Below are 57,671 nucleotides of genomic sequence, written 5' to 3'. Positions count from 1 at the left end.
ATGAACATAATCTTCGGGAACTTGAGGCAAGTCAAAATTGACCACACAAGGCAATTTTTCAATATCAATACCCCTGGCAGCAATATCAGTAGCGACAAGAATATGAACTTTTCCCATCTTGAAATCTGCTAGTGCTTTCGTTCTCTGGGATTGAGTTTTGTTGCCGTGGATAGCAACGGAATGAATCTGGTTTTCGGCCAATTGTTTTACCAACTTGTTGGCGCCATGTTTTGTTCGCGAAAATACCAGGGTCTGCCCCCATTTATTCTTGTGAATTAAATGACTAAGAAGAGCATGTTTACGTTTTTTATCCACAGGATGAATGTATTGCTTGACAGAGACAGCCGACGTATTTCTTGGAGCAACATCAATTTCCATAGGCTGATGCAATATACTTTTTGCCAAGGTACGGATTTCTTTGGTAAATGTGGCAGAAAACATAAGTGTTTGTCGATTTTCAGGCAATAATTTGATGATTCTTCTAATGTCATGGATAAAACCCATATCCAACATGCGATCTGCTTCATCCAGCACCAGAGTATCTACGTCATCTAATCTGAGTGCACCTTGCTGTTGCAAATCCAGAAGACGTCCGGGGGTTGCTACTAAAAGCTCCACTCCAACACTTAATTTATTTATCTGAGGATTAATTTTAACTCCTCCAAATACTACCGCTGTCCGGAGCGGTAAGTAACGCCCAAGCCGAACGAGATTTTCAAAAACCTGGGCTGCTAATTCACGGGTAGGAGTCAAGATTAACACCCTTGTATTGCGAGGTTTACTAAGAGTTTTTTGGTTCGTTAGTTGCAAAATTGGCAAAACGAAGCTTGCTGTTTTCCCTGTACCCGTTTGTGCGGAAGCTAGCAAATCGTTACTGCGTAAAATCACTGGAATTGTTTGTGCCTGAATGGGAGTCGGCTCTTCATATCCCATTTCGTGAACTGCGTTAATTAAAGGTTCAATAAGACCCAATGCTTTGAAATTCATGAATTTTCCTTATAGATCCATCCCTATTAGCATTTGGCATTGGGATAAATTTGTTGTTGAAATTACTTGAGAAATTGTTTTATCAGAAAAACAAGATGATTAAGTATTAAACAATTATACCACGAATAACCAAAGCATGTTATCGGTTTGATACATCAAATGTACATTGAACGCTTTTTTATGGTTTTATGGACAGTAGGGCACGACTTCTCCATTACCGTTTATAATAATCTCAACACATTCATGACGGTTTCCTTGTCTAATCTTTTTTCGCGAAACTTGATAAATTTAGGCGATATTCAGATCTTCAAGATAAAGAACCAGATAAATTTGTTAATAAGTTTCTAAAAAGCTTTTTTAGTCCTAAAATCAATCTTCACGAAACGATGGATACGATCACTATATTGGCTCAGGCGGCCTAAGTTTTAGTCTACGCTACACTTACTAGTGTAGCGTTCTCCTTCCCATTAGTATGTTAAACCTCTATCTACCACGCCAACCGCCGGCACGCCAACTATTACCCCCTCGCCATGCACCGCCGCCCCAGCCGCCGTTATAGTAGCCTCCGTCATAAATAGATAGTCCATAGTCGACATTATTATAGCCATAATAATAAGGGGATCCCGGGTAGACATAAGCTGTGTTGTAGCCAGAGGTATAGTAAGTGGTTTCTGTGGCACAACCCGTTAGGAGGGTTGCCGGTACAAATACCAATGCAGCTAACATTATCCTTTTCATGAAATAATCCTTTGGAAAAAACCTAGTTTAATTATAGCTTCGTGTTCAAAATTTGCACAACAAGATTTGTATTGGGAATGATCAAAGATATTTTGCTTTCCTGTAGCCCATCGTGGATGGCGAAGATGAAATGCGAGGGATAACACAAACTAATGTATTTTTTGCAAAAAAACATAGCAAATCAATTGGGTCTGATCCCATTAATCCAGTAAACTCTCATTACAGTTTACAAAATAATTTAATATTACCATAAGAATAAAAGTGAAAAATCATTAACCACATTCCTTGCTTAAGTGCACTTTCAACAAGACTGCTATACTAAAAATCAGGTGGCATGATCTAAGTAAGAAATGATTTTTTCAAATGAGGTTAAGACACGATTAATTGTTGTTTTTTTTATAGTACTGGTACTAACTGGCACTTTACTTTTTCTTTATTCGATATACATGCATAGACGCTTGGTTGATTCTTATCAATTTTTTTTTCAGCAGTGGAAGTCACAAAAAATTGATAATTATGTATTAGAATACAACAATAATGGCTGTGTATATACGATAAAGGTGAATAAAGGGATACCCAAAGTGATTAGGAAGAATATAGTCGTTCCTACAATCAATAACCCTTATTGTGAATTTAAACCCTTATGGTTAAGTGAAAAGCAAGCAATGAATGTTTTGTTCAGTGACTTGATGAAATTCAAACCACATTGTGGACCAAACGGTTGTATTTGCGACAATATTAATTACCTAAAAATAAAATTCGATAAGAAATTAGGGTATATTAAGTCGTGGAAAGTAATTAATTCGGGTAATTTTACACCATATACTACTGCAAACTTCTCATTAGCAAAGGCTTGCACTTTAATGTATACGGAACCCCTTAACTTTATTGTAAATATAAGGCCAGTACAGTGAGCATTGATATAATCCTATCAGTTCTTTTCTGCAAAAAAAGCATAAGCACCATAAAGAATAATGGCTTGATATTACTGCTACAGTCCATATTGTTTCTAGAATTATGTCTTACTCTAATATATTACCAACCGCAATTACTTGATAAAGAGCTATTTTTTATAGTTTTGCTCATTATATTCAATTTAATTCTGATTTTCTTCTCCAAAACCCGTGATTTTGTTGCATACAACAATGCCTTTTTTATTAGTCTTTGGTTATTTACGGCAACAATTGCTATTGAACAACTTTTATTAATGCTAATTTCTCCATATTTGATATCAGAGAAGATTATTTATATGTGGGCACTGTATTTTTTATTTTATTCACTGTTTACCTATATATGGGGAATTATGATGTTCATCAACATATTAGAAGTTTTTATTTCAAAGCCTTTAAAATAAATTGTGTATTTTTAGTATTATTTGGATCCACTGATCTTTTATAGTATAAACAACATATTTAAATGAGAGTGCTATGGTAGACATCATTAATCTTAATAAAAAAAGAAAGGCTAAAAATCGTTTGGAAAAAGAAAAAACGGCTTCTGAAAATCGCATTAAATTCGGGAGGACAAAAAAGGAAAAACGGACAGAGAAACAAGATAATGAACGTAATGAACGACATCTTGATGGTCATAAGCTGGAAAAAAAAGAGGAAAAATAAAAGCAGTAGTCTTTTGATAATATGAATTAGTTTCTTTAAAACCTAATTTGAAAATTAATCAGCCTTAAAAAAATGTAAAAGATCGCAAATTTATTTCTGTCTCATCTTTACTGAATTGTGCATGTCACATTTCAAGCCCCATCAGAACAAACTGACAGAGCTTTTTAAAAGTGATTAACTATCTTACTTATTATTTTTCTGCGGCTTTCTTTTCTTTTTCTTTGGCAATCACTGCTTCAGCTACACTGCTTGGGCAAGCAGAATAGTGAGAGAATTCCATTGAGAATTGACCACGACCGGAGGTAAGAGTGCGCAGAGTACTGATGTAACCAAACATTTCTGAAAGAGGAACATTGGCCTTAATGCGGACACCAGATGCACTGGGTTCCTGGCCTACGATCATTCCACGGCGGCGGTTCAAGTCACCAATCACATTACCGACATCCTCTTCTGTACTATAAACGTCAACCTTCATAATTGGTTCAAGTAATTGTGGAGCCGCTTTGGGTATCGATTGACGAAACGCACCTTTTGCCGCAATTTCAAAGGCAATTGCTGATGAGTCAACGGGATGGTAAGCACCATCGGAGAGGTTAACTACAACATCCAACACAGGGAAACCTGCCAACGTTCCGGTATCCATCATTGAACGAAACCCTTTCTCAATTGCAGGGAAGAATTCTTTAGGAACATTTCCACCCACAACGGATGTGATGAAAGTGAACCCGGAGTTTGGTTCGCCTGGTTCAATGGTGTAGTCAATTTTACCGTATTGACCAGCACCACCTGATTGTTTCTTATGAGTATAGCTGTCTTGAATCGATTTGGTTATGGTTTCACGGTAAGCAACCTGAGGCTGACCTACTATCAATTCAACATCGTAAGTACGCTTCAGAATATCCACTTTAATATCAAGATGTAATTCACCCATACCACGAAGAATGGTTTCACCTGAATCTTCGTCAGTTTCAACCCTAAACGTTGGATCTTCTGCAACCATTTTACCAATAGCAATACTCATTTTTTCGGTGGAGCCCTTATCTTTTGGTGTGACTGCAATAGAAATAACTGGCTCAGGGAAAACCATCGCTTCCAGTGTACACTCGTGATTCGGGTCGCAAAGAGTATGGCCGGTTCGAACATTTTTCATGCCCACAATTGCGATAATGTCGCCTGCTTCAGCACTTTGCAATTCAATACGCTCATTTGCTTGCATCTCAACCATACGGCCGACACGTTCAGTTTTACCAGTAAAGGAGTTAAGAATTGTATCCCCTTTATTCAATTTTCCTGAATAGATACGTATGAACGTTAGAGCACCAAAACGGTCATCCATGATTTTAAATGCCAAGGCGCGGAATGGCTCATCCGGAGAAACGATAGCGAATTGGCCATTTGGCTCACCTTCAGCATTAGTCAAAGGTTGTGGATTAACTTCATGTGGAGCAGGCAAATAGTCAACCACTGCATCCAATAATAACTGCATCCCTTTGTTTTTAAAGGCCGAACCACAATAAGTTGGGAAGAAGGCTAATTCAAGAGTACCTTTACGGATACAACGCTTAATGTCTTCTATTGAAGGCTCTTCTCCTTCTAAATAAGCCATCAGCAATTCATCATCCATTTCAAGTGCCGTTTCAATTAATTGCGCGCGATACATTTCAACATCGTCATGCATATCGGCTGGTACATCAGTAACTTTGTAATTTTCTGGCTGGCCAGATTCGTCCCAAACATAAGCTTGACGGGTTAATAAATCGACAACCCCTACGAAGCTGTCTTCGTAGCCAATGGGCAAAGTCATAATTAACGGATGTGCACCCAATACTTTTTTAATTTGCTCAGTCACTTTCAAGAAGTTCGCGCCAATACGGTCCAGTTTGTTTACGAAAATCAAACGTGATACTTTTGAATTGTTCGCATAGCGCCAGTTGGTTTCAGATTGAGGCTCAACGCCGCCAGAACCACAGAAGACCCCGACACCGCCATCGAGAACTTTCAGTGAACGATATACTTCTACAGTGAAGTCAACGTGTCCCGGGGTATCGATAATATTGAAGCGATGACCTTTCCAGAAGCAACTAACTGCAGCTGACTGGATGGTAATGCCGCGCTCCGCTTCCTGCACCATGAAATCGGTTGTTGATTCACCGTCGTGAACTTCACCTATTTTGTGGATTTTACCGGTGAGCTTAAGAATGCGCTCGGTAGTAGTGGTTTTTCCGGCATCTACGTGGGCGAAGATACCAATGTTTCTATAAAGGTTTAAATCAGTCATAGCACTCTTATTAAAATTGAAATGGGTAAAAAATGGTCACTATTATACACTATTTTTTCCGGATTGGCAGCAGTTTTTTCCATTAACCATTTTTATAATTATTTATTTTATCCCTAACATTTAAGGGCTCCGTTGCAAAACCAAAATGTTACAATATGTAGCTAAACAAAATCCCAACGGAGCTAGAAATGATTACTCTACGTAACCCTTGTGCGCAAGACGAAATTAAATTTGTATCTACAATGAAAAATAGCCGAGATTTTCATTTTCCTTTTATTACTGCCCCCTGCACTTCTGAAGAGTTCCAAACTTATTTGAATAAAAGCAAACAAGAAAGTGAACAATACTATATTGCCTGGAATGATAACCAACAAATTATCGGTGTTTTTAATATCAGCGGCATTATACATGGCGTATTTAAAAGTGCTTATTTAGGATATTACGCCTCTGTAGACCTTGCCGGGAAAGGATTAATGAGTCAGGCACTAAAACTTGTTCTTAAAGAAGTATTCACAACTCTGGATCTACACCGAATTGAGGCAAATATCCAACCTGCAAATACTACATCTATTCAAATGGCAACGAAAAATGGTTTTTTTAAAGAAGGATTTTCTCCCCGCTATTTGAAAGTCAATGGCATCTGGCAGGATCATTTTCGGTTTGCACTGACCTTTGAGGATTGGTTAGCAAATCATTATCAAGAGACCAAGTAATATACCTATATGCCCTAAAACCACATTCATAGATAAGGTAAAAATTCTGATATTATCAATTATAAATGCTTAAGGTAACTTTTCCTTCCATTACTTGTCTCACCACGATTATAGATTTATCATAGTATTTTATCTGTGCATTTCAAAATAATTTATGCAATGCAGTACGAACTAAAGAATGCATTTCACTTATAATTATAAACAACCTGACGAATATCATTTTAGTCTTGATTCAATTCACCTGGCCAGATTTGTCGCAACCCAATTGGAATCCCGCACAGATCTGGGTTCATTACGAGTGTTAGATCTCTGCGCAGGCTGCGGAGTCATTGGAATTGAACTATCATGGCATCTTCGAGCAATCCGGCATATTGAGTTTATTGAGATCCAGGATATTTATACTGAATATTTTTATCAAAATATAGCTAACATCAATCGACCTGAATTGCAATTTCACTGGCATCTTTTAAATTATGATGAATTACATGAAAAAAAATGGGAAGGCAAATTTGATTTGACTATCAGTAACCCACCGTATTTCCAACCAGGCCACGGAATACTTTCACCTTCCAAATTTAAAAATCGTTGTAGATTTTATTTAGATAGCTCTTTTCAGAGTTACATTCGGGCGCTGGAAAATTCGCTTGCAAACAATGGTAAAGCTTATTTTTTATTACGCCCATTAAAACATCATGGTCTTGATTTGTTTTCTGATATACAAAAAATACTACAGAAAACATCAGTAACAGTAAAAAAAATATCGCATATCCGTGGTTCAGACATTATTTTATTAGAAAAAAATGTTTAAATAGCGGTAAACCCCAGGTTGAGAAATTTTCATAACTTAGAGTCAGTTACTGGTAACCTGGTGTCAATCCTCAAGTTTTAATTCGACTTAGCTGTCTTGTTGTTAAATAATATAATATTATCGATTTACTCAACAATACCCTGTTGTAGCGCCAATAAGTTAAGGAGCGTTATGATTGTTATCTTCGTCCATGGTTGGAGTGTCACACATACCAATACTTATGGAGAACTTCCTCAATGGCTTGAAAGCCAGAGCAACGACGGAAAGCTGGATATTCAAGTTGATAATATCTATCTTGGGCGCTATATCAGCTTTGACGATACAGTAACGGTTGACGATATAGCACGTGCATTTGATCAAGCAGTACGTGATGAAATTGCTGATAAATTACGACATGGGGAGCGTTTTGCTTGTATCACTCACTCTACCGGTGGGCCCGTTGTTCGAAAATGGATGGATTTATACTTTAAAAATAATCTTGCAAATTGTCCATTGAGCCATCTTATCATGCTGGCTCCCGCCAACCACGGTTCTGCTCTTGCCCAACTTGGTAAATCCCGACTAGGCCGTATAAAGAGTTTTTTTGAAGGCGTTGAACCGGGACAACATGTACTTGATTGGCTTGAGCTTGGAAGCGATATGAGCTGGCAACTTAATGAAAGTTGGCTTGATTACGATTGCACAGCCAATGGCATCTATCCCTTTGTACTTACTGGCCAGAAAATTGATCGCCAACTTTATGATGTGGTTAACTCCTACACTGGTGAAGCCGGATCTGATGGAGTTGTACGCGTAACTGCTACAAATATGAATTACAGTCTATTGAAGTTACATCAGGAAGGGAATAATGGTGAAAGTCTTGTTATCGCCAAAATGATACGAACAAAGCCTATGGCATTTGGGGTTCTGCCTGGACTTTCGCATTCCAGTAAAAATATCGGAATCATCCGCAGTGTTACTATGGCCAATGCAACCACTCATCCTACGGCAATATGGGTCCTGCGATGCCTGCAAGTAAGAAATCGTGACTCCTATAATACTGTAGCAAAAGAGTTAGATAAGATTACTAAAGAAACCCAAAAAAATGAGCATACAGAATCTGTGAAGACACTTATCTATAAGCGCGAGTATATCACCAATCGATACTCTATGATTATTTTCCGGCTTATTGATGACCGTGGCAATCATCTTGTCGATTATGATCTTTATCTAACTGCTGGACCAAAATATAGCGAGGAGGTGCTTCCTAAAGGTTTCTTCATAGATCGTCAGCGAAACATGCATAATCGAGGAAAACTGACTTATTTTCTTGACTACGATATCATGGAAGCCGGGATTAATACGCCAAAAATGCAGGGTAATCTGGGGTTCCGTATAAAGGCCTACCCTGAAGCGAATGATCAAGCCCTTGCTTATTACAGGTTACTTGATTTTCATTCCTCGCTCGCTGACATTAACAAAATTCTTCATCCGAATGAAACAGTAATGGTTGAAATCATGCTGCAACGACGGGTCGATAGAGCTGTCTCTCGTATCACTAACAATCTTACCCCGGCAAAAATCAGTGCGAAACCGACTGGCAAAAAAGTAGATTGACATTTAACTCATCTATACCTGTTGTCGAGCACTAATTGATCGAATAAACCAAATTTATTAACTTGCTTAAATACATCTGAGCAAATCTTGCTGTTTAAATTACACGATACGTTCCTTATTCATCCCAAACTCTAATTTCTTCAACACTCTTGCCAATTGAAGTCAAGGGTTTAAAATCATCGTGTTGTTCACCGCGTTATACTTTATCATGCTGGTAACCGGCATCTTGCTTACCACTTTCCGTTTTGCGCCAGCTATTCTTATAGATATGCAATACAACATGAGCTATGCTTATTCAATACAAATGAATAACTAAATGCAATGGAGTAAGCCTTTATGAATTTATCTACTATAAAACTTATTTTTATTGCCCCTGTTATTAGTTTACTTGCTTATTCAGCGTATGCAGATAAAGCCAGTCAATCCGAATCAACATTCCAGGACACTTGTATCAATACATGGATGAAAAACACTGATGAAGCAAAAGATAAAGTGGATTACAAGAATTTTGGTGAAAAATATTGCGGATGTGCCGCTACTCAACAGTTAGGTTCTGATGCAGCCATAAAAAAAGCGATACAAGTGTGCATGTCTAGAACCCTGTTACATGATGCAATGGATTCTTTGGAAGAGGAAGTAGGCTTATCTGAAGCCAAAGACTCGGATATACAAGAGTATTGCGAGGATAGGTGGAACTTAATTTATCCAAAACAAACTGATGCAGATAAAAAATTTACTACAGCTTATTGTGAGTGTGCTAAACCAAAACTGATGGATCTTATCAAACAATCCGATAATATTACGGATAAACAATATGATGAAGAGATTGATAATGTGGCTGCCGCTTGTTCTGACAATATCAATGAAAATCAACCCAATACAGCAACTTCAAACACTGAAAATACTCATTAAAAAGTCTTATCCCTAAAAGTAACCCGCAAAATAATATTTACGGGTTTTCTAATAACCACCAATAAGCTAGTAATTTCAAACCTTAAAATATTATTAATTTAACTTAATTGTTTCATTGTGATCATTGGAATTTGCCAAATCTCGTCATGTTGTCTTTGGTGGTCTTTAATTGTCAACGGTGTAGGCTGGGCCAAGTATAGCGCAGCCCAACGGTTTCAGATCATTATTGGGTTGCACTTCGTTTAGCCCAACCTACTTACTATGGGATCCTGACGATAAAACATAACTAACAATTCATACACTTTAGGATAATATTGCTTAATTGTTACAGGATTTTCAAAAAAAAATTCGCTAAGCACAGCAAAAAACTCACCAGGTGATTCCACTGCGTACTGATCAATGGGGATAAAGTCGCGTTCTTCCACGCGTTGTTTAAAATCAGCATAAGCATGGCTAAACACCTCTGTCCATTGCTTTATCGACATCCCCTGGTGCAGTGGAGGAAAGCCATTTGCCCTACCATTGAGCATATCCAACTTGTGAGCAAATTCATGAATCACTACATTTCTTCCATCTACTTCACCAAGATGAAAAACATCATCCCAAGATAAAATAACTGGACCACGTAACCATGATTCGCCACTGAGATTTGCTCTATCCTGATGCTCCACCCCATATTCATCTACTTCCTTACTCTGCCGAGAAAATGCGCCAGGATAAACTATCACTGACACCCAGCCGTTATACCAATGCAGTCCAAGATTTAGAATAATAAGACAGGCTTGCAAAGCAATAATTAACCTCATGGTAGTGGTTAATTCAAACTCACCTATAGTTTCCAGCGATTTGTAGTGTAGAAACAAAATGGTTAGCCGCTTCAGCCTTGCTTTCTCATCCTCACTTAAGCGTGTAAGCAAAGGCAAATATTGAAACGCCTCCTGCCATTCTGTCTCAGTAATAGGAGAGCGTTGAACAATACGTTCGTACCACCATTCTTTTAACCATAACATCACTGTATCCCTGTGATTCGATATAACAAGGGCCTTAGATCCAGAATACCCTTACCCAAATATACAAAATAGCAAGCGTAAATTGGCTAAGCATAACACAGTCCAACGGTTTCAGATCATGGGCTAACTTCGTTTAGCTCAACCTACTTGCTGTTGATATATATGGACCCTAAAGAGATAAAAATTAATTTTACCAAGCACTTTCATTTTATGGATTATTTGATTTTATAAGCGCTACGAATGACTATGGCTATAGTCATCAGATACCATCCCGATAATAAAACATGAATACTGATGAATAAACCAATAACCCACATCCCAGTGACAGGCCAATTAGCCCACATCATGAAAGCCAGAATAATTTCAATGAGACCATTTAATAGCATCCAATACCAGGCTTCTTTACGATCGTCGAAAGCAAAAATAATATGAATCATTCCTGAATTAAAAAGGTATAAGGCTATAATCCATACTAAAATGACTGTAGCTGAAACCGGTTGAAATATTATCCAGAATCCGGCAATTATACTTAGAATACCCACATAAAGATTATAGAAAAAAAGTTTACGCTTTTTTGCAATAAAAACAGAAAAGATTCGAATTATTCCTGATGCGAGCAACAGAGCACCAAACCAATACACGGCAATAACGCTTATCATTATTGAAGAAACAATCGCACAAATACCTAATATAAAGAGCAAAATGCCTAGTATAAACACCGACATCCAATGACTTCCCAAAGACCCGGCATCAAGCTGCTCTATGCTATTCGTATTGTTCATTCCATTTATTCCGAAACATTCATGCCATGTAAACTATAGCATATATTATGCGACATTTCTCATAGACCACTAGAGCGAATTGCATCATAAAAAATGTTACCGAACGAGAAAGGGACATAGATTATAACAGCAACAATAGGGGACGGTCCGGGACGGACACCTTAAAACGTAAAATAATGAACAAATTGTAATACCTTTGATGAGAACCGTCCCGGACCGTCCCCTTTGGGTCAAATTTGATTTGACTATCAGTCACCCACCGTATTTCCAACCAGACCACGGAATACTTTCACCTTCCAAATTTAAAAATCGTTGTGGATTTTATTTAGACAGCTCTTTTCAGAGTTACATTCGGGCGCTGGAAAATTCGCTTGCAAACAATGGTAAAGCTTATTTTTTATTACGCCCATTAAAACATCATGGTCTTGATTTGTTTGCTGATATACAAAAAATACTACTGGAAACATCAGTAACAGTAAAAAAATATCGCATATTCACGGTCAGATATTATTTTATTAGAAAAACTGAAATGAATGGTAGCATTTCCCATTGCTTGCAAAGAGAAGAATTTTAAACAGCTGGCGACCCAACCAGAATAGGCCTGATTTAGATTTTGATGTTCTATAATTTAAAAGATGGATTTACTTTTGGTACTGATCATGATGTTCACTTTCAAAAATACTTTCTTAATGTTCGTGATGGCAATTGTTTTATCAATTAATAACAATGTGTTCGCCTGTCAGTGCTTTAATTCCTTTTTTTTGAATTCAATTTTTTCTAATAACCAGAAAGTAACATGTTCACTATCTACAGATTATGGCCGAGTCGTCAGAGTTAGTCTTTCTGACGGAAGAAATAGTGCTGTTTCTTCCATTTATGGCTGTTCGTTAAATTCTGTCAGTAGTAACATCCATAGAGACTTTTTTTATTATTCTAATGATAATGAATTGTGCGTTGAAGTAATCTTAACTGCTTGTCGCATGCTTAACATTGAAATTCATTCTTACTAACAACAATAGGGGACGGTCCGGGACGGACACCGTAAAATAATGAACAAATTGTAATACCTTTGATGAGAACCGTCCCGGACCGTCCCCTTTGAGTCCTTTTTTGGCTGCATCTTGTAAACAAAATGTAGAGAGACTTGCTGTTTATGCCAAACCTTCTCATCCCCATCTCAGGAGTTCTAATCAAATACACCACGTTATAATAGTCTATCCTTAATAATATTGGAGTAAGTAAGATAATTTTTTAGGCAATCTCTTAAACCTATTATTGATTTAAAAGGATGAGTATTTATGAAATCCACTATATTTTTATTATTAATGTGGATCTGTACTGAGTCTTTTGGGGCAACTATCATTATTAAAGGCCTACCATCTCCTTTAGTGTATAGAAATGAACTGTATTATTGGCCTCCAAATATAGTTATTAGACCTGAAACTACCAACTTATTCATTACAATGGATGGTATTAACAAGGTGTGTTTCCTAGATACGGGACCCCAAGGAACGTTAGAGCAAATTTCTGAGATTAGTATAATCATCAATGGAGTAAAAAAGGATTGGAACTGTTTCCCATATAGAACTACTATTCTTAAAGCTCGCCCATAGTAACATCAAATCACCAAGTGCTTCTTCCCTGATATCCAGAACAGGGATCTGACCAAAAAATTAATCAAACCATTTTTATAATTAGTAATTATTATAGAATTTACTTCTCTTACAGTGTTATGGATGCCAAAACTCCTCCCAATGAGATATTTTGAAGTAAAGTCTAAAAATGTTAAAATAATGGTCAGTTTTATAATGTATCTAATTTTGTTATGAATGACATAAGTTTCATCTTTAATGATCATCCCATGGTATCTAACATGAGAGATATTATGGATATTTGTGCTCCTCTTGCTACATTGGATATTACTACGTTCTCTCATATACGCACATTTCCTAATAATCGATTTTCAGTACTCTGTAACAATATCGATTTTGTTTGTAATTATTTCAAAAAAAATTACCATCATGCAGATCCTTGTGTGCAATTGAAGCCTGATGTGTGTGACCTGGGGCAGTTGATAGTATGGGATATTATAGAGTGTCAGGGTAAAACGGCAAAAATGATGAAAGATGCTGCAGATTTTAATTTCAGACATGTATTCACCATAATAAAACACACAAAAGACTTCATTGACTACTATCACTTTGGAACACATCTAACGAATAGCTCTATCAATCAACATTATTTAAATAATTTAGATTTGCTAGATAAGTTTATTCATTATTATCAAGGTGCAGTTAAGAACTCCTGCTCTTTATCAAAAATTTATTATCATGAACAACAATTTGAATCAGTGTCTTCCGAGAATGATTGGTCAATGTTTAAGGGGGCTGCTCTGGGGCAAAGGAAGCAGTTTTTGAATAAAATTGGTTTACAATCTGAGCTAAAACTTACGATACGAGAACTCGAATATGGACAATTATTACTTAAGGGTAAAACTGCAAAAGAAATTGCCATATCCTTAAAACAATCACCGCGCACTGTAGAGTCTCGTTTGGATATACTTAAATCTAAACTTTATGCAAAAAATAAAATTGATTTGGTCCTTAAATTGAAAGAGATACTCTAATTTATAATTACCGTAATATTACGGTATTTTTCCTAATCAAGTTTCGCTAAAATTAACTTAATTAACTAATTGGTTTTCATATCATGGTATTTGATGTTTTGCCTATTCAAAAATCTGAATTGATGTTGCTAATGCTCGACGAAGCTAATAAAGAAGGTTGGTCCTATAGCACTGAAGATGTTAATTTTTATTTCGATTGTCATATGAATCGAATCTATGTTGTGAAAGTGAATGGTAAATTAGCAGGATGTGTTATTCTGCATGCCAGTTCAAGCATAATCGATAAAAAACCACTTTATTCTGCAGGATTTTTTTTAGTTGTTGATAAATATCGCGGCCAAAAAATAGGTTCTTATTTATGGCAAAAAGCATTTACTGAAAATCTGCAGGCTGATGCGATGGTTTGTTTTCATTCAGTCCCTCGTGCTATTTCTTACTATGAAAAGATGGGATATAACCAAACAATACTGACCAACTATTACTATAAGCTACGAGTTAACAACTTAAAGAATTTGTCGAATGAGTCTATAGAAAAGTTATTTTCAAGCACAACTCTTAGAATTATTGATAGTGATACAAAATCAGATCTTTATAAATTTAATAGCAATTTATTTATAGGCGTTGGAGGTTTAGGGATTTGTGATTTTGTTAGTCAATGGATAAATCGTTCTGATGCTCTTATTGTTGGCTATTATGATCAAGGAAATTTGCAGGGCTATGGTGTTGTTACTGTGTGCAGTCATCTATCAGGTCAAGTTAGTTATCGTATTTCTCCCTTATATGCACTCAATCCAGGTGTCGCCCAGGCTCTCACGAAAGGATTAGTTTATATACTGGCAAAAAAATCCTTTGCGCATATTGAATTAAATACCTTGTCTTCGTATCACGATTCCTTCAGTCGTTTTTTAAAATCCCTGGGTTTTATCGAGGCTGGAAAGAATTATGTGGTTTGTAATCACCCAACACGCATAAACCATGATATCAAGCTATTAAATAACATTTTTTGTAGTATCCCTTTAGAATATCCACACGAAGCAATTGCTGGCACATGATCGCTTACTAATTTTTACCTTCCACAATAAATTTTATGTTTTGCAGCACATAATACTTTCAAATAACATTGAATCTCTAATACAAACGCAGTTTCAACAGTGGGCCTGCTTGAAGATTTATCAAAGAATTGTTCAAACCCCATAACACTCGTAAGTCAATACCCAGGATATCTCAAAAAAGTAGAGCAGTTAGGTTTAGATAAGATTTTGAATGCCGAAGATTTTTATAAGCCTATAATGCCTAATTCACTACTGAAAAAATGCCAATAACAACAATAGAGAACCGTCCCCGTTGGGTCTTTCGAGGCATTTAATTTTTGGTCAGATCCTTATTGGCCATTAATATTATCAACAATAGGGGACGGTCCGGGACGGACACCGTAAAACGTAAAATAATGAACAAATTGTAATACCTTTGATGAGAATCATCCCCGACCGTCCCCTTTGGGTCTTTTCTTTTGCGACAGAACCAAATTATGCGCCTTCTTTGGGAACAGTTGTTTTTTTAGGTTTAGGTGATGATTTTTTCACGGTTTTTTTTGGGTTTGTTTCTTTTGCAACTGACACGTCAGCAGCTTTTGATGTTTTTTTGGGAGTTGGAGTTTTTACGGTTTTTTTCGCAGGTTTTTCACTTTGAACGTTCTTGTTGCTTTTTGCATGTAGGATTAAATTTGCTTTTTCTTTTAATGTACGTCTTATGGTTTTGAACTCTTTTGTACGAATTTTAGCAAGATCCTTTTGATGTGAGGCACTAATTAATACGTTTCTCTCGATTTTTTCAGATAATAATGCGTATTTTTTTAGTAAGCGTCGTGCATTTTTAGCCAGCTCTGTGGAATCAATCTTAGCTGGAAATTCTTGAATCTCAGCAACAATTTTTTTAATTTTTGTTAATTCCATTGGAGTGTCTTGTCCCATAATGAGTCTCACGTTTGATAACAGTAAAAAAAGTATAGCCCATAGTTGGGGGTTCTTCCACAGAATCCCTAAATGACCACCGAAGATAAAGAAATACGTCTTAATTCTATTTTTAAAAATAGCGCGTCATTTTGCTGCGTTCTTGAGATTAGTGCCTAAAGAGCATTCCAGTGAAGTGAAGGAAAGCAATGTTTAATGTCTATCAGTAAGCGGGGAGATCGCTACATATGCAGTTTACTAATACATGGGGGCCGATCCGTTGTAAAAAACTCAGGAAAAAAACTGATTATTTAAATTGTTGGATACAACGCTGACCAAAAATTAATTAATGTACTCAATGACAAAAGGCTTCATTCCCTCAGGAAAATTCGATCATTGCGCTAAAGCAACTATCTGATAAATCTCATCCTGTGATTTTTCAATGAACATTGGCAAACCTTTTTTTGGGTTTAATTTTTATCAACTATACTGATAAATAAATAGTAGCAAAAGAAACAGACAGTAAAATCCACCTTATTCTTGCTTTTGGGGGTTACATGTTTGACTTTATACAAAAATCAATGACGATTTATCAACAAATTGAAGACCTTAATAATGATTTAGAGAAGCAGAAGAAGTATAAGGAAACGCTAACAGAACTTGAACTTATGGGAGCAGCGTGGGCAAATCGATTTTTAAGTTCAAAAATGGGGGGAATATACCATGTTTTCCTATCAGCTATGGGGAACAATGAAAATTATCGGGAATGGTTAAAAAAATGGGTGCAACCACCAGTGCGAGAGAGAGAATTCTTTACGCTAAACACCGAATTTGTCCACTCTTTGGATGAAAATTACTTAAAACTAGTAAACACCGAAATAGTTCGATCTCCGGATGGAAAGCACTTAGCATGGACAGGAGTGAATATTTCAAAAATCATAGAAGATGGTAAAATAATGATTCCTACAAGAGGAGCAGAGATCAGAGAATTTACATGTCTTTTTAATTTAAACGACCCTGAAGCTCTAGCACAAAACATCTATGGAATATGTAAAGAGTACTTGGATAGAGTTAACCCTGAGTATGAGTTTGTAACATTTGATGTCATATCTAGTCTTGATGAACTTTTGGAAAACCCAATTGATTTTATTACAAAAGATATTTTAGATGAATTTCTATTGAAGAAATTTCATAGCTCTGACACTTTAGATCTAAATAATACTTTTCAAACATTATGTAGTGAAGTTAATTTTCTTCGAATGCTAATAAATCTAAACAAAGAAAAGTGGCCATTATCAGAAAATAATCAACAATACTTAACTTGTCTGCAACAACTTGGGGCTCTTTATATGACTGGAAAAAGCTTACTTGAGGATAATAATAATAATAAATTAGCTTTTCAAAGTACACGAATGGTGTACGAAGCGCTGAAAAGTGCGAAGGAAAACCCTGAGAATGATGAAGATCCTTATGAGAAAGTAGAAGAACAGTTTTACCTTGGTTACTCCAAGGAAGAGATGATAAAACTTGAAGCTGAATGCGATAACAGACTGGCAAAAATCTCAAGCTTGAATAATCTCGAAATAATACTGGAGCAACTTAATTCGAGCGTACTCAAATCTGTGTTGGATTTAGGTAAAAGGATGCATCAAGGAGCTGCACCAGTCCTGCAACTCGAAGATGGTTGGAAGATAAGAGAATTAATCAATGATTGCGATCGTCAAGAACTCATAAAGTCTATTAATATAGCTTTGGGGTATGATAATGAGGAGCAATATTTATTAAGGAAGATCTTACTTGATATTTGCAATCCTGAAAATGCCGAATGCAAACTAATAGAAGTCATTGCGAATACGATACAATTAGAAATAGAAGATTTGGCAGCTTCTCAAGAGAATGTTGAAAGCTTGGAAACATCGTCACCTCAGAGATAAATTTGACTAAACGGTAGTGTTTAAATAACGTCATCTCTTTTAATTGTTTTAATTTCGACAATTAGAAAAGGTGCACATGAACAATAAAAATATAGATCTATTCAATTTAGGTTATACGAACAACGAACACCTGCCAGAATATATAACGATTTGAACCTCAATACCATTATTATTTGCTATTCGCGAATCGCGAACAACGAATGATTGTGCTATACTTAAGTTAAGATAACGATTGGGGTATCTACCTTATGCTAAAACCACAAGACATCGTAATACTTTTGAAAATACTTTCCATGATGGTTTTGAACAAAAACTATAAGGACGAGTATTTGTCTCAAAATAAACTTGCAACGCTTTTATGCATGAGTGTATCAGAAGTTAATGCCGGCATAAAAAGGTTAGTTCATTCAGGATTATTAGCACCGGTGCTTACAGATGAGCCTAAAAATAAAATGATATTCTTACCAAGTAAATCAGCTTGTGAAGAATGCCTGATATCGGGTGTGAAATATTTCTTTCCTGTAGAGCTGGGTGCTTATACTCGCGGGGTTGCTACGAGTTATGCCGCCCCTATCCTTGAAAAACAATTTATTCTCGGTGATGACCCTATTCCGGTCTGGCCTTATGGTGAAGGAGATAAAAGAGGATTGGCTTTAGAACCTTTGTATTCCTCGGTACCAAAATCATTGGCTCAATTTCCAGACCAAACTTTTTATGAATTACTCGTGCTTGTCGATGCAATTCGCAGTGGGCGAGCACGAGAAAGAAATATCGCTACTACATTATTAAAGGAAATTATTCATGGCAAACATCAAGCAAGAACGAGCCACAGCGAATTTGAGAATGCTGGAGTTCGTGGCAAGGAAATTAGGACCACTAAATGAAGAGGTTATCTACTTGGGTGGTTGCACTACTGCGCTTTTTATAACTGATCCTTTATCGCTAGATGTTCGTCCTACGAGAGATGTAGATTGCATTGTGGATATTGTCTCCTTGCCGAAGTATTACCAATTTGGGAAGAAACTATCAGACCAAGGATTTAAACAGTCTATAGATGAATCTGTCATATGCCGGTGGCATTATGATGAGGTCATTTTAGACGTCATGCCAATAGATGAGAGCGTTTTAAAATTTGGTAATCGCTGGTACAAAGAAGCTATTGAGCACGTCATTACACACCAATTGAAAGATGACCTTATCATTAAATCAGTAACTGCACCCTACCTCCTGGCAACCAAGATTGAGGCATTTAAAACAAGAGGTAATAATGATTTCTTAGGAAGCCATGATTTTGAGGACATTATTACTGTCGTTGCTGGGCGTACTGAAATTGCAGATGATATCTGTCTTGCGACAGAGAACCTAAAAACACACCTTAAACAGTTTTTTGCAGAAATCATTAATGATGATAATTTCCGAACAGCATTACCAGGGCATCTTAACGACGGCCCTGTTACAATACAACGTATTCAAACAGTTCAGGATCGCATAAAGCACATCATTAGTGGCTAAGGAAAAGTATGAAACTGGCATGGTTAACTGACATTCACCTAAATTTTATTGACCTTATAAGACGCAACCAATTTTATCAAGAAATTGTTGATAGTGCTTGTGATGGCATATTAATTAGTGGTGATATTGCAGAAGCGCCTTGTATTAAAGAGCTGTTGCAAGAATTATCCCATTTTATTGAAAAACCAGTGTATTTCGTTCTTGGCAATCATGATTACTACCGTGGTCAGGTAAGCGAAGTACAAAGCGAAATTACAGACCTAACCAAATCGAACACACATTTACTTTGGCTCCCGGCATCAGGTCCTTTACAATTAAATGAGAGTACTTTTTTAGTTGGCCAAGATGGGTGGGCTGATGGTCGGCTGGGTAATTATCATGATAGTCGGGTTGTGCTTAATGACAGCAGAATGATCGGTGATTTGTTTCAAGAAAAGCTGCTTGGTCGTTCTCAACTATTAGCAAAAATGCAACAACTTGCTGATCATGATGCTGAGCAGTTAGGACTACAATTGATGGCTGCTGTGAAAAAGCAGCCCAAAAAGATTATTGTTCTGACGCATATTCCTCCATTTAAAGAAGTATGCTTGCATGAGGGAAAAATCAATAATAATGATTGGTTGCCTTATTTTTCTTCGAAGGCAACTGGTGAAATATTAAACGATATTTGCATGAAACATCCTGACATTCATTTCCTAGTGTTATGCGGTCATACACATGATAAAGCGAAGTATAATCTTCTTCCCAATTTAGAAGTTGAAGCTGGACATGCCGAATATAATCGGCCAGAAATTCAGAAAATTATTTCTATCGAGTGACAATGAATCTCTCTGTCTAGTGGTTCCCAGTTGTATCAAAATCACTTTCTACCTATCAACTATACTCTGAAGAGAGTGGTTGAAGCTCGTTCGAAAGGGATAATGATGGGTGATTTAAAAAAACAAATTTATTTAGGCAATGATGAGTTTATTAATGAGATGTTGAAAAAAATTGACCCTCAAATGAATCTAATAGATATCCAAAAAACTCAATATAAAACAGAGAGATATACTTTAAAGGAAATAGAACAAAAGGCAGGTACGAGAAATGAAGGGATTCAAGTTGCGTACAAAAGTGGACAATTTAGTTTAAAAGAAATTGGGGATTATTTTGGCTTGCATTATTCTAGTGTAAGTAAAATAGTCAAAAAATTTTGACCATAGATTTGTAAATTCAAAATTCAAGGCCTGACCCTGAGCTATCCCGTCAAATTTTTTAAAAAAAAGGCATATAAAACAAAGGGGTTAAATTATAAGGAATAGACATGCATGCCAGTTCGTGATCTAATTCGATTCGCGAAAAAAGACTAGATAAAGGAACAGCCATGCATGCAGTAAGATTATTACAAATGAATATAGAAAAGTCATGCCCCAATATTCATAAAAAGCGTTCTAATTGCTTATTTGAAGTGGTCTATTCATTAATAGACTGCGGAAAGTTATGGATTAGTGCATTAGGTCGAGGTCTGAAAAATCAAACCACAGCAAAACATAATATAAAGAAAGTAGATTCCTTAATTGGTAACAAAAAACTACATGAAGAACGTGAGTGTATCTATAAATATATAGCAGCGACTTGGATAGGCACTAAAACCCGACCCATAGTGATTGTTGATTGGTCCCCGGTTTCAGCGGATTGTAAGCATTATTTTCTAAGGGCATCGGTTACAGGAGTAGGTCGCTTGATGACTATCTATGAAGAAGTTCATGCTCAGAAGCATTATGCAAATCACAACATTCATAGTGAATTTTTAAGTAAATTAAGTTCTATTCTTCCAGCGAACTGTCGTCCTATTGTTGTTACAGATGCAGGTTTTAGAAATACGTGGTTTACGCTTATCACTCAATTAGGATGGGATTTTATTGGACGAGTAAGGTTTCAGACCTTAATAAAAATTGGTGATGACGACTGGGTCCATGTAAAGAGCTTATATCCAAAGGCGACAAAAACACCCAAATATCTAAGTGGAGCTACCATTGCCAGAAGGAATCCATTAGATGCCTCTCTTTATATTTATAAAGAACCTAGCAAAGGCCGTATAAAAAAGACGATTCAAGGAGAAAAATGCCAATCAAGCAACAGTAAGCAATATGCTAAAGGAGCTAATGAGCCATGGGCCATTATCACATCTCTTTCAGAAGGCATAAATACGTCTAAAAAGATAATCAAAATATATAAATTACGCATGCAAATTGAAGGCTCTTTTAAAGATATAAAAAATAAACGCTATGGATTTCGTCTTCCTGAATCGGGTACAAAAAGTATCAAACGGTTAGAAAATTTAATCCTCATTGCGCTTATTGCTACAGTAGTTGCATGGTTAGCAGGCCAGATCGCGATAACAAATAAATGGCATTATCAAATTCAGGCTAATACGGTTCGTAATATTCCAGTATTAAGTATTATGTTCATTGGCCTTCATATTTTAAGAAATTTAATTTCTTATAAAACGAACAAAAAACAACTGATTCAAGCTTTTTCTTATATCAGTAATTATGGCTTAGATTGGGAAAATTATGATTGCACAAATATTTGACGGGATCGTTCAAGGCCTGCCCCCTAGATGGTTTTTTTGTTTTTACTGATATGGAGTGTTTTTTTAACTTCAGCTACGGCCTCATTTGATGAGTCAATTATTGAAATAGTAAATTCTTGCTCTATCTTTTTATTGCTTTTTAATGCTTCTTGAATCAGCTCAATGTGCTGAGGCGTCAAGTTAAAAGTTGCAAAAACTGTGCCTCTAGCAGGTTTTTTATAGTGGATAGAAGCTGATTTGTCCCACACTACATACTCTTTTCCTAGTGTATTGATAAGCATGAGCATATAAAAGGGATCACACATCGCATAAAGACTTCCACCAAAATGAGTTCCTACATAATTCTTATTCCAGAATCTCATATTCATTTGTACCACAATGGTTGTTAATTCTGGATTAAAGCTTTTTACTTTAATTCCAGCTCCCCAAAAAGGTGGCCAGAATCTCATTAATTTTAAAAGATTGTGAAGTTTCATAAACAATTATTCATAATGAATGATTTTCCATAATGTGATTAGTTCTGTTATGTGTCAAGGCTAAGCAAGTTACGTTCCGTGCATCTCAAGCACCTAGAGGGTCAGGCCTTGAATTGTGATTGGAGTCGCCATTTAGGGTAAATTCTTTGTAATGTACTGTACTATTTACAAATTAGATTTGCTTTAAATAATAACCTACTAAAACTCCGATCAGAACTGGAACGATTTGTATAGCTAATTTGATTAAGATATTATCTTTCCAAGATTTCTTCTATTTGTTTAATTAATTCCAAGTTTAAACGGTACATTCCTTTACCTATTTATTGGGTAGTGTGTGTATTTCAAATTATTTTTACAAAAACAGCAAAAACTAAAAAAGTGATTAAATAGTGCCGCTATGGTGCCGCAGCATAAAGATATGTATGTTTATTATATATAAATCAAGGAGTTAAGTGGTGGTGGCGGCGGGAATCGAACCCGCGACAATTTATTCTAACCTATTGTTATTACTGGATTATATTTAATACTTTGATTTTTTGGGCAGTTATTGGGTAGTTTTTCTCTCAATTGCTACTGTGCCTTTTTGTCAATTTTATTTGACATTATCTGCCAATATTACTAATTAAATTAGTAGTATTGATTGATTTTGTCATATTGATAGCAAGGACAACCAACTTACAAGTCCAAGTTTAGGATTAATCAGGCTAAAGATAAAAACTCGCATCATTAAGGTAGATCCAAGTGTAACTTTAATGCAGAATTGATCTTAGATAAGATTAAATTGCTAACAATGCCCTGAACCTTCATATTAGAAATTCTATTTTTTGAAATAGTTCTAATTTGATGACATTGGGCTTTTGAGGTTTTTGACAAACCACTATCATTACTGTTAAGCAAGACTTCAAATGGATAAACTTTATTAACATTTGATGTAATTGGTACAATGGTAATTGTGTTAGCAGCAATGTTATTAGCATTATTACTTATAATAAGTACCGGCCGAATTTTTTTAGTTTCATCGCCCACAGCAGGATCTAAATCAGCATAATAAATCTCACCACGTTTCATTTTCTTCAAGTCCATCTAAAGATGTATTCTCAAATGCTAAATCAACTTCCTGATTCGCCTCTCTGTAATAAGCTTCAAGTTGCTTTTGTTGCAACAAATAAAGTGCTTCTTTAATAACCTCAGAGCGACTTTTTAGATGATGATCGACAAGGTAATTTTCAATAAATTCACATTGCTGTTGAGGCAAGGAAATAGATAGTTTTTGAACAAGCATAATATCTTCCTCCTTATATTCTTACTTTTAAGAATACCATAAGTAGGAAAAACTTCAAGTGCGCGTCAATAAAAGAATTATTTTCAAATAGCTTTTTCAGTAAATTAAACGGGGGTTTTACGAACTTGAGACGAAATAAATCCGTTTTTCAGATGGTTATTCATTTCGAGGTCAATTTTCTACTTAAGGCATACTTTTCACAGTAATCAGACTTAGTTAAATTAGATTTAGCTCGAATAAAATTTTAAGATTACCCTAAAATTTCGTTAGGACTCAGCTCACTCAACCGCCAATTTGTTCCATCTATTCTTATAGGTACTTTATCATGCGGTGTTTCATCATCCAACTGTACATAAGAGTCCGTCCCAACAAAATTCTTTGGAAATAACACAAGACATGAATCTTTAGTGAATTTTGAGGGGTATAGGATTCCCTCTATACCTGCAGTATAAACCAAATGACCAAATATTTGTGAATTAGCAGGTACATCATATCTACTTGGATAATCTCTCCATGATGGCATTAAAAGTGAGTCCAATAGTTTTTTAACTGTTTTTATAGTTTCAGGATTCGGCTCACCTAACTCATAAGCCCTAACCTTTAATTCTTTAGATAGTTTGAATTGCTTTATTAATTTAAGAAAAGGCTCTAAACCTTTCTCATTTGTTAAATCAAAGATTTTATCAAATTTTCCGCTTATAGAAACAATAGTTTCAGAAGCAGGGTTTGTTAATGCCATTTCACGGGGGGACAGCAGGTCATGAGGAAGTTGTCCTAAATGCTCTTGTAAAGCCGTATCTTTATTTTTTGCTATATATAAAGCGGAAAATGAAGGTACCTCAGTGTTTACATTGACGCCTGTATTAAATCTTCCTCCAATGTTAGTCAAACTCCCAACAGTTGATAAGGGATGTAACCCATATTTATATTTTACCCCTCTTTGCCAATTTGATACTTCAAAAGAAATACAGGTTTGAATTAAAGCTTCTTGTATTTGATCTTGAATTAAATTTCTTTGTCGAGCTAGTTCCGAAAAATAATTCCAATGGAAATTTAAAAGTTTTTGGGTAACGCTCTTAGCTTCTCTTAGACCATCAACAGTTCCAGATTCAAGCAAATGTATTACTTGAGGTTTTATTATTTTTGATTTACCTCTTCCCGATGCCATAGAAATTATCTCTGATTTTCATCTAATGCTGTTTGAATAAAATTTAGTAATTTCTTGAAACGACCTACACGAATCATATCTCTAGGTGCCATCCCACCTAAAAGAGGATTTGGAATAGAAAGCCAAAGAATGGTTTTTTGACGATCATTAAAAAAGCCCTCGACTAAATTTAAAGCAATAGCCCATTCCTGCATGCGTTCTTTAAGTTCTGCAGGCATTTTGTTAGGTTCATAACGGACAGAATTAACTGGCACATTTGCAGCAATTGCAACATCGCTTTTTTTATAATTTAAAATCTCTACTACCTTTTGACCATCAACCATTCCATCATGAAAAAGATTTAAATAGTCTTTATTGGGTACAGTTCTAAATAAAGATGGTTGTTGTAGTGGCATCTTATATCTCATTTTTAATAGGTTATACTCTAAGAATAGATCAATATAACAAATAAGCCATGTTTTTACCACAAATTTACCGTAATTTTACCACGAAAATAGCTCTGTAAATTAACCAAATACTTTAAAATATCGATTAATAAATTTATTAAACTTAACGGGGGTTTTCCTTACTACTCTACCGCCTTATAAAATCCAACACAAAATCAAGTTGATAGCAGTAAAAAAATCTTGTTAATATTTCACAGTTAATTCTTAACACCATTTGGCGAGTAAATTATCTTTTTAAAATGAAGTACTGACACCAACCAATTGAACTAAATCATTTGGTCAAAGAACTTATTCTAAACAAAATCAATAATATAAAGTAATAAATAAATATTCTGGGACAATTTGGGGACACTTTATTATTTAAAATTATTCCTGATAATAAGACACCATTCTGATTGATCTATAATTAAACAACAAAGATGGAGATCAAATTATGGATAAAAGTGATATTTTAACGTTTAAAAATGCACTTGCTGAATCGGACTCAATGTGCAGATCATTACTTATCGGAAATGGTTTTAGTAAAAGTATCTCTAAAAGGTTTAGTTATGAGGATTTGCTTGAATTAACAAACAATAATGAAAAATTAGAAAAACACCACCTACCAAACGATCTGATGAATCTTTTTACAGATCTAGATACTGTCGACTTTGAAAAAGTAATAGCTTTCTTGGAAGTTGCAGAAATAGTGTTAAGTTCATACTCAAAAAATAACGATACTAACATTGTCTGCAACCAATTAGAGAAAAAAATCAAAGTTGATAAAGATTCTGCAAAAACGTCTTTCGTTCATGCCATTAACTATACTCATCGTAATTTGGCACAAAATATTATGGATGAAACATACTCCAAGGTAGGCGAATTTTTGTACAATTTTAATTGTATTTTTACTATAAATTATGATCTTCTTTTGTATTGGTTTTTAATGAGGAAAAGGGAACAGGTCGGATCTAGTAATTTTAAATTTGATGATGGCTTTACTCGTTATGGTTGGGGAATAAATGAGCCATGCTTGAACAATCAAAATATCTTTTATCTTCATGGTGCGTTGCATTTTTTTTCTCTTACTAATTTATTTAAAATCAGGGCAGAAGAATATGACAACATAACTAATAAAATTACAAAACATATTATGAATGGTAAATATCCACTTACTATTATGGAAGGGAAGCATGAAACTAAGAAGAAAGAGATACTGAAAAACGCCTACCTAAATCGCTGTTATAAAAAATTGAAAGATACTGAGGGGAGCCTATTCATTTTAGGGACATCCCTTAATATCCATGCTGATGATCATATTTACCACCAAATTAAGTGTAGTAGTTTCGATTCTATATACTTTGGAATTTTTGATAAAGACGATAAAGATTTAATTGAAAGGATAAAATATTTGGGTTGGAATAATAGTAAGAAAATAGTTTTTTTTGATACTGGTTCAGCAATTGATTGGAAACAAATAGAAGATGAGGGCAACAACTTTTGATAATCCACTTTATTGCAGGATGATGTCCCGAAAGTGTCCCAATATTCTAATACTGGGTCCATATTATGTAATTTCCTGTCGCCCTTATATGAGTTTTGGCATCAATAATTCAATTACTTAGCAAACAAAACGTTCATATCTTTTTCTGCTTGTTCTAGAAAGTCAATGCAGTAACCTATGACTACTTTAGTATGGTTTTCCTCAACCTCACAGTGTACTCCCCTTCCTCGACCATCATCTTTCATCTTATAGAAACTTAACGGAAATGAGTGAGCTTGAGATGATAAAAACTCATATAATCCTCTAAATGTATTTTTATCCAAACCCATTTTAACCACAAGATCATCCTGGCTTACCATTAAGGGCTTTTTTCCTTTTAAAAATTCTTTTTGCTGCTTATCAGGCAACGAGAGGAAATATTTGTTTTTATTTAAACGATTTTCCAAATCTTTTACAGTTACTTGAAATTTATCAATGCCATTTTTTATACCTAATTTCTCATAAAGACTTATTCTTGCTTTACAATCATGTAAATTAAAAATATTCCAACGACAACCCCATTCACTTTTACTTATTTTATCAATGCATAAGTAATAAAAAATCAGGTAGCACTCTATTACATTTCTAGTTAAAGACGCAGCTGATGCATAATCCCAATGTCCATCTTCTCTTTCAGGAAGTATTGATAATAGAGTTTTTGCAGTTACACACATTCTTGTAAATAATACAGAAGAATAAAAATGCTGTTGCGATTTAGAAGGAATATTTGCGAAAGCACGTGAGGTATGTATACATTTTGCGACTAAACTTTCAAAATTAATTTTTGTTTCATAATAGCTCATAAACATCCTTTTTTAATATTTGAAATCTCACTGGTTTATATATTTGTAGAGTGTAGTCTTCCCAACACCAACCATCTTGCAGATAGATTGAATTGAATGCTTTTTATTAGCGTACAGTGTTTTTACCAGCTCCTTTTGCTCATCACTGAGTTTTTCTGGTCTTCCGCCTTGCCGACCCCTAGCTCTTGCAGCCTCAAGGCCAGCAAGAGTACGCTCTTTTATTAAATTACGTTCAAACTCAGAAAGGGCACCAAATACATGGGGTTTTGGGACATTCTCCAACAAATATTTCAATGTCCCAATATTATAAGGATAAGACACGCTGATACATCACCGTCTAACTGATAGTAGAAGAGTATTTAGGCATATTTAAGTTTCTCTTCACGAAAGATTGTAAACCAACAACTTCCTTTATTCAGCCTATCGTTTCCTGAATATATTAAGATTCCTAATTGAGTTAGGTGACAGAAATAGGCCCTTAAGGTTGCCCAGGATGATGGTATATTTTCTGCAATGTAATCTGGAACAAGATCATTATGACGCCTGCCAAGTCTTCCTACGATTTTAGCACAGGGTGGAACCTTGCAATTACAGTAATTTTGCAGCCAATCATCAACCTGCCTTATAGAGAAATATGATGTGCTTCTCCTGCAAATGAAATAGCTGTACACAGCTGTTTGCCAGACACGTCTATTGCAACTAAAAATCCAGTCTCCATTTGGAACTTCGACGTTCAGGAAATCAGGTAGTTCATTCAATGATAACTTTAAATCCTTACTGTGAGCTATCAAAATAGAATGTTGATTGGCTTCTTCTTTAAGCTGAGCAATAATATCTTCATTACAAACTTGATCAAACTCACTAAGAGCTACCTTAAGTTGATTTTTTTCTTCTAGTTCTCTTTTTTGTTTCATGATTTCTTGCTTCTCATATTTCTTTTCAACCTTGTGGATCTTTTCTTTCAATTTTTTTGAAAGTTCTAGAAGCTGGGCGGATGCTTTGGCGTTATTAAGCCATTGTGCACGCTTAGGTTCATTGATACGTGACCAGAAAGTTTCCCAATCTTTTACATCTCGTGGCGTTAAGTCTGATAAGTCAATTTCAATGGCAGATATATTTGCCTCCTTAATTTTATCAATCTTTTGGTCGTCCACTTTGTGTCGGTAGAAAATTTCTATGATGAGCTTCTCGTTCTTTTTTATCCCCAGTATGTCTGCTTTCATTCCATTGAGTGCTTGTTCTTCTTTTACAGAATCAAAGGATATCTCTCTTCCATTTGTTACAATGGTTTTGGACTCTGTATGCATTTGTTTCCTTGAATCTAAAGCTGATTCAATAATGGTATATTCTGGCAGTTTTATTTGTCTTTTTTCCATTATAATCTGCTTAGCAGCCAAATGGATTGCACTTTCCAGCCCACCCACACATTCGTTGTTAGAGGCATGTTTAAAGTGATGCTGATTCTTAACACCTTTGGCAGCAATCAATGAAGAGCCACAAGACGGACATACACAGTTGCAACTCATACCTCTGTCAACATTAGAAATGTGAACAATAGCGCCATTGTCACTCAGGCCAAAAGGTAATTTTAAATTTCCTGTTTTAGTCATGACAATACCTCCAAAACTCCTAAAGGCTTTCTGGCTCCAGCAGTCCATATTTCTGGTACAGATATGTGCGGATTATCGTATCCAATCTTACCTGCTATCCTAGGAAGATAGATGGTGTTTTTGCCGATACCTAACAGGTCTCCAGTAGTAGTTTCATGGGCGTATGTAATAGTTAAGAAGACACTACCTTCTGTCTCCTTTACATCGATGAGATGATGTATAGTTACATTGCGGTACTTACTGAAGACATGTCGGCATGCATCGTTATTATCAGTAAAAAACTTTGCCAGCATTTTAAAGCTTCTGAATGGAGGGTATTGACTGGACCATATCTGATCAGAGAATAAAGAAGCATATATTGCCTCGCCTAGAGTGTAACTGTCTGGGAGTTCTGATAACAATCCATCAAGATGTTTTCTTCTGTGATCGATAAAATCATCCGATATCAATACGATAACTTTAGCCTGACTCAACTTACTAATAGGATATTTTACATCTGCCAGCATAGTGTTTTTGGTGCTATATCCAAAAAAAGCTGCCACGAGTTCATGAGCATGTGAGGATTTTAGTTTAAGGTCATATTTTTCTTTGGTAAATTTGCGCAAAGAGTCTGCACATACTTTTAACATATCTTGATGCATACTTATTTCCTATAATTCAGGCTGGCTGTTTACGCTGTTGTCGTGGAAGTTCATCACAACTATGCCAGCAGTTTAATAGGTGCTAAGTACAGTTGAATTTAATTTCAAAATATCGTCTTTTCGGGCTTCCACACCTGAGGCAATCGATTCCGCAGGTGAATATATATAAATTAATTTGATATTTCAAGATCTAAGAGAGCTTTCAGAAGTTTGGGAAACATAACAGAAAAGATAGAAACATGGGTTTTTGGGACTATTGATATTAACAAGATTGAGGTTACGCGACATTAAACAAATTTTTATCATTTTTTTCGTCTAAAATAATAAATGAGAACAAATAGTTAATGGATAACGGGATGTCTAAAAAAGCAACATGGAAGAATTGCAAAGTTCTACCCAACAAAATACTAAAATATCTGCAATCAATTTCTAAATTAGGCAAAGATGGAGAGGTATCTTTCTTGTCTCAGCCTGACAATTTTTTTCTACCTGAGAAAAATCTATTGACGGAATTTTTAAAGATTGAACGTGCAGATGAGACAACTATATCTAACTCAGTAAAATCAGCATTAGATTCGTGTATTATTAATAACAATATATCAGCGGGTTACTTTTTGGATAAGGTTAACGAGGAACTCGATAAACGTATAAGCAATATAAGCCCCAAATACCTTTTGACTACACTTTCCCTTAAGCATACAAGCAAATTAAAACCTATTGATATATTTGAAAGCTCAATAAAATTTTATAAAAACAAGTTTCCAAGAAAATTTGCACAATATCGAAAAAATCTACTTGATAAAAATAATCTTTCAGATCATGAGAGGTATATTAAATGTATTGTAACAACAAACACATACTCTAATGATATAGAAGTCCACATGAGTAATTTAAACATTCTAAGAGCAATTTTGTGCCTATCTATTAATGAGGGATTTAATATCAGTTTCGGAAAAGAGAAAAACCCACTAAATGAAATAAGATTTGGAGAAGCTCATTCATTGCATCATCAAAATGGTGAGCCTGTTATACCATACCCATGGTATGAACCAGAGTTCGTAATCGCGTTTACAATGCCAGAAATTGAACTAGATAGAAAATTTATAAAATCCATCATTAATAAGATCTCCTCTTCAAAATACGCCAACCTCCTCAAAGATACACTAATCATTTATGTAAAAGCTCTTGATGAATCAGATCATAACTTGGCAATAACTTTGCTTTGGAACTCTATAGACAAGTTATTGAATAAGAGCAAAGGTAATTACAACGAGATATCAAATCGAGTAAAAAAAATTTTTGGACATGATTCAAGATTTATTGATATTGTTGAAGGTGTTAAATTTATTAGAAATGCATATGTCCATGATGCTATTTCAAACCAACAGTCAAAATATTACTGCTTAGCGTTGAGAGTACTATTTAAAAAAATCTTTATATTTCATTTAGATTTTTTCTCTAAAGACTTATCACTAGATGAGGCTCTTGAAGTCATTGATTTATTAGACAAACCAATTTTAACCAGAAAAGCTCTTGAAATACGTAACCGGCTTAACTCTTAGCATTAGTGTAAGTGATTAAAAAACTCTGCCAACTCAATTTAGATGGTTAATATTTACAGCCGCTCACAGTAATAGCCCTCAATTAAATTTAATTAATCAATTATTGATGTACTTATAGAGGGTAGTCTTCCCTACACCAACCATCTTACAAATCGACTGAATGGAGTGTTTTTTATTGGCATAAAGTGTTTTAACCAGTTCCTTTTGCTCATCATTAAGTTTCTCAGGCCTGCCACCTTGGCGGCCTCTAGCTCTCGCTGCCTCAAGACCTGCAAGTGTTCGTTCTTTAATTAAGTTACGTTCAAATTCTGAAAGTGCCCCAAAGACATGGAACATAAATTTACCTGAAGATGTTTCAGTATTTATGGATTCAGTAATACTATGAAACCCAATCTGATTTTCCTCTAGCTTTGCCACATAAGCAATCAAATGCTTAAGTGACCGCCCTAGTCTATCCAATCGCCAAACCACCAACACATCACCCTTTCTGAGATAACTTTGTAATTTCTCTAACCCCGGTCTTTCCGAAACCGAGCCACTAATCTTATCCGTAAAAATTTCCTCACAACCAGCCCTCTTCAATTCATCAAGTTGCAAGTCTAAATTTTGTTCATGTGTTGATACTCTGGCATACCCTACTCGCATCATTCATCCTTTTGTTCAGAAAGTCTAAAAATTTAGATTAAACCGAACTTTGTTAAATGTACAGAGTTATCGAACCGATTTTAGGGGCTATTGAAAATTTTATGATTTGAGATAGTTGTGTTCACAAACCCATCGTTTTGAGGAAAACAGAGTCATGCTATTTAAAACTCATTATTGGGCACAAATTGGGTACTTTTAAGAGGTACTATCAAAAGAGAATAATTGTTTACAATATTAAATTTAAAAAATATTATTAATATAAACAGATACTTATGTTTAAGTATTTATTTCAAAGAAACAAAAATCAGCGGGAACAAATCGGTAAAAAAATCTTTATAAATCAACAAGTTGGTGGAGGCGGCGGCTATTTAATTGAGAAGTTAACTTATTGTTTATTAATAATAATTAATTATTAGTTCTTTTAAGTTGTCCACCAAGTTGCCCATGTATCTATATGTCTACATAGGGTTAACGCATGAAACCTAATCTATCATATTCTAAAATTTAAAATTAATTTTCTAAAGCTGGCTTTGGACTTTTGGATTTTTTCCGAGCTTTTTTAGATAATTTCAAATATAGAGACTCAACAAACTCACATGCGGATATTATTTTATCTTGTTTCAAAACTATAAATATACCATCTACATCATACTTATTGGTTAGTTTTAAAGAAAGATAATCTTTATCTCGATAGCCACTATATATAGGGACTATTGATATTTCTTGATCCAATCCCTCACTTTCATTTGGCTCTCCTAAGTTAATTACAATTCCCACATACACTTTTCTATCTGACATAGTAATTAACAGTACTTTTTGTTCAATGTATGATGAAAATAATAAATTATCTAAGGGGCTATCGCTTAAAATGTTGTACATAAGGAATATCTTTGCCTTTCGATAAGGAATCTCCTCATTACAACCAAAACGCCACCACGCTATTACACGTAACGCTCCACGTTCAAGAAGACACCATAAAACACTGATAATTACAGTCAGAAAAAAGAATATAAGAAGCCCCTCTAGCTGGGTTTTATCAACATCCAATTTCCATGACTCATCAGGTAATAATTTGCATATATATTTTACAACACCAGTAAAAGCATCAAGCAAAAAAGCTAAGAAAGTGAATATTGAACCAATGAATATGGCTTTGATATATAGTAATTGACCATCATATCTATGAAGTGTGTAAAAATTAGATGGGGACCATCTTAATACAATGAATGCATTTGTGATTATCGAAACTAGAAAGGCTGCAAGCATCCGTGCCTCCCATAGTTACTTCGAAAGTATTTTCTCGGCGTTGGCTAAAACTTTTTTATATTTCTCGCTCTTTGTAACTTCTTTAGCATCCATTACAAGAGTACCACGGCCAACGACATCCATAGTTTTGGAGCTGCTATTTTTAAGCGCTTCAATTACCTTTTTTTCATCATCACTAGGATGAATAAAGTTCCATATTGACATAAATAACCCCTTTTTGAATAAATAAAGTTATTTCTGTATGCCTTAAAGTGTAGCTCAGAAAACCTTTATCAACAAATTTCTAACGCTAATAATACATTATCTGGCCAAGATATCTATGACTCCTATCACTTAAATACCCCCACAAAGCAATAAAATCACGACCTTCCACATGAATATTAAATAACATTTCTTGTCAAAAATTACTTCTGGGAACTATTTTCTTTAGGGAACATAAGGTCTTTTAGTTTGGGAAATAAGGCGGAAACCTCCACCTCTAAAATCAACGCGATTTGTATCAATGTTTGAATCGACATATTTTGCTCACCCCTTTCAATTCGCCCCATATAAGTGCGCCCTAATTGAGCTTGGGAAGCAAAATCCTCTTGGGAATAACCTTTTGCTTTTCTGGTATCCCGGATTATTTTGCCTATTTTTATAAGATTAGGATGTTTTTCTTTCATTAAGAAAGTAGACAATATTCACACCTAATCAGACCACACCCAATAAGTGGCATTTTGTTGGTTAATTTTGTATCATATATTTATTTCAGAAAATTAACCGATGAATACATTTAAAGAAATTGCCTATCAAATACTGCTTGAAGCAGGTAAGCCACTACATAGTAAAGAAATAACAGCTCTTGCTTTAAAGCTTGGAAGATTGAATTCAATAGGGAAAACTCCTGATTTGACGATGAATGCTGAATTAAATGTTGATATTAATACTAAAAAAGCAGCGTCTTGCTTCATTAAAGTAGCCCCTTCTATTTTTGCAATTAATAATGATAAATCTCTTTCAAGCGAACTTAAGCCTATGGCAGATAAGGAATACAAAATCTCGCCTAATATTTCCACACAACAAAAAGGACATATTGCAGAAGCTAGAATTGCAGAGCTTATTACACTTTACGGAGATACAACTTTATCTTGCTATCGACCTGTTTCTGATGATGAAGGTATTGACCTTATTGTTAAAGAAAAAGGAAGTTTAAAAACTATATATCTCCAAATAAAAAGCAGGTTTGAAAGTAATCCTTCTAGATCATTTTCCTCTACGATTAGAGCTTGTAACTTACATGATCATCATGCTATGGCTGTAATTTTTTGTTTATTCGACACTGATGCTGGAGATCTTTGTAATCAATTATGGTTTGTTCCTGCTTGTTCACTTATAAAGAATGCTCATAAACTTCAAAATGGAGACTTTTTTGGCTTTGTAGCTGGAAAACGTAAAAAAGAATCCAATAAATGGGATGAATTTTTAATAGATAAAAGAGACCTTGCCAATCAAATAATTGCATCGATAAAACGCATTTCTTAATTTATCGCTAGCACTATGGAATATGTATCAATGAGTCAAACCTCTTCCTATTTTGATGTTCTTCAATAAGATCGATAATTTTTTTGCCCTCATCTGAAGCAATATTTCCTAGTAGCATTTCCTGCAAGATAGACTCAATTGTCTCCATATAATTATTTTCCTCTAAAGTTGGTAAATCACTCTCTATAAGGTTATCTTTCGCTTTTGGTAATAACCTCTCAATACAAAGCCGTAGCGCATTAGGATCACCCTCTAGCGCTTTTTCAACCATTTTATTTATCAACTGCTCTGCATGCGGCTCAAGCAGTTTAATCAACTGGGTTTGAGTATTCCGAGATCCTTTTGGTCGACCTGATGGATTACCGCTTTCTCCGGGCTTAAATTTCATAACTATCTCTGTTAATTCTCTGTTGTTTACAGGTGAAGTCGTTTATTAATTTTCTGGCTTACTTTATTTCAGATACTTCTTTAGCTCTTTGTAAAAAATATTGTCGTGAATCTACATTATTACTGCAAGATTCCAGCACTTCAATAATGATTAAAGGGTCTTTTTCACCAATATATTCTAACCAAGAAAGTATTTTTTGTTTTTCATTACTGGTTAACGATCCACATGGATTATTCGAGTTCCCCACTGCGACAGTTGCGACTTCTGCGACAGTTGATAGTTTTACTGGTTCTTCTGTCGCAATTGTCGCTGATGTCAACTTTGCATTTTCGATGAGAAAGCCCTTTTTAATTAGATTATTAATTATCATTTGCACCCCCTGCCAACAAAGCCGGATTGATATAAATCCCTTTCTTTTTTCCACTTTGTATTTGGCGTATTCTTTTAGCTTCAACCAACTCATTCAAAGCAATATCCAGAATCTTTTTTTCACGTAGCCGGATAGGTACAATATTACGTTGCACATCTCGCCTAGATACGATATTGGTTTTTTTCTTATGACAATATCTGATAAGCCACGAATTAAGTTTAACGACATCCCCCTGGCTATCTGACAATGCTAGCTCTGCAAAAAAACGCTTCGCTTCATGTAAATGCCAAGCCACTATTCTTGATGCATTTTCAAAATCATTGAAGCCAATTGCCCCAGTAACACCTTGGTTAAATACTTTAAATAAGGTTGCAACACGTACCGCATTATCAGCAATTTTACTGGCAACATCAGAGATTTCACTTAATTCACCCCCAACACCTAGTTCCCCTTCGATAACGTCATGGAAACATATCCATGCTTTTTTTGCTTCCGGTGATAGAGAAACTTGTATAACGGAAAGGCCGCCATTTTTATCAATAGTTACTTCCTGATTCAATATTTCACTAATTCGTGTATTAAATTTTGCTAGGTTAAACCAAGATCCTGGTGGTTCTGTAAAGAATCTATTTCCTTGTGTGGACTCAGGATAGGCAATTAGAAATCGAGCAAGAAACCCTGTCCCCCTTGCTAATCCATTAGAGCGATCTAGAAAATGTTTTAATGTTACTTCCTGGACTTGGAAACCAACAGTCAACCGAGCTCCATTAACAATAAATGATTCAGAACCACGGCGCTCAGTAGGGATAGGTGAACCATCCCATAGTTGATTAAGGGTAGCTAAATTTCGCATTACCGATTCTTTACCCATTCCATGAGAACCTAAGACCGTACCTGCTTCACTAGAGAGAATACCTCCTGACGGCCATACTTTAGCTAAATTCCATTTAAGCGCTTCAGGTGTTACATCACAATAGACCAATCGAGGAACTAGAGGGGATACAGGTTTTTCATATTCTAAATTTACTAACTTCAGTTCTTGTTCATGAGTAGGTTTGTTAGTCTTTGCAAGTATTCGAATCTGTTCCTTCACACCTCGATATTTTTCTTCCCATATGGATATTTCTGCTTGATAGTCCTTTATTAAAGGCTTGGCTTTTTCCTGTGCTATAGATTCATAATCTCTAATCGCCTTCATAAAAAAACTATCACAGGTAGATTTACGCTCACCAGAATCAGCTATTGTTAGCAAATATAAACTAACTGGACTAATTAAGCCTTCCGTTCGCTTAACATCCACATGAGCTTGTATAGCTAAAGATAAAGCAGCTAATGCAGCGGATGCCACTAATGGCATAGGAGCTTTGGTAAAAGCTGCTACTTCTTCGACTGCATTACGAACAGTATCTGGAAGCGCATCTAATGGGTATGGCTGAGCATTAATTTCTTCTAATAATGGAAATGGCTCAGGCCAAGTACTATCATCTGATTGAAGCACTACAGCTCTTATAGTTTCAGCCACGGAATCCAATCCACTAAAGGCTGCCATATCGTTAAAATCTGAAGCTTTATTCGGCCGTTCTATACCAAAGTTAGGAATAACCACTTTTCCACCAATAATATCTGCAGCCTGATTTGCTTTAGTTAACCCAGGATTACCTTCTTTATCAGCATCATCATCCGCACAGATTATTAATGTATGCTCAGGAAACTGCTCGCTCATCACTTGGGCTATCGCTAGAAGATTGGAGCTACTAAAAGCAACAGCGACAGGATAACCTGTCGCCATATTAATTGTTTTTCCTGTTGCAACTCCTTCAACAATACATATAACGTCAGCGCCTTGTGGATTACCTAAACTAAAATAACAACCAGCTACTCGCCCCCCACTAAGAAATTGTTTATTACCATCAGGATCAATAAATTGTAGTGAGTATATTTTCCCATCTGCTCGTAAGGGGACTACTAAAGACCCTTTGTAACAACGTATACCTTTAGGCTCAATATTTTTACTAACAAGATAAGGATAATTAGCTTGTGCTGGTATAGAATTATCCCAAATAGATAGCGCTCTTTTAGCTGCCTCCTGATGAGTAGCTGCTACTTCATTCAGTGCTTTCAACTGCGCTTCTTGTACCTGGCGTTTAAACAAAGCTTGCTCACCTGGAGTTAGTTTTTGATTGCTTTTTACCCACCAAATCTCTGATAACCCCGTTGACCAATCTCCATAACAACCACCCAATTGCTCTAAAAATAATATGCACCAGCCAGCTTTATTTTCTTTCGTTTTGCCGATGCCGGGAAAACGATATATTTTTCCAGGGACAATATTTTCTGGTGGCTCTAAACCTGTTGCTTTGATCGCAGCGCAAAATTGGAAGAGATTATCGGTCATTTTGCCACCTCCATATACTAGCATGACGGCACCTATCTAAAGTAAAATGCAGCTGGAAGCTTATTTTTGAGGTCACTTGGTTGCAGCCAAAGTGACCTTGTACATGTTGAAACATAATTTTCCCCTTTTGTCACTTTGATTTCCGACTGGATTCTATTTGTTGCTCAATCCATTCGTTAATCTCTGATTCAATCCAACCAACTGCTCGGATACCAATAGAAATTGACTTAGGGAAAAGACCTTCTGACATTAGCTTATAAATGTTACTACGTGACATGCCAACGCGTTTTTTTACGGTAGGTAGTCGTAAGATCGTCTTAGCCATGCTCATGCCTCCTTAGGCGTTGTGATACATAGCTCTTAGGATATTGGATATAAATTTAATTTAAGACGAATTCGTTTATGAGTTAGACGACGGGTAGCTATCGTCTATAGCAAAAATATTAGCCATCTATTAACTGCACAGCCTTTCTTAGATATTTTCGGACGGTATCTTTGCCAATGGAATATCCTTTTCTTTCAAGACTGGCTTTTATACTGTATTTATTCTCTCCAGTCGCATCGTTTCGCTCTTTCTTAGGATCATAATGAAATTTATCCTTAGCTATTCCCAATAACATGGTATAGACAACTTCTCGCTCAGATTCATCTAACTCATGGTTTTCTTTGTATAATTTAGGATAGAACTCTTCTGGAAGCTTGAAGTTTTTCTTCATAGCCCAACCTACAAGCTGGCTTGGAGAGTATTTGAAATTTAAAGTCCCCACAGGAAATAGCGGGCTTTTCTCTAACATGGGATAAAGCGCCTCATAGTCTTCTAGGGAAACAGGGGTAAGAATTTTAGCGACATGGGCAGTAGTCATTAAATTGAAAAAATACTTTGCACTTCCAATATCCTCATTACAAGCAGAGAGTATTTTTGCAAAATCCTCTTTATACCAAAAATCATGATGTTTTATTTCTGTTACTAATTCCTCTAGCGTCATAAATTCCTCTTATGCAAGTTAACAAAAAGACTTTATTGGATTCTAAAGGAATATAAAGTATATTGCAGTACATATGCATTCATTTTGAGGCAATTATGTCGAGCAATAAAACGGCTACTTTGACATTAAGAATATCTCCTGAGATGAAAGAAAAATTAAGGAATGCTGCAATGTATGAACATCGATCCATAGCAAATATGGTAGAAGTGTTGATTCGAGACTATTGTGAAAAAAATAGTATTAGCGTCCCAGATAAGCATGATCCAGATAATGAACATTAAGAAATTGGGCATTTAAATTATGGCAATTAAAAAATCAGAATTATATTCATCACTTTGGTCAAGCTGTGATGAATTACGTGGTGGGATGGATGCTAGTCAATATAAAGATTATGTATTGGTATTGTTATTCATCAAATACATTAGTGATAAATATGCAGGGCAACCATTCGCGCCAATTATTATTCCCGAAGGAGCAAGCTTTAAAGATATGGTGGCATTAAAAGGCAAGCCAACTATTGGGGAAGATATAAATAGGAAAATTATCGCCCCTCTTGCAAACGCTAATAAATTAACCAGCATGCCTGACTTTGATGATGCTGAGAAACTTGGTAGTGGTAAAGAAAAAGTTGATAAGCTCACCAACTTGATTGCTATTTTTGAAAATCCTGCTTTAAATTTTAGTAAGAATCGTGCCGACGGTGATGATATTCTTGGGGATGCTTATGAATATTTAATGCGCCATTTCGCAACTGAAAGTGGTAAAAGTAAAGGCCAATTTTATACTCCTGCAGAAGTTAGTCGAGTCATGGCAAAAGTAATAGGAATCGATCAAGCGGAGACTACTGCATCAACTACAGTATACGACCCTACATGCGGTTCAGGTTCATTGCTTTTAAAAGTTGCAGATCAAGCAAAAACACCAATTAGCCTATATGGGCAAGAAAAAGATGCTGCAACAAGTGGGTTAGCACGCATGAACATGATTTTGCACGATAACCCTGGCGCTGAGATCAAACAGGGTAACACGCTTGCAAATCCTTTATTTAAAGATGATGACAATTTAAAGACATTTGATTATGTGGTGGCCAATCCACCGTTTAGTGATAAACGATGGAGCAGTGGTGTTGATACTGAAAACGATCCCTATAAACGATTTAGCTTTGGAGTTCCACCAGCTAAGAACGGCGATTACGCCTATTTGCTTCATATCATACGCTCTTTAAAAAGCAGAGGAAAGGGTGCATGTATTCTTCCTCATGGAGTGTTATTTCGTGGTAATGCCGAAGCCGTTATTAGAGAAGCATTAATCCGTCAAGGTCTGATTAAAGGCATTATTGGATTACCAGCCAATTTATTTTATGGCACAGGCATTCCTGCTTGTATAATCCTCATTGACAAAGAAAATACAGCCAATCGAGACAGTATTTTTCTGATTGATGCCAGCAAAGGATTTATAAAAGATGGTAATAAAAATCGATTGAGGGAAATGGATATCCATAAAATGGTAGATGTGTTTAATAAACAAATTGAAATAGAGGGCTATAGCAAATGCGTATCCTTAAGTGAAATTGAAAAAAACGAATTTAACTTAAATATTCCTCGTTACATCGACAGTAGCGAGACAGAAGACCAACAAGATATTGAAGCCCATCTTCTTGGCGATATTCCAAAAGCTGATATTGGAGCACTTGCTGAATACTGGGAAGTGTTCCCTTCATTAAAATCTACGCTTTTTAAAAAAGCATCAAGAAGTGAGCAATATCTAACTTTTCAAGTAGATAAAGCTGAAATTAAACAGACTATTTTTCAGCATCCTGAATTTATGGCGTATATAGAAAAAATGAATTCTGTATTTGATAATTGGAGGGCAAGAACTGCAGATAAACTTAAAGAACTACAGCCAGGTTTTCACCCAAAGTCACTCATTCATGAAATTAGTGAAGATTTGCTTACTACTTATAAAGATATTCCCCTCCTTGACCGTTATGATGTCTACCAACACCTAATGAATTACTGGTTTGAAGTAATGCAGGATGATTGTTATCTCATTGCAGGAGAAGGCTGGTGCGCGCCTACTTATCGCATTATTGAAACTAACAATAAGGGTAAACAAGTTGATAAAGGATGGTCTTGCGATTTAGTACCTAAATACTTTGTCATCAATCGTTATTTCTCTGTTGAACAACAAAATATAGATAATCTAAATATCGAACTTGAAAATTTGCAAAACCAAAAGATAGAAATGGAGGGAGAGCATAATACTGAAGAAGGCTTTTTATATTTTGATAAGTTAAACAAACCAAGTGTTACTTCTCGGTTAAAAGAACTGAAAAACGATGCTAATAGTGTTGAGGAAATAAACATCTTAAAAAATTACTTAAAACTTATTGAGCAAGAGTCGCATACAAAAAAAGCCATTAAAGAAACTGAAATTGCCTTGGATGAAAAAGTCTTAGATTTTTATGTCTCTCTTACCGTAGATCAAATTAAACAGTTAGTTGTAGATGATAAGTGGATGCCTATGCTTGATAAAGCAGTTCATGCAGAAATGGACAGATTAAGTCAAAACTTATCTATGCGACTTAAACAGTTGGCAGAACGTTATGAAATATCGTTGCCTGCTTTAAATGATGAAGTCGCCTCATTAGAAAAAGTTGTTCAAGCTCATTTACAGGATATGGGGTTTGTATGGAATTAGAAATTCAATATCAACAGACTTCAATCGGGATTTTCCCTAATGATTGGGTTATTAAAAAATTAATTGAAATTGCAGATATAAAAAGTGGCGGCACTCCGAGTACATTAATGGCAGAATTTTGGAATGGCGATATTCCCTGGTGCACACCGACGGATATTACGGCCCTTAATGGAAATAAATATATACTATCAACGAATAAAAAAATCTCTCACAAAGGTTTACTCAATAGTTCTGCGGAAATTTTACCAATAAACTCGATATTAATGACATCAAGAGCAACTATAGGTGAATGCGCCATAAATAAAACACCTATGTCTACCAACCAAGGATTTAAAAATTTTATACCTAGAGAAGGGATAAATTATGAATTTTTATATTACTTATTGAAAATACAAAAACAAGGACTTACGAAGCTCTGTAGTGGCAGTACATTTTTTGAAATTAGCAAAAGTATTCTATCTAATTACCAGATTGCACTTCCTCTAACCAAAGGTGAACAAAGCTCTATCGCCAATGCATTGAGCGATGTTGATACTTGGATTCAATCCCTCTCTCGCTTGATTGAAAAAAAACACAGAATAAAACAAGGAGCTATGCAACAATTATTAAAACCAAAGGAAAATTGGCTCGAAAAAAGATTAGGAAATGTGTCGACTTTAAAAGCCAGAATTGGTTGGCAAGGACTCACTACTTCCGAATATCTAAAATCAGGAGATTACTATCTAGTAACCGGAACTGATTTTAAAAATGGATATATAGATTGGGAAAACTGCCATTTTGTAGATGAACTTCGATATAAACAAGATAAAAATATACAATTAAAAGCTAATGATGTATTGGTAACTAAAGATGGGACTATAGGAAAAATAGCTCTAGTGCCCTCACTCAATAAACCTGCCACGCTTAATAGTGGTGTGTTCGTTATAAGACCCCTTAATAAGACTTTTGACCCTATCTTTTTCTATTATTTACTATCCTCCTATTTCTTTATTGGTTTTCTTAATCAATTGAGTGCTGGCTCAACAATCAATCATTTATATCAAAAAGATTTTGTGAATTTTGTATTCAAAACACCGCCAACTCTGGATGAGCAAGTTGAAATTGGTCGGATTTTATTTGATATGGATATAGAAATATCTACTTTAGAGAAAAAATTAATAAAGGCGCAACATATTAAACAAGGCATGATGCAAAATTTACTCACCGGAAGGATACGATTGATATGAAGGAAACCGTAAATAAATCAGAACGAACCACTCAAAATCGTATCATCAAATTATACACCGAAGAGCTTGGTTTTAATTACCTTGGCAATCTGGAAGATAGACCTAACAATTCTAATATCGAAGTATCCCAATTAACTCAATATTTATCTAAAAGAGGATATTCACCAGAACAAATCAGTAAAGCATTAGATAAATTACAAATATCAGCAAATAATCACGCACAAAATTTATATCATAATAACAGAGATGTTTACCAGCTCTTACGTTATGGCGTGCCTATTAAAGTTGACGCTGGAAGGCCTACCGACACCATTCACTTAATTGACTGGCAGCACCCAGAAAACAATGATTTTTACATAGCAGAAGAAGTCACTGTTTTTGGACAAAAAGAGAAACGCCCTGATATTGTTTTGTATATCAATGGAATAGCTATATCTGTATTAGAGCTTAAAAATAGTCGGAATTCGATTGGGGAAGGAATTCGACAATCATTGGTTAATCAAAAACCAGAATTCATAGGTTCATTTTTTACAACGATGCAATTGATTTTTGCTGGTAATGATTCCGAAGGCTTGCAATATGGAACTATTGGCACTATTGATAAATACTTCCTTAAATGGAAAGAGGATGAAGAGGATAATCAGAGTTATAAACTGGATAAATATCTCGCTAAAATGTGCAATAAGCAACGTTTAATAGAGCTTCTCTACGACTTTGTATTGTTTGATGGAGGCATTAAAAAAGTTCCACGGGTACATCAATACTTCGGTATTAAAGCAGCTCAGGAACATTTGCGCCGTAAAGAAGGTGGGATCATCTGGCATACTCAAGGTAGCGGCAAAAGTATTGTGATGGTCTTATTAGCCAAATGGATTCTGGAAAATAATCCTCATGCACGCATTGTTATCGTGACCGATCGTGATGAGTTGGATAAACAAATAGAAACAGTATTTACAGAGGCGGGTGAAGAAATACGTCGTACCAGCAGCGGTCGCGATTTAATGACCTTACTTGGGCAGGCAAAACCTCGTCTTCTCTGCTCTCTAATCCACAAATTTGGTAAACGTGATGTAGATAACTTTGAAAAATTCTTAAAAGAACTGGAAAGCCAACCCAGCCATGCTATTGGTGAGCTTTTCGTTTTTGTTGATGAATGTCATCGCACTCAAAGTGGGAAATTGCACCGAGTAATGAAGGCCATTATACCCAATGCGTTATTTATCGGTTTTACAGGTACCCCACTTTTAAAACAAGATAAAGCGACTTCACTAGAAATTTTTGGCAAATACATTCACACCTATAAATTTAATGAAGCGGTGGAAGATGGTGTCGTCCTTGATCTGGTTTATGAAGCACGTGATATTGATCAGCGCTTAAGTTCCCAACAAAAAATTGATGAATGGTTTCGAGTTAAAACCAAGGGGCTTAATGAATTTCAGCAAGCAGAGCTTAAGAAAAAATGGGGAACAATGCAAAGTGTGCTAAGCAGCCGCCCCCGAATGGACAGGGTTGTAACTGATATTATTTATGATTTTGGCGTTAAACCTCGTTTGAAGTCAGAACGTGGTAACGCCATTTTAGTTGCGTCTAGTATTTTCGAAGCCTGCCGCTATTATGAACTATTTCAAAATCCTAATACCGGCTTAAAGGGTAAGTGCGCCTTAGTAACCTCGTACAATCCACAAACCCGTGATATTACTGCAGAGGAAACTGGAGCTAATACAGAAAGTGACAAGCAGTATATATTTAATACCTACGAAAAAATCTTGCATGATATAAGGCCAAGCCCAGGCAAAAGCAAAACGGAAACCTACGAAGATAACGTTAAGGCCTTATTTAAAAAAGAACCCGCTAATATGAAGTTATTGGTAGTTGTTGATAAATTACTAACAGGTTTTGATGCGCCAAGCTGTACCTATTTGTATATCGATAAATCCATGCAAGATCACGGCCTTTTTCAAGCAATTTGCCGAGTGAACCGCTTAGATGGTAGTGATAAGGATTTTGGTTATATTGTTGATTATAAGGATCTGTTTAAAAAGGTTGAGAACGCTGTTGCTGTATATACATCTGAGCTTGAATATGATGGTTTTGAAGCAAAAGACTGTGACGTTTTATTAAAAGATCGGTTGAAAGTAGGCAAAGAACGGCTTGATGCAACAATAGAAGCAGTTGAACTGCTGTGCGAAGATGTTAAACCACCTAAAAGTGATTTAGATTACATTCATTATTTTTGTGGCAATACGGAACTACCAGAGGATTTGAAAGAACGTGAGCCTCTTCGTTCTGCTCTCTACAAAGCAACAGTTACTTTCATTCGAGCCTACGCAAACATCGCTGATCAATTGGAAGAAGCTGGTTATAGTGAAGGTCAAATTACTTATATCAAAGCACGTCTCGATCACTATTTGAAATTACGTGAAGTGATTCGTCGAGCTAGTAATGAAACCCTGGATCTTAAATCATATGAAGCGGATATGCGTCATTTACTAGATAGCTATATCCAAGCCGATGATTCCGTAGTCATTTCACCATTTGGTGATATGCCCTTAATTGATATCATTGTTAAAAGTGGTATTGCTGAGGCGATTAGCTCAATGCCTAGTGGAATACGCTCCAGTCAGGAAGCCATTGCTGAAATCATCGAAAATAACGTTCGTAGTACAATAATAAAAGAACATTTGGTTGATCCTGCTTATTTTGAACGAATGTCACGTTTATTGGATGAATTAATCAAGAGGCGAAGAGAACAAGCAATTGCTTATGCTGAATATCTTAAGGAAATTGCTGAGTTAGCTAATCAAGTAACTACAGGACAAACAGAAAATACTCCTGATACAATGGATACTCCTGCTAAACGAGCATTGTATAATAACCTTAATCATGACGAAGCCCTTGCTTTGCAGGTTGATGCAGCAGTTAAAGTAAGTAAAAGTGATGGCTGGCGCGGAAATTTGGCTAAAGAGAACCAGATAAAAAGAGCAATATGGGAAATCGTTCAGGATGTTGACGAGGTAGAGCGAATTTTTAACATTGTTAGGCAGCAGAGTGACTACTAATGACAGACTTCAAATTGCAGGATGTAGATGTTGAAGTGATACAGAAAAAAATTAAAAACGTTCATCTGAGCGTTTATCCGCCTACTGGGCACGTTAAAGTATCAGCCCCTGAGGCCATGTCTATGGAGACTATTCGGGTTTACGTCATATCCAAATTAAATTGGATAAGGAAACAACAGAATAAATTTCAGTCTCAAGAGCGAGAAACGACAAGAGAATACATTGACAGAGAAAGTCACTATTTCAATGGCAAACGCTACTTATTAAAGCTAGTAGAATGCGATAGCCCCCCTAAAGTTAAGTTGACACACTCACAAATTATCTTACAAGTGCGACCTGGTAGTGATGTGCACAAAAAAGCGGAAGTTCTTGATAGTTGGTATCGTCGTCAATTAAGAGAAAGAATTCTTCTCATGCTCGCAACATGGGAGAAAAAAATGGGCGTCTCAGTTTCCAAGCTAACAATCCAAAAAATGAAAACTAAATGGGGGAGTTGTACTCATTCCCTAAAATCCATACGTATTAATCTTGAATTAGCAAAGAAACCATCAGAGTTTCTTGAATATGTTATTGTCCATGAATTAGCTCATCTTATTGAACCCTCGCATAATCACCGATTTGCAGCCTTAATGGAGCAATTCATGCCAAAATGGCGGTTTTATAGAGATGAGCTTAATAGACTGCCAATACCACATGAGCGCTAGGTCATTAAATTAATTAAACTTCAGTCTCTAGTGCAATGTCACTATAAAATGGAGCAAATGCTTCACGAAACTTTTCTTTTATGATGCTTGTTTTTTGATTGACACTTTCTTCGTCAACTTTCAAACAGAGCTTCATGAAAATCTCTGTAAAGGTTATTGCACAAAAAACAAAGGTCTCAACAGATATAGCAGCCATCCTTGTATGCTCAACCGCATTACCAAGATGTTTCTCTGAATTATACCCAACAAGATCATTCAATAATCTGGGATTCCAATGCATAATTTTGGATAAATAATCAAAGACGGTTAACTTTAACTCTTTGCTCTTATGTTGCGTTAAAGGAAGAATTATACATTCCCTATCTATCCCCAACTCCATTGCAGTTTCTCTGCTGGAGTATGTAGGGCAAAAAGCTTTCTGCCATTCATAAAAATCTTTTCCATTCCGACCAACATCAACTCCTTCAAAATTTAAAAAATATTCTATGGCTTTAAGCTGCTCATCCTCCTCCAAACTTAATATCCACAAAATTTGGATAATAATATCTAAAGATGAACGGCACAAAATGGCAAAACTAAAAAAATTTCTTTTGTCTACAATACACTGGGAACTAGGCAAAACATCTAACATGAAATTTTGATAAACATTCAGTACGATTTTAGAGAACTCTTCTGTTAGTGTGATTTTTGCCGGTTGTTCATGATATAAATCCAATAACCCATTTGTGGCCTCTATAAAAGCATGGGAAGCAACATCAAGAAATTTTCTTTCATTCGTCATATTATTCTCATTAATTAGTTTTACAATGCATCAGGTTTTTTTAGAGATTTCTTTTTTTCAGATTCCAGCCTACGCTCAACCTTTTTTACATCCTCTGCTGGAGGTAACTTCTCGGGTGTAATACCCCGATCTATAAGTGTCTTACGTACTGCTTCATTATTTGTAACATGCTCTTTTGAAATGGCTTGCTCTGTTGTCATACCATGTTCCTTGGCATTAAAAATAGTAATCTCTGTGGCAAAGTCTTTTGCTTTTAAAATAATGGTCGGTGCAAAGTCAGCTAATGGGCGACTGTCAGGTACATTCCATTGCTTTTTCATCGCTTGGGTTGATTTACCAAAAAGTGCGTGATCGCCTTTGCTGCGAATCATGGCAAAATTTTCATTTCCATTTGTTTGTTCATAAATAACTTGCGAGAGCTCTTTTTCAGTATCGGACAATTTTTTTCGCGCAGTTACCCGTTCGGTCTCTAGCAAACGTTGCTCAATTAATTCAGCTTTGCGAGTTTGTACAGCAAAATACGTTTGAGCAAACGCAATTTCTTGTTTTTTAGGATCACCATTTTGTGCAATTAAATAACATGCATACCGTGTAAGCATAATGTCATTAATTTCTCTTTGGCTTCCCGAACCTAATTCAACCATTTTCCCGACGTCGGCAAAATGGTCTGCAACATTGTGCTCTGATATTTCACACGCAGTTTTTGCTTTTGAAACAACCTTTAAGAAGTTGTCCCATTTTTCATACCCTAGTAATTTTTGTACATCCCTGGCTAACCAAAATTCTACACCCTCATCTGTTTTATGTGCATGTGATTCAAAATTGGTAGTTAATGTATAAATAATCTCTGTTTTCACAATAATTCCTTTTGATAATGGTTATAATTCTGATTTTCTCAACTTCAATTCATCCAAATAATCAGCCCATGCCTGCATCATTTTCTTACGCTCAGGCAAATGAGCTGTTCGGTTATATGCGCGACCATTAGGATCGCGTACAGCATGTGCTAATTGATGTTCAATGATATCTGGCCGAAACTGTAAAACCTCATCTAGAATTGTCCTAGCCATTGCTCTAAAACCATGGGTAGTCATTTCTTCTTTATCAATGCCCATACGACGCATAGCTGCCAGAATCGCATTATCACTCATGGGGCGCTTTTTATCCCGAGCGCTTGGGAAAACATATCTATCACTACCAGTCTGAGGGTGAAGTTCTTTTAGTATATCTAAGGCCTGTTGTGAAAGGGGAACAATATGAAGAGTATCTGTTTTTGTAACTTTATAACGCCATTCTGCCGTGTCAAAATCAATATGCTCCCACTCTACAGAACGCAATTCTCCTGGGCGAACAAATACTAATGGGGCTAAACGTAATGCACACTTTACTATTAATGTTCCTTCGTAGTCATCTAAAGCTCTTAGTAGTTTAGCCACATCTTTAGGTTCAGTAACTGCAGCAAAATGTGTTTCCTTCACTGGTGGTAATGCACCTCGTAAATCTTGGGAAGGATCACGCTCTGCACGACCTGTAGCAATGGCATATCGAAATATTTGTCCGCAATTACCTAATGCGCGGTGAGCTGTATCTAATGCTCCTCGACTTTCAATTCGCCGCACAACACTTAAAAGCTTTGGTGCATTAATATCTGAAATTGGAATATTCCCAATCCATGGGAAAATGTCTCGTTCTAATCTCTGAATAATTTTGTCTGCATGACCTTCTGACCATAATCCAGAAGAGGAGAATTTTAAAAACCATTCTCTAGCTACAACTTCAAAACTATTTGCAGCATTTTCAATTTTTGCTGCCTTTTTAGCTTTGCGATGCTCGCTAGGATCAATTTCATTTGCAACCATCGTGCGACATTCATCTCTGCGTTGTCGAGCTTGTTTTAAGCTAACATCAGGATAAGTGCCTAAAGAGATTCTTTTATCTTTACCTTCGAAGCGATACCTGAAACGCCACCACTTGCCTCCAGAAGGGGCAACCTCTAGATATAAACCTCGCTCATCAGGCATTTTATAGGGTTTTTTCTCTGCTTTGGCATTACGGATGGTGGTATCTTGTAGTGGGCCTTTCCTTTTGTTCTCTGTCATTTTGGGCAACTCTATTTCTCAAGACATCTGTTGTCCGCGATCTTGCCCACAGTTGCCCATGGCTGTCAATAAATTTCTTAGGATGATATTGGATGCTATTTAGTGGAAAGTCCTTTATTTACAAGGATCTTTAGGACTTTGTTGGATATTACTGAATCATTAATTGGTGGAGGCGGCGGGAATCGAACCCGCGTCCGCAAGTCCTCTGCCTTTAGCTCTACATGCTTAGCCTTGTCTTTTGAATTTAACTGTGGATCCTCCGACGGGCAGGATGATACACAGCGATTCCCTGAATTTCGCATCTTAATCCGGGAGAGATTAGGACACTAGCTTATCTCTTATGACCGTTGATTCGATACCGATAAGCGGGCTCGGTCGAACGGGATACTGGGTTTATTGGCCAGTACACAGTGATGGTTTAACTAAAGTGCTTATTAGGCAGCAATAGCTTCCCCACCAGCAAAGTTTTCATCGTTTGCATTTATATTTAATTGAGCCTTATTTACGAGAGATCTCATTCTCGGCATGCACTTCCGGTTTTGCAACCCACGTCGAAGCCAGGTCGCCCCCCATTCTGTACACTTTAATTATAACATAAAATGCCGGCGTGTAAGCAAAATCTCGCTCACAAAGCCATTATTTTTATACAATCCCATTATGCCTTAGCAAAGCATCGATGCTTGCTGGCCTTCCTCTGAACTCGACAAAAGCATCCGACGCTTTCCTGGATCCGCCTACCTCTAAAATGGATTTTAAAAACTCGTGTCCGGTTTTAGGGTTAAAAACGCCCTCTTCCTCAAATCGTGAAAACGCATCACTGGATAAAACTTCTGCCCACATGTAACTGTAATAACCCGCGGCATAACCACCCCCAAAAATATGGGAGAAGCTGTGTTGAAAACGATTGTAAGGAACAATAGGTACCACACTGGTTTTAGAACGCACTTCAGATAAAACATCCGCTACAAAAGTGGATATATTAGCCTTGTATTCCCGGTGAATGCGAAAATCAAATAAAGCAAACTCCATTTGTCTCAGCATCGCCATGGCGGATTGAAAATTTTTAGCAGCAATCAAGCGTTCATACAATGCGTCAGGTAAATTTTCTCCTGAATCCACATGAGAAGTTAATAATGATAAGGCTTGCTTATCCCAACACCAGTTCTCAAAAAATTGGCTTGGCAATTCAACGGCATCCCATTCGACTCCATTGATTCCAGAACCACCAAGATAATCGACTTGGGTCAAAATATGATGTAAGCAATGGCCAAATTCGTGAAATAAAGTCACCACTTCATCATGAGATAACATGGCCGGTCTGTTTGCAGAAGGCTTTGCGAAATTACACGTTAACGTGGCAATTGGTGGTTGTATGGTATCGTCTTCAAGTTTTCTTCGACTTTGCATGGAATCCATCCATGCCCCATTACGTTTGTGAGGCCTGGCAAACAAATCCGTATAAATATAACCACGAACCTGATTAGATTCATCAACGACACAGTAGCATTGGACGTCTTTATGCCAAACATCCACGCCATCAAGCTCATCAATGCGCATCCCGTAGAGCTTATTAACAATGGCGAACAATCCTTTCATGACTTTGGGTTGTGGGAAGTAGGGACGTAATTCCTCTTGCGATAGGGAATACAAATCCTGTCTTCTTTTTTCGGAAAGATAAGCAACGTCCCATGGTTTTACAGGACCAAGATTAAATCTATCTTGGGCAAACATTTCCAGCTGTTCAAATTCGGCCTTACCTTTTTCACGAGTTCTCCTGATCAAATCATTGACAAAGTCCGTCACTTGATTTGCTGATTCCGCCATCTTGGTAGCCAAAGACAATTCTGCAAAATTATGAAACCCTAAAAGCTCTGCCTTTTCATGACGCAAAGACAAAATGTCATCAATGAGTTGGGTATTATCAAATGTTTTTGCATTAGGACCTTGGTCAGAGGCTCTCGTGACGTAAGCACTGTACATTTCTTCACGCAAAGCTCTGTCCTCAGCATGAGTGATTACTGCCTGGAAGCAAGGGTATTCAAGAGTTAAAACAAACCCATCCAGCCCTTTCTCAATCGCTAACTCCTTTGCAGTATTTAACGCATGTTCAGGCAGCCCGGCTAAACGCTCTGGATCGGTGATATGGATGGTAAAAGCGTGAGTGGCATCCAATACATTGTTTTCAAATTTACTGGATAATTCAGCCAATTTTGATTGAATGGCTTCAAAGCGTTTTTTATCTGTTTTCGATAAGGCAACACCCGATAACTCAAAATCTCGTAAACTATCCGCAATAATTTTTTTCTGGGCCGGGTTAAGCGAATGCTGATCTATCGATTTAATCGCTGCATATAAATCCTGATTATGCCCGATCGCTGCATCGTATGCAGACAGTAAAGGCAGACAAGCATCATAGGTTTCACGCAATGCTTCGGAATCCATAACAGAATGCATGTGTGAAAAAGGAGACCAAAAACGTTCAAGTTCGTCTGCCAGGCTATCTAAAGGATAAATTAAATTATCCCAGGTGTAATGTTTGTTTTCTTTAAGCAGCCTATCAATTTCTTCTAAATGATTTTTTAATAACGCATCAAGATGAGATTTGAAATGTTCCACTTTAATATGGCTAAATTGTGGTAACCCAACTGTGAGAGACATGTTATACCTTTCAATCCTGTAATTTTTTTGAAAGCATAACATTCAATTGATTTTGTCTCTATACCCAAGGTGTGTTCGAAGGTTTTTCGATAAAACAGAATTATTATTTTGATTCTAATTGCATCTGAATGGAACGAAGGAGTTCCAAAAGGTGGCTTGGTGGTAGCGCAGGGAGATCCCTCATTGACACTCGGGATGACAGGCTTGGGTTCGAAGTCCCTCGTTACTCTCGGGAGGTATTAATGAGCGACTAATTAAAACCCGGAGCTGATGAAGTGAACTCAATATCAGAATGCTCTGTTTCTTCACTTGCTGAAATACTTAATTTGTCGTTTTTATCAGGTTTTGAACTAAAAAAACCTAATTTGCTGACAACCGCAGGAGTTGGTTTTTCAAGATTATCAACGGGTCTGTATTCATCCAGTTTTCTTGTTAAATAAAACGACAAGCCCCAGAGCAACACTAAAAAAATAGCTCCAACTAATGGTAAAACAGGATTTATCAAGGCTAAAGCAGGTAAAGATAAGGACATTGCCAACACGACAGCAACGGCTCCTCCAACCGATAAGAAAGCGCGCAAAATTTCGAACTGTATTCTATGGTTGATGTAGTCTTGATATTCTCTAATTGCTGCTTTCTTATCCTCGTTTTCTTCTTTATTGAACATCTCAGTGTATTCTTTTTGCATTTGATAGAGTCTGCTGAGCTCAATATAGGCTCGCAAACTGGTGTTTAACACGTCAAAACCAAACGCAAACAAAGACAGATAAACAGCGAAAGGCGCCAAAGTACCCACAAGCACGAAGCAATTAAGCACTCCTACCGTAAACCAAACACCGTCATTGGCTAACTCAAACCATCGCCGCTGCAATTGAATATAAAAACGAACGTACCAATCCAGCGATTTTTCCTTTTCCCCCATCCATTGTCCTGGAATAGTATGTTTAAAAACAAGAAAGAGATTCGTAAATAATCTGGGAGCAAAGAAACACCAACCTAAATAAGCCAGGAATGGATTAGTGTATTTATCAAGCATCGCTACAAAGTCACTGAATGCCTTTGAGCCTGTACCTATGTTATCTAATAGGTTAATTACTCGCTTACCTCTGCTAATGAAGATTCTATACCAATTGGCCTGGGCTGTTTTGCCACGAATTTCCTGTGTCAGTGATAATCCAATATTTAAAGGTTCAAATTCCTTTTCGTCGGATGCAAAAGAATACCCAGACAATTCCGTCAGTAACTCTCTGTATATGGCCTTATGTCGGCGCAAACGATCTACTTCACGTGGAACAATCAAATAATGCTGATAGGTATATTCCAACAGTTCAGCGAGTCTTAAGGCATTCGTTAACTGTTCATGAATTTGATCTCGATGTACCAAATGAGGTGAAGAGAAGCTGTGCCTTAATTGCTGGCATAATATGCTGTATTCGACATTTAAAACAGGATGAAGCCGAGCTACTTTGGTATAAAAGCCCGGACCCAATTGCTTAAGGCGAACACTAAATGTCCAATTCAATGAATTGGCATTCTCTTGTGTAGAAAGCTCTGGAAAAACTTCCAATAAATGACTAATAATTAGTGTCATGATTTTTTGAAATAAACCCTTCGCGTATCATTTTATTTTTTAATCCAGCATTACCAAAAAATTTTTGTCCAAATTACACGATCTGAACTTGAAACATTAATAAAACCAGTCAATTATGTCAAAAATTAGGAAAGATTTAAACATTTATTTACATTTTGCTCTAATATTAACATTATTTTCAACTAAAAATGAATGGTCTTCTTGCTGATTTATGCCTTCTGAGCGACAATAGTGCCTCAGTTAAATGCAAAAGAGTAGGCATGAATAGTTTTACAGAATTAGCTAATGCAGTACGCATGTTAAGCATTGATGCAGTAAACCAAGCTCAATCAGGTCATCCTGGCATGCCTTTGGGTATGGCTGATATTGCAACTGTTTTATGGAAAAAATTTTTAAAATTTAATCCCCAAAATCCACACTGGTTTAACAGAGATCGCTTTGTATTATCTAATGGCCATGGTTCCATGCTTCTTTATTCTCTGCTGCATTTAACAGGATATCATTTAGACATTAACGAACTTAAAAACTTCCGGCAATTAAACTCAAAAACACCGGGACATCCTGAATATGGTCATACTCCCGGAGTTGAAACAACAACAGGCCCATTAGGCCAAGGATTAGCTAATTCAGTAGGGATGGCCTTAGCAGAGCGAGTACTCGCCAGCACATTTAATCATGATTCCTTTAATATCATTGATCACTATACCTATACTTTTGCCGGTGATGGTTGCTTAATGGAAGGCATCTCCCATGAAGCTTGCTCATTAGCAGGTACTCTCGGTTTGGGAAAGCTCATTGTATTTTATGACGACAACGGTATCTCTATTGATGGTAAGGTCGAATCCTGGTTTACTGATGACACGGCTTCTCGGTTCAAAGCCTACAATTGGCAAGTCATAGGCCCAATAGATGGCCACAATATGGACCAAATTGAGCAAGCCATCCTAAAAGCACAAGCGAACACCTCTCAACCGACATTGATTATCTGCAAGACCGTCATAGGACTTGGAGCCTCGGTAGCAGGCAGTGAAAAAGCTCACGGCTCACCATTAAGCGCCAATGACATCAATAATGTCCGTGAGTTTTTTAATTGGAAGCATGCTCCCTTCGAAATTCCAGATTCTATTTACAAGCAATGGAGCCACGTAGAGCAAGGAGAAAAGGAAGAGCAGCAATGGCTGCAATTACTCCATGAATACCAGCAGCAATATCCATCAGAACACGATGAAGTGCTCCGTCGTGCCAATGGCGACCTGCCAGACGATTGGCAAGAAATATCTGCCGGATTTTTAAAGCAATGCCTCAATAATGACAAAGCGATTGCAACCCGTAAAGCATCGCAGCAATGCATAGAATTTTTTGCCCCTATATTACCAGAAATGTTAGGTGGCTCAGCCGATTTGACTGGTTCCAATAACACAGACTGGTCAGGCAGCAAAGCCATCACAGCACATCATTTTTCCGGAAATTACCTTTATTACGGGGTAAGAGAATTTGCTATGGCCGCCATTATGAACGGCCTTGCAGTTCATGGAGGTTTTATTCCATACGGAGGAACCTTCCTTGTTTTCACTGATTATGCAAGAAACGCTGTCCGTTTAAGTGCTTTAATGAAACAAAGAGTCATATACGTATTGACTCATGATTCTATTGGTTTAGGAGAAGATGGGCCTACACATCAACCCGTAGAGCATATTTCCATGCTAAGAATGACTCCTGATATGACCGTCTGGCGTCCCGCTGATTTAATGGAAACTGCTGTTGCATGGCAACAATCATTAGAGCATCATAATGGACCGTCTGCTTTATTACTCTCAAGACAAAATTTACCAGCTCTGCCCCATAATCAAGACGCTGCTGAATTGATTAAGAAAGGGGGCTATATTATTGCCGATTGCGATGGCAAGCCCGATGCCATCCTGATATCGACCGGTTCGGAAGTTCAACTGGCTATCACTGCAGCAGAACAGGCAAAATCAAAAGGCCTCAAGGTCAGAGTGGTATCTATGCCCTGCGCTGAACGATTCCTTTCTCAAAGTGATGCGTATAAAAATCAAGTGTTACCGAATAACGTTCGTGCACGTATCGCTATAGAAGCGGCCAGTAGCGTCTATTGGTATCAATTTGTCGGCCTTGAAGGTGCTGTCATTGGATTGGATCGTTTTGGAGTATCTGCGCCTGCTGCAGATGCGTTCAATTACCTTGGAATTACAGTAGAAGAAATTATTAATACTCTGGATACATTAACCAAACAAACAATTGTGTAACCCGCACCCCTTTTAAAGTTTTAAGAAGGGACATACTCAGTTTGACTGAGTACATAAGGGTACCTCAACTCGGAGAAGTAGTATGGCAATACGAGTCGCGATTAATGGCTATGGCCGCATTGGTCGTTGCATTTTAAGATCGATTTTTGAATACAATAGACAAAATGAGTTTGAAGTCGTTGCAATTAACGATTTATCTGGCATTGATGTCACCGCTCATCTGACACGCTACGATTCAACTCATGGTCGTTTTGGAGCAGATGTCAGCATAGAAGGGAATATGCTAATTATTGATGGACAAAGCATTCAAGTGATTGCTGAGCGCGATCCTTCCAAACTGCCTTGGAAACAACTGGACATCGATCTTGTCTTTGAATGCACAGGCTTTTTTACCAATAAAGAAGCGGCTATGGGGCACATTACCGCGGGAGCTAAAAAAGTATTGATCTCTGCTCCAGGCAAAGGCGTGGATACCACTGTGGTCTACGGAGTGAATCACTCCATGATCAAAGCCTCTGATACTGTTGTATCTAACGCTTCCTGCACAACGAATTGCCTGGCACCAGTCGTTAAAGCATTAAACGATGCCATAGGAATAGAATCAGGCTTGGTTAATACCGTTCATGCCTATACAAAGGATCAAATGCTTTTGGACGGTAGTCATAAAGATTTACGTCGTGCTCGCTCTGCGACTCAGTCGATCATCCCGACTAAAACTGGTGCTGCAGCCGCTGTTGGCCTGGTTTTACCTGAACTGGCAGGAAAATTGGATGGTTTTGCCATGCGCGTGCCAGTGCTAAACGTGTCTGTTGTTGATTTAACTTTTCAGGCAAAACGAGCAACGTCTGTAGAAGAAGTGAATGACGCCATGCGCAAAGCGAAAAGTCGAATTTTACAAATTAACGAAGACCCTTTGGTTTCTTGTGACTTTAATCACAATCCTGCTTCTGCTATTTTCGACACAACTGAAACTAAAGTAATTGGCAATTTGGTTAAAGTAGTAGCCTGGTATGATAATGAATGGGGTTTCTCTAACCGAATGCTGGATACCGCGCATCAAATGATGAACTGCTAAAGGATACCCAATGAACCTGATTAAAATGAGCGACATTGACCTGTCTGGAAAAAGAGTTCTAATTCGTGAGGATTTAAATGTTCCGATCAAAGATGGCATGATCACCAGTGATCAAAGATTGCAAGCTGCCCTTCCTACTATCAAATCGGCTTTGGATAGTGGAGCAGCCGTTATTGTATTATCCCATCTTGGTCGCCCCGAAGAAGGGAAATATGAAAACAAATTCTCTCTGGAGCCCGTTGCTGATTATTTGAAGGAAAATCTGGAATATCCCGTTCGCTTCGTCAAGGATTACTTGAATGGATTAGATGTCAAACCTGGGGAATTAGTCATTTGTGAAAATGTTAGATTTAATCCAGGTGAAAAAAGTAATGACGAAGTGTTAGCAAAA

Annotated in this window: 54 protein-coding genes, 1 other RNA gene and 1 pseudogene (2 of these 56 running past the window's edge); 27 read left to right on the top strand and 29 right to left on the bottom strand. The window is 36.5% G+C overall.

Going from position 1 to position 57,671, the window contains the following annotated elements; genetic code table 11:
- A protein-coding gene (locus ACZ5EK_RS01020) for a DEAD/DEAH box helicase (protein WP_464430942.1) crosses the window boundary here: on the bottom strand, positions 1–987 show its 5' portion. The gene continues 267 nt to the left of window position 1, outside the view; only the first 987 of its 1,254 coding nucleotides appear in the window; it begins with the start codon at positions 985–987; its stop codon lies beyond the left edge, outside the window.
- Between the two features lie 1,088 nt (positions 988–2,075).
- Between ACZ5EK_RS01020 and ACZ5EK_RS01015 the strand changes: the two genes are divergently transcribed.
- Together ACZ5EK_RS01015 and ACZ5EK_RS01010 are read left to right on the top strand one after the other, a co-directional pair.
- Entirely contained in the window at positions 2,076–2,639 is a 564-nt protein-coding gene (locus ACZ5EK_RS01015; RefSeq protein ID WP_464430941.1) for a hypothetical protein, read from the top strand.
- Between the two features lie 513 nt (positions 2,640–3,152).
- Positions 3,153–3,341 carry a DUF4169 family protein gene (locus ACZ5EK_RS01010; protein ID WP_464430940.1) on the top strand — a complete coding sequence of 63 codons (189 nt, stop codon included), beginning with the start codon at positions 3,153–3,155 and terminating at the stop codon, positions 3,339–3,341.
- Between the two features lie 190 nt (positions 3,342–3,531).
- Here ACZ5EK_RS01010 and fusA read toward each other — a convergent pair whose 3' ends face one another.
- Entirely contained in the window at positions 3,532–5,619 is a 2,088-nt protein-coding gene (gene fusA, locus ACZ5EK_RS01005) for an elongation factor G (protein WP_464430939.1), read from the bottom strand.
- A gap of 188 nt (positions 5,620–5,807) precedes the next feature.
- Here fusA and ACZ5EK_RS01000 point away from each other — a divergent pair, with 188 nt between their 5' ends.
- From ACZ5EK_RS01000 to ACZ5EK_RS00985, 4 genes are all read left to right on the top strand, one after another.
- The gene (locus ACZ5EK_RS01000; protein WP_464430938.1) at positions 5,808–6,332 is read left to right on the top strand and encodes a GNAT family N-acetyltransferase; all 525 of its coding nucleotides are present in this window, start codon (positions 5,808–5,810) and stop codon (positions 6,330–6,332) included.
- A gap of 178 nt (positions 6,333–6,510) precedes the next feature.
- Positions 6,511–7,140: a methyltransferase gene (locus tag ACZ5EK_RS00995; protein WP_464430937.1), complete on the top strand. Its 630-nt coding sequence runs from the start codon at positions 6,511–6,513 to the stop codon at positions 7,138–7,140.
- Positions 7,141–7,311: 171 nt separating this feature from the next.
- A complete protein-coding gene (gene plaB, locus ACZ5EK_RS00990; RefSeq protein WP_464430936.1) occupies positions 7,312–8,736 on the top strand; it encodes a phospholipase PlaB in 1,425 nt (474 codons plus the stop codon).
- Positions 8,737–9,072: 336 nt separating this feature from the next.
- Entirely contained in the window at positions 9,073–9,648 is a 576-nt protein-coding gene (locus ACZ5EK_RS00985; RefSeq protein ID WP_464430935.1) for a hypothetical protein, read from the top strand.
- A 242-nt stretch (positions 9,649–9,890) separates the two neighbouring features.
- Here ACZ5EK_RS00985 and ACZ5EK_RS00980 read toward each other — a convergent pair whose 3' ends face one another.
- Positions 9,891–10,658, bottom strand: coding sequence for a M90 family metallopeptidase (locus tag ACZ5EK_RS00980; RefSeq protein ID WP_464430934.1), 768 nt, complete (start codon positions 10,656–10,658; stop codon positions 9,891–9,893).
- Between the two features lie 215 nt (positions 10,659–10,873).
- The gene (locus ACZ5EK_RS00975; protein WP_464430933.1) at positions 10,874–11,440 is read right to left on the bottom strand and encodes an HdeD family acid-resistance protein; all 567 of its coding nucleotides are present in this window, start codon (positions 11,438–11,440) and stop codon (positions 10,874–10,876) included.
- A gap of 199 nt (positions 11,441–11,639) precedes the next feature.
- On the opposite strand from ACZ5EK_RS00975, the gene ACZ5EK_RS00970 reads away from it, so the two are divergent.
- The 4 genes from ACZ5EK_RS00970 (at position 11,640) to ACZ5EK_RS00955 (ending at position 15,118) form a co-directional block, all read left to right on the top strand.
- Positions 11,640–12,014: a hypothetical protein gene (locus ACZ5EK_RS00970; RefSeq protein WP_464430932.1), complete on the top strand. Its 375-nt coding sequence runs from the start codon at positions 11,640–11,642 to the stop codon at positions 12,012–12,014.
- Between the two features lie 724 nt (positions 12,015–12,738).
- Complete coding sequence (locus ACZ5EK_RS00965) at positions 12,739–13,053, top strand: hypothetical protein (protein ID WP_464430931.1); 315 nt, start codon at positions 12,739–12,741, stop codon at positions 13,051–13,053.
- 260 nt (positions 13,054–13,313) lie between these two features.
- Complete coding sequence (locus ACZ5EK_RS00960; protein WP_464430930.1) at positions 13,314–14,066, top strand: response regulator transcription factor; 753 nt, start codon at positions 13,314–13,316, stop codon at positions 14,064–14,066.
- An 83-nt stretch (positions 14,067–14,149) separates the two neighbouring features.
- The gene (locus ACZ5EK_RS00955; RefSeq protein WP_464430929.1) at positions 14,150–15,118 is read left to right on the top strand and encodes a GNAT family N-acetyltransferase; all 969 of its coding nucleotides are present in this window, start codon (positions 14,150–14,152) and stop codon (positions 15,116–15,118) included.
- 474 nt (positions 15,119–15,592) lie between these two features.
- Here ACZ5EK_RS00955 and ACZ5EK_RS00950 read toward each other — a convergent pair whose 3' ends face one another.
- Complete coding sequence (locus tag ACZ5EK_RS00950; protein ID WP_464430928.1) at positions 15,593–16,036, bottom strand: hypothetical protein; 444 nt, start codon at positions 16,034–16,036, stop codon at positions 15,593–15,595.
- Positions 16,037–16,572: 536 nt separating this feature from the next.
- Between ACZ5EK_RS00950 and ACZ5EK_RS00945 the strand changes: the two genes are divergently transcribed.
- The 6 genes from ACZ5EK_RS00945 to ACZ5EK_RS00920 all read left to right on the top strand — a co-directional run bounded on the left by ACZ5EK_RS00945 (position 16,573) and on the right by ACZ5EK_RS00920 (position 22,036).
- Positions 16,573–17,949: a hypothetical protein gene (locus ACZ5EK_RS00945; protein ID WP_464430927.1), complete on the top strand. Its 1,377-nt coding sequence runs from the start codon at positions 16,573–16,575 to the stop codon at positions 17,947–17,949.
- A 248-nt stretch (positions 17,950–18,197) separates the two neighbouring features.
- Positions 18,198–18,833 (top strand): helix-turn-helix domain-containing protein, encoded by a 636-nt coding sequence (locus ACZ5EK_RS00940; protein WP_464430926.1) that lies wholly within the window; start codon positions 18,198–18,200, stop codon positions 18,831–18,833.
- Positions 18,751–19,461: a hypothetical protein gene (locus ACZ5EK_RS00935; RefSeq protein ID WP_464430925.1), complete on the top strand. Its 711-nt coding sequence runs from the start codon at positions 18,751–18,753 to the stop codon at positions 19,459–19,461. The genes ACZ5EK_RS00940 and ACZ5EK_RS00935 overlap by 83 nt, the downstream gene beginning before the upstream one ends.
- An 8-nt stretch (positions 19,462–19,469) precedes the next feature.
- Positions 19,470–20,279 carry a metallophosphoesterase family protein gene (locus ACZ5EK_RS00930; RefSeq protein ID WP_464430924.1) on the top strand — a complete coding sequence of 270 codons (810 nt, stop codon included), beginning with the start codon at positions 19,470–19,472 and terminating at the stop codon, positions 20,277–20,279.
- Between the two features lie 105 nt (positions 20,280–20,384).
- Complete coding sequence (locus ACZ5EK_RS00925) at positions 20,385–20,657, top strand: hypothetical protein (RefSeq protein ID WP_464430923.1); 273 nt, start codon at positions 20,385–20,387, stop codon at positions 20,655–20,657.
- Positions 20,658–20,824: 167 nt separating this feature from the next.
- Positions 20,825–22,036, top strand: a complete 1,212-nt coding sequence (locus ACZ5EK_RS00920; protein WP_464430922.1) for an IS4 family transposase — start codon at positions 20,825–20,827, stop codon at positions 22,034–22,036.
- 23 nt (positions 22,037–22,059) lie between these two features.
- Here the strand turns inward: ACZ5EK_RS00920 and ACZ5EK_RS00915 are convergent, their stop codons facing one another.
- From ACZ5EK_RS00915 to ACZ5EK_RS00895, 5 genes are all read right to left on the bottom strand, one after another.
- Positions 22,060–22,512 carry a YiiD C-terminal domain-containing protein gene (locus ACZ5EK_RS00915; RefSeq protein ID WP_464430921.1) on the bottom strand — a complete coding sequence of 151 codons (453 nt, stop codon included), beginning with the start codon at positions 22,510–22,512 and terminating at the stop codon, positions 22,060–22,062.
- A 726-nt stretch (positions 22,513–23,238) separates the two neighbouring features.
- Positions 23,239–23,580 (bottom strand): type II toxin-antitoxin system PemK/MazF family toxin, encoded by a 342-nt coding sequence (locus tag ACZ5EK_RS00910; protein ID WP_464430920.1) that lies wholly within the window; start codon positions 23,578–23,580, stop codon positions 23,239–23,241.
- Positions 23,567–23,794: a ribbon-helix-helix domain-containing protein gene (locus ACZ5EK_RS00905; RefSeq protein WP_025384787.1), complete on the bottom strand. Its 228-nt coding sequence runs from the start codon at positions 23,792–23,794 to the stop codon at positions 23,567–23,569. The genes ACZ5EK_RS00910 and ACZ5EK_RS00905 overlap by 14 nt, the downstream gene beginning before the upstream one ends.
- Positions 23,795–24,044: 250 nt before the next feature.
- Entirely contained in the window at positions 24,045–24,962 is a 918-nt protein-coding gene (locus ACZ5EK_RS00900) for an RES family NAD+ phosphorylase (RefSeq protein ID WP_464430919.1), read from the bottom strand.
- Between the two features lie 5 nt (positions 24,963–24,967).
- The gene (locus ACZ5EK_RS00895; RefSeq protein WP_464430918.1) at positions 24,968–25,357 is read right to left on the bottom strand and encodes a hypothetical protein; all 390 of its coding nucleotides are present in this window, start codon (positions 25,355–25,357) and stop codon (positions 24,968–24,970) included.
- A gap of 484 nt (positions 25,358–25,841) precedes the next feature.
- Here ACZ5EK_RS00895 and ACZ5EK_RS00890 point away from each other — a divergent pair, with 484 nt between their 5' ends.
- On the top strand, positions 25,842–26,891 hold the full coding sequence (locus ACZ5EK_RS00890) for a DUF4917 family protein (protein WP_464430917.1): 1,050 nt from the start codon (positions 25,842–25,844) through the stop codon (positions 26,889–26,891).
- Positions 26,892–27,004: 113 nt separating this feature from the next.
- On the opposite strand, the gene ACZ5EK_RS00885 is transcribed toward ACZ5EK_RS00890, so the two are convergent.
- The 4 genes and pseudogenes from ACZ5EK_RS00885 to ACZ5EK_RS00870 all read right to left on the bottom strand — a co-directional run bounded on the left by ACZ5EK_RS00885 (position 27,005) and on the right by ACZ5EK_RS00870 (position 29,984).
- Entirely contained in the window at positions 27,005–27,733 is a 729-nt protein-coding gene (locus ACZ5EK_RS00885; protein ID WP_464430916.1) for a DUF5677 domain-containing protein, read from the bottom strand.
- A 27-nt stretch (positions 27,734–27,760) separates the two neighbouring features.
- Positions 27,761–27,994: pseudogene (locus ACZ5EK_RS00880) on the bottom strand (helix-turn-helix domain-containing protein); the annotation flags it as partial.
- Positions 27,995–28,092: 98 nt separating this feature from the next.
- Positions 28,093–29,343, bottom strand: a complete 1,251-nt coding sequence (locus ACZ5EK_RS00875; RefSeq protein ID WP_464430915.1) for a competence protein CoiA family protein — start codon at positions 29,341–29,343, stop codon at positions 28,093–28,095.
- Positions 29,340–29,984, bottom strand: a complete 645-nt coding sequence (locus ACZ5EK_RS00870; protein ID WP_464430914.1) for a hypothetical protein — start codon at positions 29,982–29,984, stop codon at positions 29,340–29,342. The genes ACZ5EK_RS00875 and ACZ5EK_RS00870 overlap by 4 nt, the downstream gene beginning before the upstream one ends.
- A 356-nt stretch (positions 29,985–30,340) precedes the next feature.
- Here ACZ5EK_RS00870 and ACZ5EK_RS00865 point away from each other — a divergent pair, with 356 nt between their 5' ends.
- Positions 30,341–31,546, top strand: coding sequence for a hypothetical protein (locus ACZ5EK_RS00865; protein ID WP_464430913.1), 1,206 nt, complete (start codon positions 30,341–30,343; stop codon positions 31,544–31,546).
- 96 nt (positions 31,547–31,642) lie between these two features.
- On the opposite strand, the gene ACZ5EK_RS00860 is transcribed toward ACZ5EK_RS00865, so the two are convergent.
- The 4 genes from ACZ5EK_RS00860 to ACZ5EK_RS00845 form a co-directional block, all read right to left on the bottom strand.
- Entirely contained in the window at positions 31,643–32,191 is a 549-nt protein-coding gene (locus ACZ5EK_RS00860) for a recombinase family protein (RefSeq protein ID WP_464432430.1), read from the bottom strand.
- A 510-nt stretch (positions 32,192–32,701) separates the two neighbouring features.
- On the bottom strand, positions 32,702–33,457 hold the full coding sequence (locus ACZ5EK_RS00855; RefSeq protein WP_464430912.1) for a hypothetical protein: 756 nt from the start codon (positions 33,455–33,457) through the stop codon (positions 32,702–32,704).
- A 15-nt stretch (positions 33,458–33,472) separates the two neighbouring features.
- Positions 33,473–33,661: a hypothetical protein gene (locus ACZ5EK_RS00850; RefSeq protein ID WP_464430911.1), complete on the bottom strand. Its 189-nt coding sequence runs from the start codon at positions 33,659–33,661 to the stop codon at positions 33,473–33,475.
- A 200-nt stretch (positions 33,662–33,861) separates the two neighbouring features.
- Positions 33,862–34,137, bottom strand: coding sequence for a helix-turn-helix domain-containing protein (locus tag ACZ5EK_RS00845; protein WP_464430910.1), 276 nt, complete (start codon positions 34,135–34,137; stop codon positions 33,862–33,864).
- Positions 34,138–34,222: 85 nt separating this feature from the next.
- Between ACZ5EK_RS00845 and ACZ5EK_RS00840 the strand changes: the two genes are divergently transcribed.
- Complete coding sequence (locus tag ACZ5EK_RS00840; protein WP_464430909.1) at positions 34,223–34,981, top strand: HTH domain-containing protein; 759 nt, start codon at positions 34,223–34,225, stop codon at positions 34,979–34,981.
- A 13-nt stretch (positions 34,982–34,994) separates the two neighbouring features.
- Here the strand turns inward: ACZ5EK_RS00840 and ACZ5EK_RS00835 are convergent, their stop codons facing one another.
- The 5 genes from ACZ5EK_RS00835 to ACZ5EK_RS00815 form a co-directional block, all read right to left on the bottom strand.
- The gene (locus ACZ5EK_RS00835; protein ID WP_464430908.1) at positions 34,995–35,369 is read right to left on the bottom strand and encodes a DUF5681 domain-containing protein; all 375 of its coding nucleotides are present in this window, start codon (positions 35,367–35,369) and stop codon (positions 34,995–34,997) included.
- Between the two features lie 58 nt (positions 35,370–35,427).
- The gene (locus ACZ5EK_RS00830; RefSeq protein WP_464430907.1) at positions 35,428–35,739 is read right to left on the bottom strand and encodes a hypothetical protein; all 312 of its coding nucleotides are present in this window, start codon (positions 35,737–35,739) and stop codon (positions 35,428–35,430) included.
- Positions 35,729–38,134: a DUF3987 domain-containing protein gene (locus tag ACZ5EK_RS00825; RefSeq protein WP_464430906.1), complete on the bottom strand. Its 2,406-nt coding sequence runs from the start codon at positions 38,132–38,134 to the stop codon at positions 35,729–35,731. The genes ACZ5EK_RS00830 and ACZ5EK_RS00825 overlap by 11 nt, the downstream gene beginning before the upstream one ends.
- A 130-nt stretch (positions 38,135–38,264) precedes the next feature.
- A complete protein-coding gene (locus ACZ5EK_RS00820; protein WP_464430905.1) occupies positions 38,265–38,459 on the bottom strand; it encodes a helix-turn-helix transcriptional regulator in 195 nt (64 codons plus the stop codon).
- Positions 38,460–38,577: 118 nt separating this feature from the next.
- Positions 38,578–39,120 carry a hypothetical protein gene (locus ACZ5EK_RS00815; protein ID WP_464430904.1) on the bottom strand — a complete coding sequence of 181 codons (543 nt, stop codon included), beginning with the start codon at positions 39,118–39,120 and terminating at the stop codon, positions 38,578–38,580.
- A 95-nt stretch (positions 39,121–39,215) separates the two neighbouring features.
- On the opposite strand from ACZ5EK_RS00815, the gene ACZ5EK_RS00810 reads away from it, so the two are divergent.
- From ACZ5EK_RS00810 to ACZ5EK_RS00790, 5 genes are read left to right on the top strand one after another with little or no spacing between them, the layout of a single operon-like run.
- Complete coding sequence (locus ACZ5EK_RS00810) at positions 39,216–39,401, top strand: type II toxin-antitoxin system antitoxin (RefSeq protein WP_464430903.1); 186 nt, start codon at positions 39,216–39,218, stop codon at positions 39,399–39,401.
- A 19-nt stretch (positions 39,402–39,420) separates the two neighbouring features.
- Positions 39,421–41,820: a type I restriction-modification system subunit M gene (locus ACZ5EK_RS00805; protein WP_464430902.1), complete on the top strand. Its 2,400-nt coding sequence runs from the start codon at positions 39,421–39,423 to the stop codon at positions 41,818–41,820.
- Complete coding sequence (locus ACZ5EK_RS00800) at positions 41,811–43,046, top strand: restriction endonuclease subunit S (protein ID WP_464430901.1); 1,236 nt, start codon at positions 41,811–41,813, stop codon at positions 43,044–43,046. The genes ACZ5EK_RS00805 and ACZ5EK_RS00800 overlap by 10 nt, the downstream gene beginning before the upstream one ends.
- Positions 43,043–46,105 carry a type I restriction endonuclease subunit R gene (locus ACZ5EK_RS00795; protein ID WP_464430900.1) on the top strand — a complete coding sequence of 1,021 codons (3,063 nt, stop codon included), beginning with the start codon at positions 43,043–43,045 and terminating at the stop codon, positions 46,103–46,105. Before ACZ5EK_RS00800 ends, ACZ5EK_RS00795 begins: the two co-directional genes overlap by 4 nt.
- Positions 46,105–46,809, top strand: coding sequence for a M48 family metallopeptidase (locus tag ACZ5EK_RS00790; RefSeq protein WP_464430899.1), 705 nt, complete (start codon positions 46,105–46,107; stop codon positions 46,807–46,809). The genes ACZ5EK_RS00795 and ACZ5EK_RS00790 overlap by 1 nt, the downstream gene beginning before the upstream one ends.
- Positions 46,810–46,822: 13 nt before the next feature.
- On the opposite strand, the gene ACZ5EK_RS00785 is transcribed toward ACZ5EK_RS00790, so the two are convergent.
- The 6 genes from ACZ5EK_RS00785 to ACZ5EK_RS00760 form a co-directional block, all read right to left on the bottom strand.
- Positions 46,823–47,590: a hypothetical protein gene (locus ACZ5EK_RS00785; protein ID WP_464430898.1), complete on the bottom strand. Its 768-nt coding sequence runs from the start codon at positions 47,588–47,590 to the stop codon at positions 46,823–46,825.
- A 20-nt stretch (positions 47,591–47,610) separates the two neighbouring features.
- Entirely contained in the window at positions 47,611–48,447 is an 837-nt protein-coding gene (gene dinD / locus ACZ5EK_RS00780; RefSeq protein WP_464430897.1) for a DNA damage-inducible protein D, read from the bottom strand.
- 21 nt (positions 48,448–48,468) lie between these two features.
- Positions 48,469–49,689 (bottom strand): tyrosine-type recombinase/integrase, encoded by a 1,221-nt coding sequence (locus ACZ5EK_RS00775; protein WP_464430896.1) that lies wholly within the window; start codon positions 49,687–49,689, stop codon positions 48,469–48,471.
- 164 nt (positions 49,690–49,853) lie between these two features.
- Positions 49,854–50,259, bottom strand: a transfer-messenger RNA (tmRNA) gene (gene ssrA, locus ACZ5EK_RS00770).
- Positions 50,260–50,331: 72 nt separating this feature from the next.
- Positions 50,332–52,347, bottom strand: a complete 2,016-nt coding sequence (locus ACZ5EK_RS00765) for a M3 family metallopeptidase (protein ID WP_464430895.1) — start codon at positions 52,345–52,347, stop codon at positions 50,332–50,334.
- Between the two features lie 250 nt (positions 52,348–52,597).
- A complete protein-coding gene (locus ACZ5EK_RS00760; protein WP_464430894.1) occupies positions 52,598–53,938 on the bottom strand; it encodes a hypothetical protein in 1,341 nt (446 codons plus the stop codon).
- Positions 53,939–54,126: 188 nt separating this feature from the next.
- Between ACZ5EK_RS00760 and tkt the strand changes: the two genes are divergently transcribed.
- The 3 genes from tkt to ACZ5EK_RS00745 form a co-directional block, all read left to right on the top strand.
- A complete protein-coding gene (gene tkt, locus ACZ5EK_RS00755; protein ID WP_464430893.1) occupies positions 54,127–56,205 on the top strand; it encodes a transketolase in 2,079 nt (692 codons plus the stop codon).
- A gap of 82 nt (positions 56,206–56,287) precedes the next feature.
- On the top strand, positions 56,288–57,280 hold the full coding sequence (gene gap, locus ACZ5EK_RS00750; RefSeq protein WP_464430892.1) for a type I glyceraldehyde-3-phosphate dehydrogenase: 993 nt from the start codon (positions 56,288–56,290) through the stop codon (positions 57,278–57,280).
- A 10-nt stretch (positions 57,281–57,290) separates the two neighbouring features.
- On the top strand, positions 57,291–57,671 hold the start of the coding sequence (locus ACZ5EK_RS00745; RefSeq protein WP_464430891.1) for a phosphoglycerate kinase. 810 nt of this gene lie beyond the right edge of the window; only the first 381 of its 1,191 coding nucleotides appear in the window; the start codon lies at positions 57,291–57,293; its stop codon lies beyond the right edge, outside the window.

It is taken from the genome of Legionella sp. JM-2024 (assembly GCF_055389095.1).
Note: the sequence above shows the minus strand (reverse complement) of the source record. Positions and strands in the feature narration are given on the sequence as shown.

Excerpts from the sequence above, each read along its gene's own strand:
- ACZ5EK_RS01015 (WP_464430941.1), top strand. The coding sequence starts at position 2,076 with ATGATTTTTTCAAATGAGGTTAAGACACGATTAATTGTTGTTTTTTTT.
- ACZ5EK_RS01010 (WP_464430940.1), top strand. The coding sequence starts at position 3,153 with ATGGTAGACATCATTAATCTTAATAAAAAAAGAAAGGCTAAAAATCGT.
- fusA (WP_464430939.1), bottom strand. The coding sequence starts at position 5,619 with ATGACTGATTTAAACCTTTATAGAAACATTGGTATCTTCGCCCACGTA.
- ACZ5EK_RS01000 (WP_464430938.1), top strand. The coding sequence starts at position 5,808 with ATGATTACTCTACGTAACCCTTGTGCGCAAGACGAAATTAAATTTGTA.
- ACZ5EK_RS00995 (WP_464430937.1), top strand. The coding sequence starts at position 6,511 with ATGCATTTCACTTATAATTATAAACAACCTGACGAATATCATTTTAGT.
- plaB (WP_464430936.1), top strand. The coding sequence starts at position 7,312 with ATGATTGTTATCTTCGTCCATGGTTGGAGTGTCACACATACCAATACT.
- ACZ5EK_RS00985 (WP_464430935.1), top strand. The coding sequence starts at position 9,073 with ATGAATTTATCTACTATAAAACTTATTTTTATTGCCCCTGTTATTAGT.
- ACZ5EK_RS00980 (WP_464430934.1), bottom strand. The coding sequence starts at position 10,658 with ATGTTATGGTTAAAAGAATGGTGGTACGAACGTATTGTTCAACGCTCT.
- ACZ5EK_RS00975 (WP_464430933.1), bottom strand. The coding sequence starts at position 11,440 with ATGAACAATACGAATAGCATAGAGCAGCTTGATGCCGGGTCTTTGGGA.
- ACZ5EK_RS00970 (WP_464430932.1), top strand. The coding sequence starts at position 11,640 with ATGAGAACCGTCCCGGACCGTCCCCTTTGGGTCAAATTTGATTTGACT.
- ACZ5EK_RS00965 (WP_464430931.1), top strand. The coding sequence starts at position 12,739 with ATGAAATCCACTATATTTTTATTATTAATGTGGATCTGTACTGAGTCT.
- ACZ5EK_RS00960 (WP_464430930.1), top strand. The coding sequence starts at position 13,314 with ATGAGAGATATTATGGATATTTGTGCTCCTCTTGCTACATTGGATATT.
- ACZ5EK_RS00955 (WP_464430929.1), top strand. The coding sequence starts at position 14,150 with ATGGTATTTGATGTTTTGCCTATTCAAAAATCTGAATTGATGTTGCTA.
- ACZ5EK_RS00950 (WP_464430928.1), bottom strand. The coding sequence starts at position 16,036 with ATGGGACAAGACACTCCAATGGAATTAACAAAAATTAAAAAAATTGTT.
- ACZ5EK_RS00945 (WP_464430927.1), top strand. The coding sequence starts at position 16,573 with ATGTTTGACTTTATACAAAAATCAATGACGATTTATCAACAAATTGAA.
- ACZ5EK_RS00940 (WP_464430926.1), top strand. The coding sequence starts at position 18,198 with ATGCTAAAACCACAAGACATCGTAATACTTTTGAAAATACTTTCCATG.
- ACZ5EK_RS00935 (WP_464430925.1), top strand. The coding sequence starts at position 18,751 with ATGGCAAACATCAAGCAAGAACGAGCCACAGCGAATTTGAGAATGCTG.
- ACZ5EK_RS00930 (WP_464430924.1), top strand. The coding sequence starts at position 19,470 with ATGAAACTGGCATGGTTAACTGACATTCACCTAAATTTTATTGACCTT.
- ACZ5EK_RS00925 (WP_464430923.1), top strand. The coding sequence starts at position 20,385 with ATGGGTGATTTAAAAAAACAAATTTATTTAGGCAATGATGAGTTTATT.
- ACZ5EK_RS00920 (WP_464430922.1), top strand. The coding sequence starts at position 20,825 with ATGCATGCAGTAAGATTATTACAAATGAATATAGAAAAGTCATGCCCC.
- ACZ5EK_RS00915 (WP_464430921.1), bottom strand. The coding sequence starts at position 22,512 with ATGAAACTTCACAATCTTTTAAAATTAATGAGATTCTGGCCACCTTTT.
- ACZ5EK_RS00910 (WP_464430920.1), bottom strand. The coding sequence starts at position 23,580 with ATGAAACGTGGTGAGATTTATTATGCTGATTTAGATCCTGCTGTGGGC.
- ACZ5EK_RS00905 (WP_025384787.1), bottom strand. The coding sequence starts at position 23,794 with ATGCTTGTTCAAAAACTATCTATTTCCTTGCCTCAACAGCAATGTGAA.
- ACZ5EK_RS00900 (WP_464430919.1), bottom strand. The coding sequence starts at position 24,962 with ATGGCATCGGGAAGAGGTAAATCAAAAATAATAAAACCTCAAGTAATA.
- ACZ5EK_RS00895 (WP_464430918.1), bottom strand. The coding sequence starts at position 25,357 with ATGCCACTACAACAACCATCTTTATTTAGAACTGTACCCAATAAAGAC.
- ACZ5EK_RS00890 (WP_464430917.1), top strand. The coding sequence starts at position 25,842 with ATGGATAAAAGTGATATTTTAACGTTTAAAAATGCACTTGCTGAATCG.
- ACZ5EK_RS00885 (WP_464430916.1), bottom strand. The coding sequence starts at position 27,733 with ATGAGCTATTATGAAACAAAAATTAATTTTGAAAGTTTAGTCGCAAAA.
- ACZ5EK_RS00875 (WP_464430915.1), bottom strand. The coding sequence starts at position 29,343 with ATGACTAAAACAGGAAATTTAAAATTACCTTTTGGCCTGAGTGACAAT.
- ACZ5EK_RS00870 (WP_464430914.1), bottom strand. The coding sequence starts at position 29,984 with ATGCATCAAGATATGTTAAAAGTATGTGCAGACTCTTTGCGCAAATTT.
- ACZ5EK_RS00865 (WP_464430913.1), top strand. The coding sequence starts at position 30,341 with ATGTCTAAAAAAGCAACATGGAAGAATTGCAAAGTTCTACCCAACAAA.
- ACZ5EK_RS00860 (WP_464432430.1), bottom strand. The coding sequence starts at position 32,191 with ATGCGAGTAGGGTATGCCAGAGTATCAACACATGAACAAAATTTAGAC.
- ACZ5EK_RS00855 (WP_464430912.1), bottom strand. The coding sequence starts at position 33,457 with ATGCTTGCAGCCTTTCTAGTTTCGATAATCACAAATGCATTCATTGTA.
- ACZ5EK_RS00850 (WP_464430911.1), bottom strand. The coding sequence starts at position 33,661 with ATGTCAATATGGAACTTTATTCATCCTAGTGATGATGAAAAAAAGGTA.
- ACZ5EK_RS00840 (WP_464430909.1), top strand. The coding sequence starts at position 34,223 with ATGAATACATTTAAAGAAATTGCCTATCAAATACTGCTTGAAGCAGGT.
- ACZ5EK_RS00835 (WP_464430908.1), bottom strand. The coding sequence starts at position 35,369 with ATGAAATTTAAGCCCGGAGAAAGCGGTAATCCATCAGGTCGACCAAAA.
- ACZ5EK_RS00830 (WP_464430907.1), bottom strand. The coding sequence starts at position 35,739 with ATGATAATTAATAATCTAATTAAAAAGGGCTTTCTCATCGAAAATGCA.
- ACZ5EK_RS00825 (WP_464430906.1), bottom strand. The coding sequence starts at position 38,134 with ATGACCGATAATCTCTTCCAATTTTGCGCTGCGATCAAAGCAACAGGT.
- ACZ5EK_RS00820 (WP_464430905.1), bottom strand. The coding sequence starts at position 38,459 with ATGGCTAAGACGATCTTACGACTACCTACCGTAAAAAAACGCGTTGGC.
- ACZ5EK_RS00815 (WP_464430904.1), bottom strand. The coding sequence starts at position 39,120 with ATGACGCTAGAGGAATTAGTAACAGAAATAAAACATCATGATTTTTGG.
- ACZ5EK_RS00810 (WP_464430903.1), top strand. The coding sequence starts at position 39,216 with ATGTCGAGCAATAAAACGGCTACTTTGACATTAAGAATATCTCCTGAG.
- ACZ5EK_RS00805 (WP_464430902.1), top strand. The coding sequence starts at position 39,421 with ATGGCAATTAAAAAATCAGAATTATATTCATCACTTTGGTCAAGCTGT.
- ACZ5EK_RS00800 (WP_464430901.1), top strand. The coding sequence starts at position 41,811 with ATGGAATTAGAAATTCAATATCAACAGACTTCAATCGGGATTTTCCCT.
- ACZ5EK_RS00795 (WP_464430900.1), top strand. The coding sequence starts at position 43,043 with ATGAAGGAAACCGTAAATAAATCAGAACGAACCACTCAAAATCGTATC.
- ACZ5EK_RS00790 (WP_464430899.1), top strand. The coding sequence starts at position 46,105 with ATGACAGACTTCAAATTGCAGGATGTAGATGTTGAAGTGATACAGAAA.
- ACZ5EK_RS00785 (WP_464430898.1), bottom strand. The coding sequence starts at position 47,590 with ATGACGAATGAAAGAAAATTTCTTGATGTTGCTTCCCATGCTTTTATA.
- ACZ5EK_RS00775 (WP_464430896.1), bottom strand. The coding sequence starts at position 49,689 with ATGACAGAGAACAAAAGGAAAGGCCCACTACAAGATACCACCATCCGT.
- ACZ5EK_RS00765 (WP_464430895.1), bottom strand. The coding sequence starts at position 52,347 with ATGTCTCTCACAGTTGGGTTACCACAATTTAGCCATATTAAAGTGGAA.
- ACZ5EK_RS00760 (WP_464430894.1), bottom strand. The coding sequence starts at position 53,938 with ATGACACTAATTATTAGTCATTTATTGGAAGTTTTTCCAGAGCTTTCT.
- tkt (WP_464430893.1), top strand. The coding sequence starts at position 54,127 with ATGAATGGTCTTCTTGCTGATTTATGCCTTCTGAGCGACAATAGTGCC.
- gap (WP_464430892.1), top strand. The coding sequence starts at position 56,288 with ATGGCAATACGAGTCGCGATTAATGGCTATGGCCGCATTGGTCGTTGC.